This is a genomic window from Marinilactibacillus piezotolerans (assembly GCF_900169305.1).
GTDB lineage: Bacteria > Bacillota > Bacilli > Lactobacillales > Carnobacteriaceae_A > Marinilactibacillus > Marinilactibacillus piezotolerans_A.
On record NZ_FWDP01000004.1, the window covers coordinates 1,384,114 to 1,441,784 of the forward strand.

Below are 57,671 nucleotides of genomic sequence, written 5' to 3' on the forward strand. Positions count from 1 at the left end.
ATATTCCAACAAGTTGAAGAACGTAAATGCTTCTCTGTCCTCTATTTCAAATGTTCGGCTCGTATGCTGCTGACCCTCTGCATCCGTTAAGGTCAGTTCTGGACGAAGCTTGATTTCAGTAAAGCGGTCCAGAATATTTCTACTACGATTTTCAACCATTTCACTGCTGCCACTGATCGTTTCCCCAGATTGGAATGTTTTTCCAATCCAGGTTTCTAAGGGCTGGTCGTTTATTTTAAAATTTATCCAGTCAGCATACTTGTCTAAATGCTCAGAATGTATCCCTGTCAGTGTGACCTCACTTTTCACTTCATAAAAATGACTAGTATCTCCTTCAGAGGTGCTGGTGGAACTAAAGTAGTTGAGCGGCTCTGTATCTAATTGATCAGGAGAAACAGTATAGAAATTTACTTCCCCTATATCGACAGTCATTGAACTGTTATCACTGAAGAAAAGTTTTACTTGGGTCAAGGTTGTCTGGTCGAATTGTTCAGCCCCAAATAGTTCAAGCGGTTGTACATAAACGGTTCGGACAGAATACGGCCCCTTAGTTTCCTCTGGAGTTGGAGTTGAACTCGGACTTATACCAAATGGATACTCTGAAGCCTGAACTGCTAAATCCGGTTCCTCTGGAAACTCCACATGAATGACTGTCTTATCTTCAAACGCATTTGTAAGGTATTTCAACTCAAATTCCTCGCCATGCGAGTCTAAATCTCCATCTGACAAAACGGTCACTTGCTGCTCATAATAATGTTCAAAAAACAGCGGTTCGTCCAATTTTATGTAACTTAAAAATAATAAACCTATGATTGCGATGGTTGAGATGATTCCAAGTGTACTCAGAAACAGTCGATTATTCACCTTCAAATTTATTATCTCCAATTTCTATTATTCGATTCAATTTGTTTCTTATGTATTAACTCCTATTCTCATAGGTAAATTTTATAGAAATTACACGCTTTATGCAAAGAGACTTTTGATTTTTTACAAAAAAATACAGCATCCGTCTCAGCGGCTCTCACTGATCCAGATACTGTATAGAATGATTATTTAAAATGAAATAACGCCAATCAAGGATAAGCCGTAAGTAATGCCCATCAGAATCGGAATTGAAATAACGGTTCTAAAAATAAAGACTTTTACAATATCCCAGAAATTCAGTCCGATTTTTGTTTTGATCAAGATCATGCCCGTTTCTGACATGAAGACCAGCTGTGTGAAAGCGAGGACGCCGATAAAGAAACGAGCTGCTTCAGAAGACACATCCGTAATGAATAGTGCCGGCAGATACATATCTGCAAATCCTGCTAGAGATGCTGGTGCCATCTGGCTGGCTACTTCTGAACTGAAACCGATCCAGTCATAGACATAAAACAGCGGAGCACTAATGATGTCGAAAAACGGCGTGTACTCTGCGATAATCAGTGAAATCGTTCCAACTGCCATAATGATCGGCAAAAAACTGACGTAAATATTAATGATATTTTTAACGGCTTCTTTTAAAGCTCCACCGACTGTGGAAGAATCTGCCTGTTCGATCGCTGATTCGTAAGCATGTTTGAACTTCGATTTACCTTCCGGCGTCTCTGCCGTTTTCGGTTCTTTCCCTTGATAGTAGGTTGCCGGGAACTTCTTCCACGGCAATCTCGCTGTGATAAATGCCAGTATCAGTGTCACCACTAAAATTGAACCGTAAAAGATTGGAAAAATAGAGCTGAACCCCAGCTCCTGTGCCACTGCAGCCGCAAAAGCGATCCCTACGACCGAAAAACTAGTCGATATCACATAAGCTTCTCTTCTGCTGTAGTACCCTCTCTGATATTGATTATCCGTCACGACGATGCCAATCGTTCCATCTCCTACGAAAGAGGCAATAGCATCAATCGTTGAGAAGCCGGGTACTTTAAAGACTTTTTCCATAACCGGTCCCAGAATCACACCCAAGAATTCAACGATCCCAAAATGTGTCAGTAAAGGCAGTGCCAGCAGACCGACTAAAAACGTAATGTATAAGGTCGTCAACAGACCGCCCTCTCCAGCCATGGTTCCACCGGTTCCCGGATCTAAAATGACACTTCCGACGCCCGTTTGCAGGAACCATTTATTGATCACCATCAGATATAAGAAAGACCCGAGTATCCGCAACACCACATTCAAAGGAGATGCTTTAAATACCGAATTCAGATATTTGCTTTTCGAGGTATAAAATAGAAAAATGATTGTTCCCAGCAAAACGATCCAAGCACTGATTTGAGTGAATAAAATAAAGGCATTAAAGATATTCTCCGTAATAAAGTCAATGATATGCGAGATCATAATGCTGCTTTCGCCGCCGATTTCAAACGGAACCAGGAAAAAGATAAGTCCGAGTAAAGATAAAAAGATAAATTTAAATGTATTTTTAGTCACTTGTATGTCCTCCAATTTACAGCGATTCTTAGATTAGCATATTTGGATACACAATACAATAAACCCGCTTATTTATACATTAATTACATGCATAAATGAATATTACTCTTATTAATATGAATATTTATTTTCATTTGAGCTGTTTACAAACCGTCTCATTTTAAATTTTAAGCACTTTGCTTCCGCCAGTACATGAAACTTAATTAAAAGGAGCCACTTCTCATAGACTGAGAAGCAGCTCCTTAACCGCTCTTTACGCTATATGTTATGCTTTAAATCGTTTCAATCTTAGTGCATTCAACAATACAGATACTGAACTGAAGCTCATTGCAGCTCCGGCAATCATCGGATTCAATAATGGTCCTCCGAATGCATAGAGGATACCCATTGCGACCGGGATTCCAAGTACATTATAAGCAAATGCCCAGAATAGGTTTTCTCTGATATTCTTGATCGTCGCACGGCTGAGCTCGATTGCTGTCGGTACGTCCATCAGGTCGCTTCTCATCAAAACGATATCCGCTGATTCTATTGCAACATCTGTACCTGAACCGATTGCAATTCCGATGTCCGCTTGCGCTAATGCCGGTGCATCATTGATACCATCTCCGACCATTGCCACATGTATCCCTTCGCTTTGAAGTTTTTGTACTTCGTTGGCTTTATCTTCAGGCAAGACTTCACTGAATACGCGGTCGATGCCGACTTGTTTGGCAATTGCGTTTGCAGTCCCTTTGTTGTCGCCGGTAATCATCGCTACTTGAATACCCATTTTATGCAGTTTTTCGATTGCTTGGACACTGTGTTCTTTGATCGTGTCGGCTACTGCAACGATCCCAATCAGTTGACCGTCCGCTGCGATAAACATAGGCGTTTTTCCTTCAGCTGCCAGATGATCAGATGCTGCTTGTGAATCCAATAGATCGATGTTGTTTTCTGTGATCAGTTTTTTGTTTCCTAACAGCAAGTCTTGCTTTCCAACGGTTACTTTGATGCCTTGTCCTGGAATTGCATTAAAGTTCTTCACTGACTCTAACCGCAAGCCGCGTTCTCTGGCCCCTTCTACAATTGCTTCACCAAGCGGGTGTTCAGAACCTGTTTCTGCAGAAGCCGCTAATGCCAATACCTCTTCTTGGCTATACCCATTGTAGTTGAGGATATCTGTCACAACAGGCTTACCTTCTGTGATCGTTCCGGTTTTATCAAATACAATCGTTTGGACTTTCTGGGTAGATTCCAGCGCATCTCCGCTTTTGATCAAGACACCGTTTTCTGCTCCTTTGCCCGTTCCGACCATGATTGCTGTCGGTGTTGCCAGTCCAAGTGCACAAGGACAAGCGATCACCAGTACAGAGATCGTGATCGTCAAGGCAAATACCCAAGACTCTTGTCCTAAAAAGAACCAGGCAAGCCCAGAGAGAATCGCTAAGCCAATAACGATCGGTACAAATACACCAGATACTTTATCTGCCAGCTGTGCAATCGGTGCTTTTGATCCTTGTGCTTCTTCTACTAGTTGAATGATTTGAGATAACGTGGTGTCTTTTCCGACTTTTGTTGCTTTGAATTTGAACGAGCCGGTTTTATTGATGCTGGCACCGACGACATTATCTCCTTCATTCTTTTCTACAGGTAGACTTTCTCCAGTGATCATCGATTCGTCTACTGCAGATATACCTTCAACGATCACACCATCGACTGGAATTTTCTCTCCTGGTCGAACAATCACGATGTCGTCTGTCATCACTTGATCAATGCCGATCTCTATCTCTTGACCGTCACGGACAACTTTGGCTGTCTTTGGTGCTAAGTCCATCAGTTTCTTGATAGCTTCAGAAGTTTTGCCCTTTGAGACGGCTTCAAAATATTTCCCTAAAGTAATCAGCGTTAGGATAACAGCGGCTGATTCATAATACAGGCTCATCGCAAAATGATTGTCTCCCATGTAAATCAAGATTGTGCCGTATAAACTGTATAGAAATGCGGCACTTGTTCCCAATGCAACCAGAGAGTCCATATTGGGATGACCTTTAAATAGATTTCTAAATCCATTTGTAAAGAAAGAACGCCCGAAATACATGACCGGCAGTGTCAAAATCAATTGTGTGGTCGCAAAAGCGGTACTTTGTTCCATAGGATGTAAAAATCCCGGAATCGGCAGTCCAATCATTTCTCCCATTGCAATATAAAGAAGCGGTACGGTAAAAATGGCTGACCAGAAGAAACGGGTCCACATCTCTTTTATATGCGCTTGCTTCTTGTCTGCTTGTTCTTCTCCTGCTTCTTTGTTTTCTTCCAGATCGATTGCTTCATAGCCGGCATCTTTGACTGCTTTCATGATATCTGCATTTGATACGGCTTCTGTATCATATTCTACATTCATTTTTTCTGTTGCCAAGTTGACTGAGGCACTGCTGACGCCGCCTAATTTATTGACGCTTTTTTCAACCGTCTGCGCACAAGATGCACAAGTCATCCCTTCAATCTCATAACTGCGGCTTACCGTATTTTTACTGGCTTTATAACCTGCATCTTTGACCGCTTGTTCGATTTCTTGATTTGAAAGAGTGTCTGTATCGTAAGCTACACTCATTTTTTCTGTTGCCAGATTGACGTTGACCGAGTCGACACCTTTTAACTTTGCTACCGACTTTTCAACTGTTTGCGCACAAGATGCGCAGGTCATACCATCTATTTCATAGGTATCTTTGTACATAAGAGTTCCTCCTCTATTTTCAAAAACATAACAATATTTAATTATTGACGTTTACACTTGTAATCTTTGTATAAGTAAACTATATCATACTTGTTTACATATGTAAACACATAAAGTTTAATTTTTAAATTTATAAATATGTAATATATACCTTGCAAAATGTAATGTATAGTGTACAATGTAAATTATACATTACATTGGAGGAGTGATTGAATTTGTGGAAAATCATTTAAAGAGTGCACGCGCAGCCGTTAACCTGACGCAACAGCAGTTAGCGGAAAAAGCAGGTGTAACTCGTCAGACAATCAGTTTGATTGAAAAAGGAAGTTATAACCCGACGCTAAAGTTATGCCTGAACATTTGTCACATCGTCAATAAAACATTGGACGAACTTTTCTGGATAAACGAGGAGGAATGGAAAAATGAAGAAAATCACGGATGAGCGACTTATACTAAAAAACTTAAAGCAGATCAAAGTGTTGTTTATTATCCAACTATTGGGAATCTTAGGGATACTTAGTTACGACTTGATCACTAGAGGGTTCAGTGAAATGACAGATCGACCTTTGTTTTTTTGTTAGTGGTAATGGGAGTTGTAGCTGCTTATCAATCAATGACGGTTAGTGTAGAACAAGAACAGGAGGATATCTCTCCTAAAAAAGGGCTTAAAGCCACTTTGATTATTATCATTCTAATTGCGATCGCCAGTGGGATGCTCAATTCCGCAATTGATGGCTATAGCATGATGAACACCTTCGTTATGCCGGGTATATTGTTTATCTGCTGTATTATCCCTGCTTATTACGTTTTTCGTTTAAGAAAAAAAGAGATGACGAACTGGATGATGATTAAAAGACACGTTAACATAAAGGTAGCATTCTTTTTGGTATACTAGATAAAACAGCTAGTAAAACAATTAGTAAGGATGAATATGTTATGTATGAATCTATTTTAGCTATTACCGGTCCAACTTCTGGTATTGGACAAGCAGCAGTCAAAGTACTAGTAAAGCAGTATGACCGTGTTCTGCTGTTGTGCAGAAATCTCACTAAGGGAGAAGCGTTAAAGAAGGCGTTATTTGAAATCAATCCGCAAGCAAGAGTCGACTTGATTGAGTGTGACTTGAGTGATTTATCTTCTGTCAAAACAGCTGCAGCAACGATTCATAAACAAGTGAATCACATCGACTGTCTGATCAATAATGCCGGCATGGTCTCTACAACAAAAAGAGAAAGCAGCGATGGTTATGAGCTGATGATGGCAACAAACTATCTTGGACCGTTTTTACTTACGCATGAATTGCTGCCGCTGGTTATGAATAGTGAAAGCAATCAGGTCATTGTGGTGTCCTCCGGAGCTTATAAATTCGCTCCTATGAAACGGCCGTTTTTCAGTCCAAAGTCTTTCAACCCGATCACTGGATACGGAAAGTCTAAGCTGGGAACATTGTACCTAGCCCAAGAACTGCATGAGATGTATTCGCAAAAAGGGTTGAAGGTAACAGCCGTCCACCCGGGTATGGTCAAGACGAATATCGGTCGGGATAATGTGAGTGAGTGGCTGGGGAATCTGGTCTTTCGAATGCTGGACCCCTTTTTCGTGACGGTTGAAGAAGGTGCGCAATCGGTCGTTTCAGCTGTCCGGCATCCAGAGATTTATGCGGGTATTTATTCTGACGAAGGAACAGTCGCAGCTGTTACAAAGCATGGCAGCGACTTTCAGATGCGCAGATTATTTATTGACGCAACACTAAAAGAACTAAACTTGATAGCACTATAGCATTATAAAAATCTGTCCATAAAAAAGACCACCAAACATTAGCGTATCGCCTAATCTTTGGTGGTCTCTTTCTACTCTTTATCTTATTATACAGCCACTCAAGAAGAACAACAGCTAACAGATATTCTTCGCTGCAACGAAAATGTCTGTTAACTAAAGGCTTTTAGAGGAGTATGTTTTAAAGCCACTTTCTCATATAACGAAGCCACGCCTCTATCATCTAAAGACGTTTTAATCAGTTTTTTGACCAAGCTGGCAGATTTCACTTTCAGATTTAATTCTGGTGAAACATGGACTCTGTAGTCTCCTGATTTGATCATATCTTTCAGATCATTGATTGTTTCGCATTCGCGACTGCTTTCATTGTAAACAGATCCATACTGAAGATACTGATGTGTGTCGCTTCCGCCGACGATCGGCATATCCAGCTGTGCCGCAAAAGCTTCCAGTTCTTCAATATAAGGATGCTGACCTTGTGCATATAGGTCTCTTCCATTCAAATCAAAAGCATCTAGACGTTTCAGTTGCTCTGGATCATGATGCGTCAGCGGCGTGCTTGTTCTCAATGGATGTCCGCCCACTCTTAAAGTATTATATTCATCTGCCAGGTCCATCAATGCTTTAAATGGGATAAAATCGGGCTTTCTTTCATACTCAGACAGGCGTTTTCTCATATTGACAATTTCTCCCCGCTCTGCAACGATCAATATGTGTCCCACTTCTTTTACATCGACTTCCATACCAGCGAAGACTTTGAGTCCATTAACATCATAGTATTCATTTACATACGGATAATTCGCCTCTAAATAGTCGTACGTGTCCATCGTCTGAAAAGTGTTGAAATGTTCTGTCATACAGATAGCTGTTAATCCGGCAGCTTTTGCTTCCTTCAGCATATCTTCAAAATAATCCGGCATAAACCGAGAAATTTTTGCTACTTTTACGTGCGTATGAAAATCTATATTCATTTGAAAACTCCTTTTAATTAAGTGCAATTGCCAGCATGAAGAGCATAAGGACATACAAAATATTAAAAATCGCGAATAGTATATCTTTATACGTAAATTTCATGTGAGCTAGTTTAACTTTTTTTACTTCCTTGTTATTGAATGAAACCAGGCTTCCTCTGGATTCCAGTGATTCTACAGTCGTGCGGGCTCGTTTGGCAGAGCTCAGCATCAAGGGATAAAACGATTTGACGATCAGCTTCATAAAATAAACAGCACTTCTCCAATAGAATAGTCCGTGTTTTTCCGGGGCTTTACCTCTCAAGCGGAAAGACATGAAAACATGGTTATACTCTTCGATTAAAGTCGGAAGCATCCGGTAACCGTATGAGATACTAAAAGAGACTTGTCCCGGCACACCGATTTTCAGCAGACCATCACTCAGCTTTTCCGGCTCCATCGTTGAAAAAGCAATCAGACCGGCCAAAGAGATAATGGCTAGTTTTGTTTCAAACATCAAAATGGGCATAATCGTTTCAAAGTTTCCTCCGAAAAACAAGGATACGGCTAGTACCATTCCCCCTTGCCCGATAATCCCCATGATGAACAGGAACAGCAGTAAATAGCTGACTCTCGCAAGATAAATGGTTGCGGTCAGCATCAAGAACATCCCGGCCAGTACAATCCAACTGTGTGTCAGCCATGGAAAGAGTGCGTAGAAAAGGTACCAGACAAAGATGGTTCTTGCATCCAGTCTGGCAATCGGCGTATCCGTATTCCCATAAGCTGCATTCAGTACTTCGATCTTCAACTGTTCAACACTAATGAAGTCTTGCAGCTTCCTTGTAAGGTTCTTGGATTTCTTCGACGTCTCTACTGGTTCGTTGGTTAGTTCCACTGATAGCTTCCTCCTCTTTAGATTCATTTACATACGCAACAAAATCTTCAACTGAATAAGCCAGCTTCGTACCGAGCGCGCGGGTCAATTCCATGATCTGAGGCGGTGTCAATCCTGCTTGATCCAACAATGCTTTGTTCGAAAAGACGGTTTCTCTGTTTCCATCATGAATGATTTGTCCGTTTCTCATAACAATAATACGGTTAGCCCATTCTGCAACCAGCTGCATATCATGTGTTGCAATAATCACGGCTTCTGCCTGATCCTTTAATGACTGGATAAAGCGTGCAATATGTTTTCTTGTTCCAATATCCAAATTTGCTGTCGGTTCGTCCAGTAAAATTAGTGAGGGCTCCATTGCCACTCCAATAGCCAGCGAAGCTCGTCTTTGCTGACCTCCGCTCAGCAGCCGGCCATCTCTATCTTGAATTTCCTTTAGATGGAACAATTCTAAGATACGCTCGACTATTTCCGAATAGTTTTCCTTGTCTCTGGCTTTCAGGAAATATTCGATATCCGCTTTGATGGAATCGTCAATAAACATTTCTTCCGGATTCTGATAAATGTACGTCACTAAGTCTGCAAATTTTTCCGGAGAAGCACTTTTTGTGTTTTGACCTTTCAGCAGCACATCGCCCGTTTCGGGTTTGTCTAATGCTGTCATCAGACGCATCAGCGTAGACTTTCCAGCCCCGTTGTTTCCTACCAGTGCAATTCGGTCACCTTTATGGACCGTCAAATCTATACCATTAAGGATTTTCTTTTTTTCGCGAGTAATCATTTTATATGAAAAATCAACACTCTGGATTTCAACCAGTTTTTCTTTTACCTGCTTAGGTTTCGCTTCTAATATGGTCGGTTTATATTCTGGAATCTGGTAAGTCTGGAAATAATTTGCTGCTTCTTCCAGGTTGATTGGAAGCATCCGGCCTTCTTTTTGCGATAAAACATGTGCTGCTTGCGTTACTTGCGGTGGAAAGATATCTCTTTCCCGCATCTCGCTGACACGTGTCAAACCTTCTTTAACCTCTTTTTTCCATAACACTCTGCTATCAGCCATTAAAACCACGTTCTTACAATACTCTGCAACAAATTCTGTGTGGTGTTCAATGACGATAACCGTTGTATCTTCTTTTTCATTTAAAAATTTCAAGACATCGTACAATTCTTTTGCATGCTGCGGATCCAACTGTGCAACTGGCTCATCAACGATTAGAATTTTCGGCTCAAGGGAGACGGCACCTGCTAATGCTAACAGGTGCTTTTGTCCTCCGCTGAGTTCCCAGATGTACTCATCGTCTTTTCCTACCAGCCCAACTTTCTCAAGCGCTTTTTTACCACGATCTAAGTAGTCCATATGCCCAAAGTTCAAAGGACTGTAGCTGGCGTCTTCAATGACTTTTGCTCTAACCAGCTGATTTTCGAAGTCCTGATAAACATATCCGACAGACTGGCTTAGATCTGTTACTTTTCTTTCCAGGGTTTTGATTCCGTCGACGATGATTTCACCTTCGATATCGCCCACATAATAATGAGGGATCAACCCATTGAGCAGCTTGCACATGGTCGTTTTACCAGACCCATTGCCACCCATGATGGCCACAAAGTCTCCCTGTTCAATGGTCAGGGAGACGTCGTTCAAAGATGGTGCTGCCGCTCCCGGATATTGAAATGTAACATGATCGATTTCTATTAAACTCATACTTTTTCCTCTCTAAATGCTCTGCACTTATCTTGCTGTTTCAGCATTTTCTCTTTTGCTCATGACTCTCCAGATGATCAAGATTGAAACAAGTGCAGCAACGATTAGACTGATAATGGTAAATAAGAATTCATTTTCCGCTGCATATGCCCATTCAAATGAAGGTGCAAAATCAGATTCAGATAAAGCTTCAGCTAAGAATGCCACGACTGCAACAATAACAGCTCCGACCATGAATCTTGGTGTAATAATATCGCTAAATGGTATCTGAAGATCTTTTGTTTTAGGTTTCATGCCTAGCAGCGGTTCAATTTTTCCATAAAGTTTCGGTACGAGATACATCGTTGGAATCATCGCGAATAACGTCCCTGAGACAATCACATCGTTTAAGAAAGCAAACCCTTCAACCGCAACAACACTCTCGTATAATCCAGGGATTGTTTCTAATTCTTCTACACCGATCCAGACTTTACCAATGTCTACGCCCATACTGATGAACTGATCAATGATTACGGCTAGAATAGAAGCTAATCCAACCATAAATCTGTTCGAAGGATCTCTGACAATAATACCTGCTACGTATAAAGATAGGACTAAAGCTAAAAAGCTCTCGATTTCGCCTAATGCTTCGAACTTGCCCAACATGATTTCTCCAAATATAATTCGCCCTAGCGCTGCTCCGACTGCTGCATGAAGCGGGTGAAATAAAATAGCTAGTGACAATGGAATAAATAAGAAATATTCAACTTTAAATTCGACAATACCGACTTTCAATTCTGGAAGCAATTCTGAAACCATTGTTGCCATTCCGAATAAAGACATAGATAGTATAAACACCATCATCTTCTGCTGTTCTGTTAACGTGTACCGTTTTTTCAATTGACTCATTTTTTATCCCTCCAATTTTTTAACTGACTTCACTATACCGTTTGATTATTAACTTTAAACATAAATCATGTAAATGGTTTGTAAAAAAAATATCAGTTACTATTAAATGTAATTTTTCTTACAAAAAACATGTTATACTTACATTATCGAAGTGCATAATACCTTTAAATGGAGGCTTTAAATATGAAATTTGATTGGAATACCCAACATATGACAACCTCGCAACAAAAAATTGCTGAGTATGTAGAGCGTCATCTGCAGACAGTTTTGCTGTCAACAGAACAAGAACTTGCTGACACACTGAGTCTGAGTATTGCTTCTGTCTCTCGGTTCTGGCGTTCAACCGGATTTAAAAATATGAAAGATTTCAAAAAACAGATTACACAAAAAATGTTACCCACTCCTGCCAGAAAAATCGAAACGGTTCTATCTCAATCTGAAAAAGAGAAAGGGTTATCTAAAAGTTTTCATACTTCTATACAGCATCTGGAGTTTACTGCTCAACAGTTTTCTGAAGAGAACTTGAATAAAGCAGCGACACTTGTCAATCAGGCGAATAAAGTTTATATCTATGCTCAAGGGTCTTCTGTCGGCTTACAGGAGCTTTTGTCTTTTCGACTCGCTCGTTATGGACTTTCTCTGCATAAAATGATCAACAGCGGGAGCGAACTGCTGGAGGATATGATTCATATAAACAAAGATGATGTTGTGATACTTTTTGCATTTGGCAGAAAGGTTCTGCCAGAAGAATCCGTCATCTTCTCACAAGCGAAATCGATCGGCTTTAAAGTAATTGCAGTTACAGATCAAGTCGTTTCTTCTATTGCTGATCAAGCAGATATCACTTTATTCGGCAGCCGGGGTGAACCTTGGGAATTTCATTCAATGATTGCTCCCACTTTAATTGTGGAGATGCTGGTAGTTGCCGTCGGTTCTCAGAATAAGGAAAGCAATTTAAGTCAGCTGGATAAACTTCATGAATTGAGAAAAAAATATAAAGACCTGCTTCCTCGCTAAACCTATTTTAGAAAAAGGTTATTACTGTATTTATGCGATCAGTCCTTAGTTTGCAGGATTTATGACATTAGACAAAGAAAAGTCGCTGCCGTTATACGGCAGCGACTTTTTTGTACACAAATTTTTTAGTGAAGCACTATTAACTGGAATAGATTTATAATTTCTGCAGGTCTTGATGGACTATTTTTTTCAGTGCGGGCAAAACATCTGCTTCGAACCAGGGATTCCGCTTCATCCATCCGTAATTCAACGGCGATGGATGAACAAGCGGTAAATATTCAGGTGCATATTGTTCAAAGTTCCGAACGGTCTCGGTCAAGTTTTTCTCCCGGCGTTTTCCCAGATAATGTTTTTGAGCGTAACTGCCGATCAGTATAATGGTTTCAATATGCGACATCTCTGCTAATAGACGAGAATGCCATTTTTCAGCAAATCCTTTACGGGGCGGAACATCCCCTGATTTCGCTTTGCCAGGATAATAAAAATCCATCGGCAGATGAGCAATTTCATTCGTACTATAGAAAAATTCTCTAGAAACACCCATCCACTCACGCAGTCTATCTCCGCTGGCATCATTCCAGAACATTTGGGTTTCTTCTGCTTTTCGTCCTGGTGCCTGGCCGACGATTGCAATGCGAGCTTCTTTTGGTGCACTAAACAACGGAGAAACGCCGCGCTTTGTATAGCTTTCATTCATCGGATCCGCCATGATTTCTTGTCTGATTGCTTCTATTGTGGTCATTTCCTTAACGATCTCCTTGCTTTATTTTTTATCTTTTGAATTGATCTCATTTGCTTGATTCTATCGCTTTCTTTACACTATAACAAATTTCGATGCTCTATACTAAATGATCAACTGGTTTACTGCTTCACTATCCTGTATATCATTAAATAACAGGGTCATTTCGATAAAAGCTTAAAATCATATCCTGACTGTGATAGACTTAGCTTGTAATAACGATGAATGATTGAATGATGAGGAGATATAAACGTGCAGCAGATGAAAAGACTGAGTTTGATGGTAATCTCTATGGTATTTGTAGCATTTTCGGCTTCACTGACAATCAAAGCAGCTATTGGTCTAGCCGCATGGGATGCCATCGCTCAGTCTCTGGCGCACCTTTCTGCCATAAAAGTCGGCACGATCGGTATGATTTTAAATATTTCCTGTGTATTCGGACAACTGCTTTTATTAAAGAGCGCATTTCCGCCTAGACAACTGCTGCAAATTCCAGTCAGCGTTTTACTAGGCGTCTTAATTAATTATTTTTACTATACCCTCTTTGCTTCTCTGACTTTAACTCACTATGTATTTACTTTGCTGTTGTTCTTAACAGGAACCGTCTTGGCTGCTTTTGCGGTAAGTATGGTTATGACACTGAATATCGTCACATTTCCGCTGGAAGGCTTTTGTATGGCACTGGCAGAAAAAACTCACACCCGCTTCGCTGTCATACGGCAGATGGTCGATGTCCTCGCTGTTCTCCTTACTGTCTTTCTGACCTTATCAGTTGGCGTTCCGATGACTGCAAGAGAAGGAACTGTAATCGGCATGCTGATCTTTGCCCCGCTTTTAGGCTTTTTCATCAAACGCCTTCAGCCCATTGTTGAAAATGTTACTGTAGAAGAATAACTGCGCTGTCTGACTTAATACTGATGTATCCATTTATAATTGAATGAAAAGCAAAAAAGTATTTCTCCTTAAAGAAATACTTTTTTTACTGATTTATTATTGCGTTTTATGTTTACTTCGTAATTTTCTTGACTGGCAACCATATTTCACTGTACGCATACCCACTTTTCTGATCATCCATTTTAGTAAATGAAAAATTCGGTGCCTGAATCAATTCATAATCAGAAGCCGGCAGCCACTCTGAGTAAGTTCTTGCCATGGTTTCTTGTAATACTGAAGGAAAAGGTCCTTCACATGGAAATACTGCCCAAGTGCAAGCTTCAACGAATATAGTATCTAAATCGTTGCTGATTTGACTTTCGGTTGTCATTACCCCAATCAAGTGCGTCAATTCTCCCTCCTCTTTCATAAAGTTTTCGTCAGCATCATAAGACACATTTACAATTTCACGTGGTTCTATATTTTGAAGAGTATGCATTTCTTTCCTTTGCTTCTCTGTAATACTCTGAGCCAGCTCGACAATTGCATTATTGACGCCTTCAAACTGCATTGGAACTCGTTTGCTGACCCCTGCGAAGCTAAATGCCGGTTTTTCTTCGATTCGGTAGTTCATTGAAATGCCTCCTTTTACATCAATGAAGAAAGATAGTCTTGGTACAAATTTGCTCATCCCTTTTTTGTGAACATCTGATGGTAAGAACCCACACCAATTCTTAAAGGCTCGCGTAAATCCATCAAGCGATTGGTATCCATACTTGAATGCCACTACTGTTACTTTTTCTCCACTCAATAAGTCTTTGTTGGCTTCTGTTAATTTACGGTTTTTTATATACTCAGTAACCGTCATACCAGATAAATGAAAGAACAACGTCCTTAAGTGATAATCAGAAACCCCCGCATATTCCGATAGTTTTTCAAGGGAGTCATCTTCAGTCAAATGCTCCTCAATATAGTCAATTACTTGATTCAGTTCTTTTAACATGGTCTCCTCCTTTCATAACTGTATAATAACAAAGTCACTGAGATATGACTCGATCATTTAGAAGCAAAACTGTCGTATTTCTCATTTTTATGTGAATAGTGTGGAAAATGAATAGTCTTATAAATAAGCCTTTTGGATATTTGAACAGAACCCATGATTCTATCCGCCAGGTTTAATAAGCAAAAAAATAAATACCTGATAGAATCATTCGATTTATGATACACTTTAACCGACAAAATACCCCAAATTAAAATAATGAATAGAGGAAACAACATGATAGCAAAAACAGAAGAAGATTTTAATGGATTAAAAGAAATCGGCAAGATTTGCGGATCCATTCGTGACGCATTAGTGGCGCATACAAAAGCGGGTATAACGACGAACGAGCTGGATGAAATGGCAAAAGACCTTTTTGAAAAGGCTGGAGCTCAGTCTGCCCCTAAAGGAGAATACACCTTCCCTGGGTATACTTGTATCAGCGTAAATAAAGAAGTAGCGCATGGTATTCCTGGTAATCGAATCATTCAAGAAGGTGACTTGGTCAATATTGATGTTTCCGGTTCTAAAGACGGTTACTTTGGGGACACGGGTGTTTCATTTGTCGTCGGAAAAGGGGATCCTGATGCACATAAGGTGTGTGAAGTCGTAAAAGAAGCTTTCGAAGCGGGACTTGCAAAGGCAAAACCTGGTTCAAACGCCAGCGGACTCGGAAAAGCGGCACATAATGTTGCCAGAAAACATAACTTGACCGTCATCAAAAACCTGACTGGTCACGGCATCGGGCGTTCTATTCACGAATCACCCAACCATATTTTCAATTACTACACTCGTCATGACGACACTTTATTAAAAGAAGGTATGGTCATTGCATGGGAACCTTTTATCTCGACCGCTGAAGAAGAAGTTTTTGAAGGCGATGACGGATGGACTTTTTTAGTCAAAGACAGCTATGTCGCTCAATATGAGCATACAATCATTCTTTCAAAATCTGGCCCAATCATTACGACGCTGTAGTCAGCAGACACTTTCTGGATGATTGAAGCGAGCTTTTTAACTGAAATCACAAAATAAAAAATAGGCTTTGCTGATCATATGCCAGCAAAGCCTATTTTTTGATTACTATTTTACAGATACCGTTTTTTCTGGTACTTCTAGTATTTCCGGATGATGTGCTTCGTACTCGTCTAACAATGCACGAACCTCATTGGTGGTGACGGTTTCCATCAATTTTGTTCTCAACTCGCTGGCACCTTTTATTCCGCGTACGTAGATTTTGAAGAAACGACGCAGCGGTTTGAATGAACGTCCGTCTTCAACAGAATACTGATCAAACAAATCCAGATGCATTCTTAAAAGGTCCAGCAGTTCTTTGCCGCTGTGCTCTCTAGGTTCTTTTTCAAAAGCGTGCGGATTTGTGAAGACTCCGCGTCCAATCATGACTCCGTCGACACCGTATTTTTCAACCAGCTCCAAGCCGGTTTTGCGGTCAGGAATATCTCCATTGATCGTAAGCAGCGTATCGGGAGCAATTTCGTCTCTCAGTTGCTTGAGATCTCCGATCATTTCCCAGTGTGCATCATACTTGCTCATTTCATTTCTGGTTCTTAAATGAATCGACAAGTTGACGATATCTTGTTTCAACAAGTGTGTAATCCACTCGCGCCACTCGTCTAACTTCGCGTAACCCAGTCTTGTTTTTACGCTGACTGGAAGTCCTCCAGCTTTTGCTGCTTCAATCAGTTCGGCAGCGACTTCTGGACGCTTGATCAGACCGCTTCCTTTTCCTTTTTTAGCCACGTTCGGTACCGGGCAGCCCATGTTGATATCGATCCCTTTGAAGCCTGCTTCCGCCATCCCGATACTCATTTCACGGAAGAATTCCGGCTGGTCTCCCCAGATATGCGCCACGATCGGTTGTTCATCTTCTGTAAAGGTCAGACGTCCGCGTACACTATTGCGTCCTTCTGGGTGGCAGTAGCTCACTGTATTCGTAAACTCCGTAAAAAAGACATCCGGTCTGCCGGCTTCAGCGATGACATGTCTGAAGACAACGTCCGTGACATCCTCCATTGGTGCCAAGACGAAAAACGGCTTCGGCAAGTCTTTCCAAAAATTATTTTCCATATTTAATAACGAATCCTTTCTTATTCAAATCCACTATTCTGTTCATTTAAATAGGTAAGTTCACCTTTCAATTTACCTAGACTAACTCTATCTATTTTAGCTGTTATAGCGATTTTGTCAAATGTACTTTTAATAAATAAGTAGATTGACTCAATAAAAAGTCAACTTCGGTCACAAACTTGATCAAAGTTGATTTTTTATAAGGAAGTATAATGAAGTGAACAATCAACCATACTTTTTCTGATGAGCCCTTTTCATTTTCAGATATGCTTTATCTTCGCGGACAATCTTCCACTTTTCCTCAAAGATTGCTGCTGACTCAGCTTTTTCTTCATTGATTTCCCGCTCTTTTACTTCACCGTTCTCGTCGTATTTCTTTCCGCCTTTATAATTCGCATAGCGGCGCGAACGGGTATAGCCCATCTGCAGAAATTTCCTGGCCATGTCCATTCCGACAAAGTCCTCTGCTTCTTTGTAATCCAGATAAATCTGATAAATTTTTTCAGATGATTTCTTGGCAATCTCAGGTGTCTTGAAGCGCCAGTGCGGCAGGATCTCACCTTTGTACGGCTCGACCATCAGTACACCCTGCTCGCCGCGTCCGACTCTATACAGCTCGGGTTGCTCGCGAAAATCAATTTTATCGAAGTCCAAATCATAGTTGAAAGCCATATACCATTCCTCTTTTCACTCATCTGATATTGTTTACTCGTATTTTTATCATATCATCCAGCAGCAGAATGATTGAGTAAGAGACCTTGTGGCAAGATAATGATAATCGCAATGGTATAGATACTTATTCGGCTTTCCTTATTTTAAGCAGTGATAGAGATTCACACTTTTTTCATCTTCTTTTATTATTCCATTCATTCTTTAGTGTTAAGAAAGTCTATCTAAACCATCCTTTTTGGTCTTTTCTGGGTTTTTCAAGCGATTCAATTTTATGATATCAGAATAGCGAAAAATAATAATGAAAATGCCCACCATTACTAGCTCCGTCTCTATCAGAACGAGTCTTATATTACCAAAATTACCCAATCCGCTTACCGCAGCGACAGTCGCCAGTTCCATTGTAGATTTCAATGTTGTGAAAGCCGTCATCAACTGACCGCTTTTGTGCTCAGGCAAGACGAATTGGGTCAAAGTGTAAAAGCCAGTATGGATGTACGTCAGCGCGAAAAAATCAGGAAGACAAGAAAAAAGATACTTTCCAATTGGAGAGTATCTTTCACTGCGTGTCGAGAGCTGGATACTAGATCCAACAATATTCTTCATTTTTTCAATTGTTTTCTTATCAATTTGACTGTTTCTGTATCTGTAGCAGTTCCTAATTCAAAGTGTTGTTGGTAAGTTTCATGTCCTTTACCTGTTACGACGATGATCGTCGGGCCAGCAGCTGCAGCTGCAGCTTTATAAACAGCACGCGTTCGATCCATTTCTACGACAATACCCTTATCTAGATATTTTTTATATTCTTCTTTCATTTCTTCTTCAGGTACTTTGTTCAAATCGTCTAAAGTTAAAATCGTTTTGTCGCTTCTTTTAGAAGAAACCTCAATCATTTTATTTCGTTTAGTTATATCTCTATTTCCTCTAAAACCAAAAATATGGATTAGGCGATACTTTGGATAAACTTCCCTTACCGTTTTCAGCAGCAGATCTACAGCTTCAGCAGTATGAGCATAATCGACTACTGAATAGACTTCGTCCTTTATTAGATAGCTCTCAAATCTTCCCGCTATCTGTTCAATATCTTGTATCCAATCATTTATTTGATTAAATGACTTGCCCATATCATAAACAACTGATCCTGCCATTATTGTATTGATTACATTATAAGTTCCTGGCAGCGGAGATTTCACCTTATAAGTGTCCTGTTCTATTGATATCATACCATTCGTCTTTAGAATTTCATCTATTTGAATGTTAGCATTGTTCTTACTCCCGACTGTCAGTACTTCCCGACCTTCTTGTTCTAACAAGTTTTTCAATTTCATTCCCCAGTCATCGTCTGTATAGACGATGGCTTTCCCATTGCTTTTCAAATATGAGAATAATCGTTTTTTTGAATAAAAATAGTCTTCCATTGTATTGTGATAATCTAAGTGATCATGTTGCAGATTCATAAATAACGCATAGTCGAATTCTAGACCTTCCATACGGTGCTGAGCTAAGCCTTGAGAGGAAACTTCAATGACTACTGCTTCATCATCAGATTGCGATAACTGTTCTTGAATGAAGCATGATGGCGGAGTAGTCAATGCACTTTTAGTTCGAACACCATTTACTTCATTGAAAATTGTCCCAAAGTAACTTACCCGATAGCCTATCTTTTTCAATAAGTGCTGAATAAATAATGATGTCGTTGTTTTTCCATTCGTACCTGTAACCCCTATAACTAATTTATCGCGGCTGGGAAATCCATAAAAAGCCGCAGCCAACTGACCTAATACTTTTCTTGAATTATCTACTTGAATATAAGGAACAGAAATCTGTTCAGCCGGATATTCTCCAATCACAACAGCAGCGCCTCGTTCGACTGCTTCCTCTATAAAATCATGACCATCCACTTCGTGTCCTTTTACTGCAATAAACAGATACCCTGCTTTTACTTTAGAAGAACTTTCTGTTATCCCTGTGATATCCTTATTTTCTGTCGAGTTTTGAAGTTCAGTAACAGAGCTGAGCTTTGATAACTTGTAGAGTTCCATCTTCCTTCTCCTTAACCTTGATAAATCTATAATCAATATTCCTTTATTTTTATTAAAACAATATGGTTGTAACTTACTTTTTTTACTTTCCTAACGATAAAGTAAAAAAGTCTTTACTTCAACTAAAAGAAATAAATAACAAGAACAACTTTATACATATATTTTGCAGTTCAGTTTAAATACTTAAATTCATCATTTAATGAATTAACTTGTCATCATGATTTGCATATAACTGCTGCAACAAAATCAATCATTTAAAGCTGCAGGTAAACAAAAAGCTGATTTTGAACAGGATTTTGTTCAGAACCAGCTTTTCTATTATTAACTTCTCAATCCGCGGCCTTTTTCAATCAGGTACCAGCAGATTGCATACAATACTACGATGAATATGATGAGAATAGCTATTGATAGTAAAACAGGTACGTCGATTACGCCAAGGAATCCATAACGGAATCCTGAAACCATATAAACGATCGGATTGACCTGAGAAACTGTCTGCCAGAATGGCGGTAGTGTCGAGATCGCGTAGAATACTCCACCTAGATAAGTCAGCGGTTGTAAGACAAATGTTGGTACGATCGATACATCATCGAATGATTGAGCAAAAATTCCGTTCAGCAATCCTGCTAATGAAAATAATGTTGAGGTCATTAATAGTGTTAGAATGACCATAAACCAGGAGTACACTTGAAGCGGTACAAACAAGAGTGAAATGATCGTTACCAGTGTACCAACAAGTATACTTCTGCCGAGTCCGCCAATCACGAATCCCCACATAATGACATGGGTCGGTACTGGCGCAATCAGCAGTTCTTCAATATTCTTCTGAAACTTTTGAGAGAAAAACGATGAAGAAACATTGGAATAAGAACTGGTAATGACAGACATCATGATCAGACCCGGAACGATAAATTCCATGTAGGAGAATCCTTCCATCTGTCCAATTCGTTCTCCGATCAAATTTCCGAAAATAACAAAGTATAGTGATGTCGTGATAACTGGTGGTACTAATGTCTGTACCCAGATACGTAAATAGCGGTTTGTTTCCTTGACCGCCAGACTTTTCAGTGCGGTTAAATAAAGATTAAACATGTGCAGCCTCCACTTGATTTTCTTCTGTGATTTTCAGGAACAGTTCTTCTAAACGATTGGATTTATTCCGCATCGAAAGAACTTTTATTCCTTGTTGTGTAAGCTGGTTGAAGACTTCATTAATTCCCTGATTCCGCTCCACTTCAACTTCAAGTGTATTTTCATCTACCAGCGTGCTAGTATACCCTTTGATCTCGGGTACCTGAGTATGATCGTCCAGATCAAAAATGAACGTTTCAAACTGCAGTTTTGCAAGCAGTGATTTCATGGTGGTATTTTCAATCAGTTCGCCTTTTTGAATGATTCCGATATTGCGGCACAGCATTTCTGCTTCTTCCAGATAATGGGTCGTCAGGATAATGGTGGTTCCGTTCTGATTCAATTCTTTCAGGAAAGTCCACATTTCCCGGCGCAGCTCGATATCCACGCCCGCTGTCGGTTCATCTAATATCAGTAAACGAGGTTCATGCATCAATGCGCGTGCAATCATCAAACGCCGCTTCATTCCGCCAGACAGCATACGAGCACGTTCATTCCGTTTTTCCCACAAGTCAGATTGCTTCAAGTATTTTTCACTGCGCTTCAACGCTTCTTTACGCGATACACCATAATATCCCGCTTGATTGACGACAATCTGTTGTACGGTCTCAAATGGATTGAAGTTGAATTCCTGCGGCACTAATCCAATCTGTTGTTTTAAGCGGACTAAATCCGTATCTAAATCATACCCAAGGACATTTACTTTTCCAGACGTCTTATTTACGAGTGAGGTAATAATACCGATTGTTGTTGATTTTCCGGCACCGTTTGGACCTAATAGCGCATAGAAGTCTCCTTCTTCTACGGTCAGGTCAATGCCTCGCAGAGCTTCAACCCCGGTTCCATAGACTTTTCTCAAGTCTTTTATTTCTAGTGCATATGTCATGTACGAACAATCTCCTTAAACTTTGATGCTTTATTTTAACATGGAATGACTTACTATTTGTATAAAAAGAGATTTTCTCATCAATTTGTCCTCTGGCAGCGACTACATTCTATTGGATTATCAGATATGCTATACTTAGTCCACATTTTACTAACAGAAAGAGCTAACTTGAACCAGAGGTGGAGGTTGAAATGAAACCTGATCAGGAAACGTTACTCAATACTTTATATAATCTAATATTGAATCCGGCGACTCGGGAATTTGAGCGGTCTGTACTGCAGTCTGCTAAAGATACGTTAGATGACGATAGAAATCTGAACCGCCACTTGGCAGAAATTGAGGCTCAATTGCGTCCGCTGGCTTTAAGGAACAATTTGACGCCGGATGTAATGGATTTTTATAACCGGATCACGGAGAACGATTCGGCGGTTGATTCATTTGATTTCTCCAGCCATCAGCTTGAGAGTGCAGAATATCAGGATTCGGCTACCTTTGCTGGAGGCTGTTTCTGGTGCATGGTCGAACCCTTTGAAGAACGGACAGGAATCCTATCTGTCTTATCCGGATATACCGGAGGAGATTTTGAGAACCCCAGCTATGACCAGGTAGTTGGTCAGTACACCGGTCATGTAGAAGCCGTGGAAATCCTTTTTGATAAACGGTTGATTGAGTATGAAGAGCTGTTGGACATTTTCTGGAAATTAACGGATCCAACAGATGCTTCCGGTCAGTTCCAGGATCGCGGGGAACAGTATCGCTCGATCATCTTTGTCAAAGATGAAGAACAACGGTTGACCGCTGAACGTTCCAAGCAGCAGCTGGAGGAATCTCATACATTCAAACAACCGATCGTGACTGAAATCAAATCCGCTGGAACCTTCTGGCCGGCTGAAAATTATCATCAGCAGTTTTATACGAAGAACCCAAAGCGGCATAAAGGCATGTGGAAATCTCATAAGCAGTTTCTGTTCTTTAGACGATTGCAAGCCAAACTATACTACGGACTCAAACGGTTCAGAAAATAGCTCAACGCATGATTTTGAAACAAGCAAAAAGGACGTTGGTGAAAAATCCCAGCGTCCTTTACTCATTCTATCCTTTTAAAATAAAATAGATTTAAATCTGTTCTTCAGTATCTACGTTTGATTCTTTTAATCCATTATTCCCTCTGCGTTTATGCACATGCACGTCTAATCCTTCTTGTTCCAGGAATTGACTGAACGGGACGAGCTCTTCTGCTTCATAACGCTCTTTAAATTGATTGATTTCTTCTTCTGAATATACTTTCGGATCCAGTTTCAGTTTTTCTACTGGAATCGGACGGTCGTCACTGACTTTTAAATCAATGACTACAGTACGTCCTGATTTTTCCAGTTCAACAGCTTTCTGGAAGACTTCCTCAAGCTCGCTGATTTCTCTGACTGTGAATCCGACTGCTCCGAGTCCTTCACCGACTTTGGCATAGTCAGCAGATTGAAAATCGACACCAAAGTAATGATGGTTAGTGTCTTCCTGTTCCGCTTTAATAAACGCATACTCGTCATTTGAGAATACAACATGAATGCTTGGCAGTTTATGCTGAACAGTCGTGATAATGTCTTGCATGACCATCGCAAACGCGCCTTCACCGGTCAGATCCCATACTTGTCTATCTGGGAAATTTTTCTTAGCTGCAATGGCACCCGGCAGTCCATTTCCCATTGTGGCAAATACACCTGATGTTCTCCACATGTTTTTCGGTGTCATTTTCAAATGACGTATAGAAGTTTGCGTCGTATTTCCGACGTCCGTAGAAAAAATCGCATCTTCATCTGCAACTTTATTGATTGCATTATAGGCTTGATAGACTTGCAACTCGCCTTTTGTTTTCTTTTCCAGTTTTTCGATATAATCAGCCCAGTTTTTGATGTTATTCAGGTTCGCACGATACCAACCACTTTCTGGTTTTTCAGAAATTTTATCAGTGATGGAACGGATCGCTGCCCCAGCATCACCTAGGATAGCCGCATCCACTGGATGTCTTTTCCCTAATTTATAAGGATCAATGTCGATCTGGATAAATTTCTTAACATGATCAAATACACCTGTTACTTCAGTAAATGGATAATTGCTTCCTGCGAATAGTACGACATCCGCTTCTTCAAACACTTCTACTGCCGGTTTTCTGGCAACTCGGTTTGCAGAACCCAGCAGCCCCTCAAAATCATGCGGGAAGGTATCATAATTGATTCCTGTAACAGCTACCGGCGCTTTCAACTTACGAGATAGTGCCATAACGGCTTCTCCATTACCACGTGTTCCAATTCCGGCATAAATAACGGGGCGTTCAGCATTTTCTAAAATCTCAGCTGCTGCTTCGATATCTTTTTCATTCAGAACTGGATAAGGAAGTTCACGGTGACCGTTGGCAGATGAATACCAAGCATCTTCATCGATTTGAGCCCAACCATAGCTTACGGGGACTTCTACGCAGGCTACACCATTGCGGGTAATCGCTGTCCGAATGGCTTCATCCATGATTTTCGGCAGTTGTTCCGGATACGCTACGCGTCGATTGTAAACCGCTACGTCCGCAAATACGGGATTATGATTCATCTCCTGAAAGGCATCCATGTTGATTTCATTCTCTGCGCGCTGTCCAATAATCGCCAGCATCGGTACGCCGTCTTCGCGCGCATCATACAGTCCATTCATTAGATGCGTAGCACCCGGTCCGCCTGAGCCAAAAGCTACTCCGATTTTTCCACTGAATTTGTACTGCATAGATGCTGCAAGTGCTCCAACTTCTTCGTGACGTACTTGTACAAAATCAATATTGGTCTCTTCATGTTTCAAAGCATCCATCCAAGAATTCAGTGAGCCTGCCGGTAAACCATAAATCTGTTCGACTCCCCAGCTCTCCAATACCTTGATTGCCGCAACGCCAGCTTCAATTTTTCCAGGTTGAACTTCTTTTTTCATGTTTACTGATCCTCCTGTTATTGTTTATCATGCACTCATTATGTCGACATTGGATAAAAGCCATCTCAAAAAGACAGCTGATTGGTTTATATTCCGTTTTTAGCTTACACCCGTTATGTTATTCGTTCAAAGATTATGAACTGGAGTAAGAGGCTGAAGAGACTTTATGTGAGTTAAAAACAAAAAAGAACCTCAACAAGTGAGATTCTTCAATAAAATTATTCTATTTATAGCTTAAAGTTCATCTGAATCGCGGAATGTACCCGTCTCTTCATCATAAACCAGAACAGTCCCTGATTTAATATCATAGTGCCAGCCTTCTACTTCAAGTTCGCCTTTTTCAATCAGCGCTTGAACTTTAGGATAACTTTTCAGATGTTCGACTTGTTCAATGACATTCAGCTGTTCCATCAGTCTAGCTTTTGAGTGCTCATGGCTATGTTCGTGGACCTTTTCAACTTTCTCTTTTACATTTTCCAACGGTTTCAAGTATTGTTGTGTATAAGGAAGATGATTCAGTTTCTCCTGACCATCCAGAGCAGCCGCACACCCTCCGCAATTTGAATGCCCGCAGATAATAATTTCTTTTACTTTAAGTACTTCTATAGCAAATTCAATAGAAGCAAGAGTCGTAAAGTCATTATGACTTACCTCGTAAGCAGGAACCGTGTTCGCAATATTACGAATCATAAAAACTTCTCCTGGTTCGCTGTTTATCAGCCTTTCTGGATTAACGCGTGAGTCAGAGCACGCAATAAAAAGGGTATGTGGTTTTTGAGACTGTTCTAGTTCATGGTACAATTGCTCATGCTTTTTATACGTCACTTCCTTAAAATTTTTGAGTCCATCTTTTAATCTTGTAAGCATAATCTTTCCTCCGTTTTCATCCTATAATTTTACTATATCATATTTACTTATAGGTTCAGAGGAATCAGGACTTTTTATCCTTAAATTAGATCCGTTATCAGCAAACACGCACTCTTAACTACTCTATCTTGTACTTAAAACAGTCTCTGACATGTTAAAGCAGTATAGTTGGATTAAAAATATAAAAATCAGTAAGATCCGATTCTTCTCAGTTTAACCGCACTGGAGAAAGTTTTGAAATTCCAAAGAAATTATCTCATCTATTTGCCTATTTCTGACAGTATTGATCTTATTTTTTTGAAAAGACTACATTCATAATTAAATTATGTTATGGTATCTTTTATAGGTCTTAAATTAACCCGCTTTCCAAAATGATTTTATAGGAGAAATTATGTATTCATTACTACTGATTATTATTTATCTTGCTTTTATCAGTCTCGGGCTGCCTGACTCTCTACTCGGTTCTGCCTGGCCAGTCATGCAGAGTGACCTTAACGTTCCAGTCGCTTATGCCGGAATCATCACGATGACGATCGCTATCGGGACGATTGTTTCTAGTCTCTTTTCAGATAAGCTGACTAAAAAGTTGGGCGCAGGTTTAGTCACATTCATCAGTGTTCTAACCACGGCCATCGCTCTCTTTGGCTTTTCATTTTCCAGTACATTTATCTCGCTCGTCTTATGGGCAATTCCTTATGGGCTCGGTGCTGGGGCTGTCGATGCAGCTTTGAACAACTATGTTGCGCTGCATTACGGATCAAGACATATGAGCTGGCTCCATTGTTTCTGGGGTGTCGGCGCTTCGATCAGTCCTTATATTATGGGATATTATCTGACTGGAGGCGAGAGCTGGTCGATGGGCTACCAGACAATCGGGATTCTTCAAGTAGGGCTCTCGCTGCTTTTATTATTCAGTTTACCTTTATGGAGTAGTCATTCGAACAGCAGACAAGACTCAGAAGAAGTAGAAGTTCAGTCGTTGACCTTCAAAGAACTGTTCAAACTCGATGGAATTGTCCCACTGCTGATTGCTTTCTTTTCTTATTCGGCCATCGAACAGACAACCGGATTATGGGCAAGCAGTTATCTCGTAGAAGCCAGGTCCATCGATCCAGAAACGGCTGCTCAGTTTGCTTCCTTCTTCTTTTTAGGCATTACTTTCGGGCGTTTTGTTAGTGGATTTGTAGCCGATCAATTAGGAGATAAGAAGCTGATCCGAATCGGAACCGGAATTTTGATATGCGGCATCTGCTTGTTGTTGATTCCAATCACTTATACAGGATTTGCACTTTTTGGACTCATAGTCATTGGGATTGGCTGTGCACCCATTTATCCGTCAATCATTCATAGTACGCCGGCCAATTTTGGCAAAGCTTATTCTCAGTCTATTATTGGGATTCAAATGGCTGTTGCTTACTTTGGGACAACTTTCATGCCGCCGCTATTTGGATTGATCGCTTCAATATTGAGTATCCAGTTATTCCCAGTTTATCTTGGAGTGGTTACCATTCTTATGCTGGTCTATAATGAACGGCTGAATTCAATCGTTAAAAATCGTTCTTTCAAAATAAGTCATTAAATAGATTTACTTGGTAAGCATACAATCTATTATTTCAACATACTTATTGAAAAGGACTTCACCAGTTAGAGTGAAGTCCTTTTGTTTTTTATATTCGTTATTTTATAACTGTTCTTCAGTGTACTGCTTGAACTGGTTTAAAATAGCTTGCCAGCCTTCTCTTTGCATTTCTGCAGGGTTCTCATTTTCTGCATCAAAAATCTGTACAATCTCTGTCTGGCTTTCAAACGGTTCAAAGGTGATCAGCACTTTCCGACTGTCTTCTAACTCATATGCGATCGTTTCATACGGTTCAACCATTTCATACGTCCCTGAAAAATCGAATCCTGTACTGCCGTCTTTTGCTTCCATTCTGGATAGAAAACGACCACCGACTTTTAAATCATTTTCCGCATAAACGGTATGCCAATCTTCTGAGGCTTGATTCCATTTCATGATGTGTTCCGGCTTTTTCCAACTTTCCCAGACGACTTCCACTGGCTGATTGACGGTTGACTTAATGGTTATTTGCTGCCGATCCTGTTCCTTCATTCCCTTTTCCTCCTTGGTATCGAAACATTTTTAATGGCAATAGTATACTTCTTTCTTCCCATTAGAGCTAGCATGAATACATTTGGAATGAACATTTAAGCAGCATTTCCTCCGAAACATCCAGCTATGCTTTCGAGTGACCTGCCGTTTGACTCTCTACCACTGCTTCATCTTTCTTCCACGTTTCTCTCTGATACGACATTTCCCAGAATGTATATTCCATTTCGCTGCTGATGATGAAAGCTGCCATCATCTGTTCTTGAACTTCCGGCGAGCTTTCGGTATATAATTGGTCGATGACTGCTCGTTCCTGCTGGACGTTTTCCAGTGTGTCTGCACCGGCGTAGGATTCGATCCAACGCTGGTAAATGGGTACAGGTGACTGTTTAGACAATAAGGCGGTTCCCAGTTCCTGATACAGCCAGGAACAAGGCAGCAAACTTGCGGCTGCGGCGTTAGGTGTGCCCTCCAATAATTGCCGGTACAGATGCGACACATAGTGGTAGGCAGTCGGTGCAACAGGAACAGCGGCTAACTCGTTTTCTGTAATCTCCAGTTCTTCAAAAAAGGCTTTGCGAATCGCCAGTTCGCCTAGCGCTAAGTGCTCAGCATTACGGTAAAGCATGGCTTTCAGCTCTGGATGACTTGTCTGCTCTGCTGTCAGCGTGTAAAGCTTATTGAAATGTTTTAAATAATAATGATCCTGAATCAAGTAATACCGGAAAATATTTTGATCTAATGTGCCGGCCTGTAATTCTGTAATGAACGGATGTGAAAAACTCCCCTGCCATGAAGCTGCAGCTGCTTGTCTTGCCTTTTCTGTAAATGTCATAAGATCCCTCCTGAAAGTTTTATAAAATGAAAGACTGTTTTGTCACTTTATTTTTTCTAAAAAATCTTCCATCATTTAATCATTGTCACACTATTATTGATTTGTGCCCAGTGATTGGTTGGTCCATGTCCGTGGCCAACAAATATCTCTTGACTGATGGCTGCCTGGATAAACTCTCTCCCAATCACAATAGCGTCCTTTAAGCTTGTTCCTTTTGCTAACTCTGCAGCAATACAGGCAGAAAACGTGTCGCCTGTCCCGTGTGTATTATTTGTTTTGATTCTCGGAGCACTTAGCCAAAACTGTTCACCGTTTTCCAGCAGTACAAAATCAGCGGCTTCCTTGTTTTGACTATGGCCGCCTTTAACAATCACCGTTTTTGCTCCTAACGACTGCAGCTCTTTTGCAGCCTCCATCATATCTTGGTTGGTCTTGATACTTTTCTCTAACAGTATCTCAGCTTCAGGCAGGTTCGGGGTCACAATACTAGCTAATGGCAAAAGCTGTTCTTTGATAGTCTGGACAGCATCTCTTTGCAGCAGATGATGCCCTCCTTTTGCGACCATAACTGGATCCACAATAAGCGTCCCGAAGTCGACCTTCTTCAGATTCTCAACAACTGTCTCAACGTGTTCTGTGTCTGCGAGCATCCCGGTTTTTGCTGCTTTGATCTCAAAGTCTGCTGCAAGCGACTGAAATTGTGCATCAATAAATCCGCTTGGAATGGCTAAACTTTCCTGCACACCGTATGTGTTTTGAGCAGTCAGAGCTACGACAATACTCATTCCGAATGCCTGACGTGCTTGAAACGTTTTTAAATCAGCCTGAATTCCAGCACCGCCGCCAGAATCAGAGCCTGCGATTGTAACGACTTGCGGAGTACTATTAATCATTTTGATTCCTCCAATACTATTTCTACAGATTTTTTTAATGATTGAACTTTATGCGCAACGTTTTCTGCCAACATAATGTCGCTGACTACAGCTACGCCGTCAATCCCAGTGTTTTTGAATGTCTCCATATTATCTTCTTTAATACCGCCGATTGCGACGACAGGAAGTTCGACTTCTTCTATAATCGTTTTGAGCGTTTCAACAGACGTTCGCTGCGGATTCTGTTTGGTTTTGGTCGGGAAAATGGCACCGACACCCAAATAATCTGCTCCTTCTTTTTTCGCTTCTCTCGCTCGTTCAGTTGTTTTTGTAGAAACCCCTAGTATTTTTTCAGGTCCAATCAAGGAACGAACCACTTTTATCGGCATTTCATCGTCTCCGATATGTACGCCGTCCGCATCCATTGCCAGACAAATATCTATCCGATCATTGATAATGAGTGGAATATCGTACCGATCCGTAATTTGCTTTACCTCAACTGCTAACTGGTAAAAATGTCTTGTCGTTGTATCTTTTTCTCGCAGCTGCACCATTGTAACGCCATTCTGACAAGCTTCTTCTACAATTTTTAAAAACATTTCGTCACTGAATTCATATCTGCCAGTAACCAAATAAAGCTTCAATTCTTTCATTTCTTCCACCCTTTCACTCGTTCAAACCAATTTTCCAGCATCAGCAGAGACAGCTGATTCAGCGTCTGGTGACGGAATTCAGCCAGTCCCATGCTCTCTTGTTTGGCCTTTTCACCACAAAGATTAAAGTAGCTGATGGCGCCTGCTGTTGCTTCAAACGGATCATGACCGGCTCCTAACAGAGCTGCAATCAACGCACCCACAATATCTCCCGTTCCGGTGAAACGGTCTAGTTCGTCAACACCATTATTCAGAATGACAACCCGGTTCTGATTCACGATAATGTCTCGCTGACCAGTCGCTGCAAAAGTAGTTGCTGGATACTGACTGGAGATTTCCTTCATAGCTGCAATCAGTTCCGTTAGATGATCTTCTCCTTGATCCAATGCACTCGCATCGACTCCGCGTCCATGACTAGGCAGTCCGCAGAAATGTCTCAATTCTGAAATATTCCCTTTTACGACAGTCGGCTGATTTTCTACTAATGTCTTTCCGGTTTGATTACGGATTTCGCTAACCCCATACCCGACTAAATCAGCCACAGTCGGTTTCTTCTTTGCTTTAGCATAGCGGCTGGCTTCAATCAGACTTTTTTCTCGCTGTTCAGACAAATGCCCTAAATTAAGAAGCAATGCATCTGTCTGCTCAAAAAGCTGAGAAAATTCTCTCGGATCGTCCGCCATAATCGGCTTCGCTCCAATATAAAGCAGAGCATTTGCCATTGACTCACAAGTAATTTCATTGGTAATACATTGAACCAGCGGAGCTTTTTGTAAAGGAAACTGGGCTGAAAAATCAAATGCTGTATCCACTAAATTTTCCTCCCATAAATAAGCGCTGCGACTTTTTAAAAATTGAAGTATCTTTTAATTTGACCAAAACGAGGAACGCAATCACTGAACCGATCAATGTCGCTCCAATAAATCTTGGCGTATAGATGAACCAATAAAAATCTTGCTGGCTACCTGTAAACCAAACCATCACTGGATAAGATAATAGTGACCCAATTACTCCAGTACCAATGATTTCTCCAATCATTGACCAGATCATCTTACCGCCTATCCTGTAAAACAGACCGGCCAGAAAAGCACCAAAGACTGCGCCCGTCAACGCAAGCGGCGGAATGCCCATCAGTACCATACGGATGATTCCGCAGATCAGTGCCATTAAGGTTCCGTAAAGTGGTCCCATCAGCACACCTGCAATAATATTCATGACACTGGACATCGGTGCCATTCCCTCAATCCGAAATAACGGCGACAAGACAACGTCTAACGCAATCATTAAGGATAACAATGTTAATTTGTGGATTCGATTTTTTTCCACGCAAAAAAACTCCTTCCTGCAATAGCAAAAGGAGCGCGATCTGAGAAAGACAGAATATCCCCGTCATAAAAATGATCGAGTAAAAACTGTCTATAACGACATTTCCCTGCGCCAGTCCTAACTGTATCAGGTTCCATGGGTATAATCTCAGCATATAGCACCCCAAATGTTTCTATTCAATTAATTCGAGTATAGCATACTTATTCTAATATCGCTATCTTGTCTTTAAAAAGCTCTTTAAAATAACTGACTGAGAAATAGGTTGAATGGCCAAAGCTGAATAAATCTTCAGCCACTTGCTCTATTTGAAGTATTATACTAAGTCCTTGGATCTCTTATTTTAGAATTTTTAAAATCGTCTTATTTTTTATAAATGAACTTGAAACTATGATACACTTAAATTATCTAAGTACTCTACATACCCAATTTTTAGTTTATTATGTTATCCAGCGTGAGGAGAAGTAGATATGCAGCAAGTAAAAAGATTTAGTTTAATGCTTATTTCTATGGTTTTCGTGGCGTTTTCAGCTTCATTAACGATCAAAGCTGCTATTGGGTTAGCAGCATGGGATGCTATTGCTCAGTCACTTTCTCATCTTTCCGCAATACAAGTAGGTACAATAGGAATGGTGCTGAATATATCATGTGTAGTCGGACAAATGATTCTTTTAAAAAGAACATTTCCTCCCAGACAATTTTTACAGATTCCTATTAGTGTTCTATTAGGAGTGCTGATCAACTACTTTTACTACACTTTTTTTGCTTCTTTGACTTTAGATAATTATGCAGTCACTTTAGTTATATTTTTAATCGGTACTGTTTTAGCCTCTTTCGCAGTAAGTATGGTCATGGTTCTGAATATCATTACGTTCCCTCTAGAAGGTTTCTGTATGGCTTTAGCTAAAAAAACAAAATATCATTTCGCGTTTATACGTCAAATGGTCGATATTCTGGCTATCTTCTTTACACTCGTTCTAACCTTTTCGCTCGATGTTCCTATGACAGCGAGAGAAGGAACAGTAATTGGAATGCTTATATTTGCCCCGTTGATGGGGTTTTTCATCAAAAGACTTCAACCGATTATCAACCTTAAAACAGAAAAAACAGTCTGAAACAGAAAATGCCCTAAAAATCTATCATACGTATAGATTTTTAGGGCATTTTTATTGCTTACCATCTGATATTAGACTCTAAGTATTCTCTATTCCGCTTTTCAAATGTCTAAAATCAGAATAAGTTTTCTGTCTTTTTTATTTTAAAATTCAGATTCTGCATAAATTTTTATTTATTTTTAGGTTACCCTTATTTTTTCTTTAGATTAACCTTAATTAGGTGTATGATATAGACAAAGAAAAAAAGGGGTGGTTACTTTGAGCCATAATCATAATAACTCACATAAACAAAGTCTTCTTCATCATTCAAACGGTCTTTCATTAGAGGAAGTCAATGGATCTGTCACAGTTCCTAAAGGCAAAGGATTCTGGAAAACCTTATTTGCCTATTCTGGTCCCGGCGCCTTAGTAGCAGTTGGGTATATGGATCCGGGAAACTGGTCCACTTCCATCACCGGGGGACAAAATTTTCAATACTTACTCATGTCTGTCATTTTACTATCCAGTTTGATTGCTATGCTATTACAATATATGGCTGCTAAACTAGGGATCGTCACTCAAATGGATCTCGCTCAGGCTATTCGAGCACGTACAAGTAAAAAACTGGGCATTGTATTATGGATCTTGACGGAACTAGCCATCATGGCTACGGATATCGCAGAAGTCATCGGTGCAGCGATAGCGTTGTACTTGCTTTTCAATATTCCATTAGTATTTGCTGTTTTTATAACCGTCTTCGATGTTTTACTATTACTGTTATTGACTAAAGTAGGGTTCAGGAAGATTGAGGCTCTGGTTGTCTGTCTGATTTTTGTTATCCTTTTTGTATTTGTCTATCAAGTTGCGTTATCAAATCCTTCTTGGGTCGCAGCATTCAAAGGATTGATTCCTACTTCAAAAACATTTGCTACTGATCCAGCAATCGGTGGACAGACTCCCTTAACTGGAGCCTTAGGCATTATCGGCGCAACTGTAATGCCTCATAATCTTTACTTACACTCTTCTGTATCTCAAACTCGCAAAATAGACCATTGTGATGAGGCGAGTGTAGCCGAAGCTGTCCGCTTTTCAACGTGGGACTCAAATATTCAATTAACAATGGCTTTCTTTGTCAATGCACTGCTTCTAGTTATGGGGGTAGCTGTTTTTAAAACTGGTGCCGTAAAAGATCCTTCATTTTTCGGACTCTATCAGGCACTTTCTGACCCTTCTACTCTAAGCAATGGATTTTTGATTACTGTAGCTAAGTCGGGGCTGTTATCAACATTATTTGCAATTGCTCTCTTAGCTTCTGGACAAAATTCAACGATCACCGGTACACTTACCGGTCAAGTAATCATGGAAGGCTTTATCCATATGCGTATGCCTATATGGTTAAGAAGATTGGTTACTCGGTTAATATCTGTTGTTCCTGTACTGATTTGTGTCTTGATAACCAGCGGTAAAGGAACGATTGAAGAACATGAAGCTTTAAATACGCTTATGAATGATTCTCAAGTATTTCTAGCTTTTGCCCTACCCTTTTCCATGATTCCTTTACTCATGATGACCGATAGTCAAGCAGAAATGGGTGAAAAATTTAAAAACACCATACTTGTTAAATTATTTGGCTGGATCTCTGTTATCAGTTTAACGAGTTTAGATTTAATTGGTCTGCCCGGACAAATCGAAGGATTCTTTGGAGATAATGCTTCTTCCTTCGATATTCTTCTTGCAGATTCCATCGCTTACGTAATTATTTTTCTAGTCCTATTACTATTAGCCTGGACAATTTTTGATTTATATAAAGGAAATAAACGAGTGGCAGCTTTGGAGAATGAGTGACAAAGTAATTAATAAACTTATCTATATATTTAAAAATTTGTTGTTTTTTATTTTTTCAAAATCTGCTGTTTCCTTTTTTTATCTTTAATGATCCATTCGGCTGCCTCTAATATAGTTTCAGCTATATGATCAGGGGAAACGTGACTACATAAGTGACGGTAAGTTGCCTATTTCTTTAAAAAAAGTAAGTGACTCCTTAATGAAAGATAGCCGTCAACATGTTAAACAAGATTAGATAAATAAGTAAATGCCATTATTTACGTAGGAAGTATAACCCAGCAATTCTAACAGTCTCGACCTGTAGACTGTTGAACTGGGTTATTTCTCCCTCCATATAAAATATGAAAGGATCGATCACAAGTGGACAAAAAAAAGAAACCCGAAAGAAAGAAGAGGCCGCCTAGAGAAGAAACGGAATTCGACAAAAGACTCGAATCAGAAAGACTTCTAGCTAAAAAGCTTCGCAAAGAGGAAGTAGACGCTCGAAAAGAAGCAATCAAACAAAGAGAACGATTCAAAGGACTTTCTTTCAGACCAACAGTATCTTTATTTGATAAAGAAGGAAGAGAAGAAGTTGGAGAACGAAACTGGGAAGGGTATGGATTTGATATTCATCCGGAAGTAACTATACCCTCTTCTATCATACTTGCTGTTTTTATTGCTGTAACGTTATTATTCCCTCAACAAGCTCAAGTATTCTTTGAAAATACTCTCGATGTTATTTCCAATACTACTGGATGGTTTATGATCTTTTCGGCTAATATTTTTATTATTGCAGCACTTTATTTTGCTTTCAGTCGATATGGATCTATCGTCATAGGCGGAAAGAAAGCCAAACCAGAGTTTTCTCGTTTCTCCTGGTACGCTATGCTGTTGAGTGCAGGAATGGGTATTGGTTTATTATTCTGGAGTGTTGCTGAGCCAATTACTCATTTAGGAACTCCATCACCTATGTTCAATATGGTCGAACCAAACTCGCCTGGTGCTGCTCAATCAGCGATGGCTTCCACGTTTTTCCACTGGGGTATCCATCCTTGGGCAATCTACGCCATCGTAGGACTAGGGCTGGCTTTCTTTTCTTATAACAAAGGTTTGCCGTTAACAATCCGATCGTTATTCTATCCGCTGATTGGAAACAAGATCTACGGATTCTGGGGAAATATTATTGATATTCTTTCTGTGTTAGCGACTCTTATGGGGCTGGCGACTTCTCTTGGTCTAGGAGTAGCGCAGGTAAATGCCGGATTAAATTATCTATTCGGTATTGGTGTCAGTCCAACTACACAAGTTATTTTGATTGCAGTTATTACAGGTTTCGCTACTATCTCAGTGATTATGGGACTAGATGGCGGAGTCAAGCGGTTAAGTGAAATCAATATGATTTTGGCTGGTGTTTTCCTAGTATTTGTATTAATAGCCGGTCCAACGATTTATATCTTGAGCGGTTTTACTCAGAATATTGGTTACTATATGGCTAATTTTATTGAAATGAGTATGTGGACTGAAACATTCCAAAACAGCAACTGGCAAAGTGCCTGGACAGTATTTTATTGGGCTTGGTGGATCTCTTGGTCACCATTTGTCGGGATGTTTATTGCTCGTGTTTCAAAAGGACGTACGATTAAAGAGTTTATAATCGGAGTTATTATCATCCCAACTACTGTCTCATTCATATGGATGAGTGTCTTCGGAGGAACAGCTATTTTTCAAGAGTTGACTGGTGTCAGCGATTTGATAACTGTTATCAATATTGATGAATCACTCGCTCTCTTTGCTCTTTTAGAAAATCTGCCTTTCACCCAAATTCTGTCATTTGTCGGAATTATACTGGTGACAGTGTTTTTCGTTACTTCTTCAGACTCTGGTTCTCTTGTTGTCGACCATTTAACCTCTGGAGGAAAGCTCGAATCACCAGTTCCTCAGCGGATTTTCTGGGCAGTCATGGAAGGAGTTGTAGCAGCAACCTTACTAGTTGGCGGAGGTCTGTCAGCTTTACAGACAGCTTCAGTTATTACCGGGCTGCCTTTTACACTGATCCTTCTGACAATGATTTATTCACTGTATTTAGGACTAAGACAAGAATTCCTGATTGAACGGGCTGTAAAACAGAAACTGCAAAGAGTTACGGATGATCATATCATAAGCGAAGTTATTCAAACTAGAGTTCAAGACGAAGCGCTTGTAGAAGCCGTTGCCGAGAAGTTGGTCGAAGAAGAACGGAATCACTCTCAAGATACTTCAGTTACTACAGACGAAACAAATAACAAAGATATCACTGAAAAAAATTAAATAAACTAGTTCAACCCCTGAGAGTTAGAATCTTCATTCCAACTTTCAGGGGCTTTTTGTGTAGTAGAGCCAATACCCTTTACCTTGAAAATAAAAAAGCAGAACTAAAAGTAATCTCCCATAGGACCCAGATAGGCTTATTTGAACTATAGAAAAATTTTAAATATTCTCTTCTTTCAATCCCACTATAATCGCCTCTTTTTTGATTTTGCTACTGGAATAAATCATAGCTAATCCGTAGTCCATATAAGAGAGCTAACATAGAATAGATTTTCCAGTTAAATCATTTTGATGAAACTTTTCGGTGTCATGCCCATTGATTTCAACATCGCAAACTTTCTTTTTCTCAGTGGTCGTATAATTCAGGTACGATTTCATCACTTACTTCTGCGTTCAGTGCTTTTGTTTCGATAGTATTTTCTTCTCCATCTTCCATTAAATATAGTATAGTTTGGTGAACAATCTCCATTATATTGTGCGTTGTTTCAATAATAGTATTCTCGTAAAATAGATGATTGGACTAATTCAGTAAACTGCTGATTAAGTCAAAAAAAAGAACCTCGGATTTACGAGGTTCTTTTAGAATATAAGAATTGTATTCTTAACGTTTTGAGTTCTACGATCGCTACGCTCACTTCGCATACTATATCCGTACGTCACTGAAGTTCCTACGGCTATAGCAAATTGCTCCAATTCAGTAAACATTTATTAAATAAAGGTTCTTTTGTATAAACATGCATGTTTTAGGTTATAAGGTCGCTATTATTTACTTTGGATACTACTCTAACCTTTAAAAATATAAACTTATATTTTTTTACTGAACATTTTTACTTGTTTTATAAAGAGCTTTTTCGGCTAAAGCTAGTCCTCCTATAATACCAGATTGCTGTCCTAGTTTAGGCGTTACAATATAACGATCTATCTCTGGTATTTGCACGTACCCTTTCAACATATGTTCAAATTGACTTCGGACTTTTTTTACAAGATGGTCTTGTTGCATTACGCCCCCACCTAAAACAATCATATCCGGAGACAACATTAAGGTTGTGTTATACATGCACTGAGCAATATAATCGGCTTCTATTTCCCAAAAAGAATCTTCTTCTGATAAGTCTTGCCCTTTTACTCCGTTTCTTTTTTCAATTGCAGGTCCTGCAGCCATTCCTTCCAGACAGTTTCCATGAAAAGGACAGTTCCCTTTGTAAGTATCTTTTGGATGAGGCACCACCTTCATATGGCCCATTTCTGGATGGCTAAAACCTTCTATCAATTCACCATTAAGTATTCCTCCGCCTCCGATTCCTGTACCAATTGTAAAATAAACGATATTAGAAGTTTTCTTTTCATACCCTTTAACATATTCTCCATATGCTGCTGCATTAACATCGGTTGTTAATGCTATTGGTACATTAAAAAAGGTTTTTAACTTACCAAGAAAATTATAGTTTTTCCACTTTTCCTTAGGAGTTGTTGTTATAAATCCATATGTTTCAGAAGTTGTATTTACATCAATTGGACCAAACGATCCTACCCCGATACTTTTTAAATTATCCAAATATTTATCAAAGAATTCTTTTACTAGACGCATTGTTTCCATAGGAGTTGTTGTAGGAAAGCTGACTTGTTCAATTACTTCTAAGTTTTCATTTCCAATCGCACAAACAAATTTTGTGCCCCCTGCTTCTATTGATCCATACAATGTTATGCCTCCTCTAATTTATATCATCAATCCTGACTACCCAGATCCAGAAAATGATCTACTCTGATAATAAAATTAGCTTTTACTATTTTTATTATCAGAGTCTAGAAAAGGATTAGCTATCCTTTTCTAGATTTAAATCAATATTTGCTGTTGAGAGTTTTTCTATTTTTATTTCTTCTAAACTTTCAAGTACAATTTCTGTAAATTCCTCATCAAGATAAAAAGTATTTGTCATCGTCACTTCATCATTAATAAACAATTCCATTGAAGAGGTATCAATAAATAGTTCAATATTCAATTTTTCTCCAAAATAAGGGATGGTCTTCGAAGACACGACCGTTTCTTTGCTCTGTTCATTTGTTATTTGAACTCTTGTAAATTCTCTTGAAAAATAAAAACTCTTTTCTAAATGATTGTATGAGAGTACGATTTCTTCATTTGTTTTATTAGAAAATGTGATTTTAAAATCATTCAATTGATTTTTTTCAAGTTCCATACTTAAATATTGAATTGGCTTTTGAGAAATGATAGTTTGATTGTTAATTGAAATATCATATTCATTCATTTGATTACATTTATATGATTCAATACTATCAATTACTTTTTGCTTTAACCTTTGGCCATCATTTTCTAGTTTTCTAGGCAAAGTCATTTGACCAGCCCAACCATGCGTTTGTTCATCGGTTGGAAAACTTTTTCCCCATGCTTGCATCCATGAAATAACTACTGGTCCATCTTTAGTAACAACAGTCTGTGGTGCATAAAAATCTACCCCATTATCCATTTCTTGGATCGTATTCATTTTAAAGACAAAATCATTCCAGTCTACTTCACCTTCAATTAACCACGAAATATGATTATAAAATTTACCAGTTTTTTCATCTTCATAATTCATTGCACTTAAAACAAAATATTCTTTCTCACCTACTTGAATAAAATCCGGACATTCTACCATAGTTCCTAAAAATTTATTATAAGGGAAAAAGACAGATACATATTCCCACTCTAATAAATCTTCAGATTTATATAACAGGACTTGTCCCTTGTTGTCATTGGTTTTTGACCCAATGACACAATAATACAAGTCATCTTTTTCAAATATTTTCGGGTCTCTATAATCAACTATTGAAGACCCTTCAGGAATATCTTTTTCTGTTAGGACAGGATTATTTTTATATTTTTCAAATGTAATCCCATCATTCGAAATAGCAATATTCTGGTTCTGCCTTGTTAAATTTTCATCAGTCTCATCAGGTAGGTGTCCAGTATACATTACGTATAACTTCCCATCTTTTTCAATGGCACTTCCAGAGAAACACCCTCCCTGGTCATATTTTTCGTCTGGAGCTAATGCAACATCTAAATGTTCCCACTTGATAGCATCTTTACTTTTGGCATGTCCCCAATGCATCGGTCCCCATTGCGACTCATACGGATAATATTGATAGAATAGATGGTATTCATCTTTATACATCGAAAACCCATTTGGATCATTTATCCATCCAATAGGTGCTGCAAAATGATAAGCCGGATAATATTTCTTATTTAATTTTTCAGTATTTGATTCTATAAAATTATTTGCTTTTTCTATTGTAAACCCTTTTGTCATTATTTCACTCCTGTTCCTGAACTACTTAAACCTTGCACTAAGTGTTTTTGGAAAAATACATATATCAATATTAAAGGAATCGTTGATATTGTTAATATTGCCATTACTTGATTCATATATACCGGTTGTGTATTATTGATGTTTGTTATTGCGACTTGAAGAGGATACATTTCGGATTTTGTCATAACCATCAAGGGCCAAATATAGTCATTCCAACTCATAATGAAAGATAGCGTACCTACAGTGGCAATAGCTGGTTTTGACATTGGGAGCATAATCTTCCAGTATATTTTAAGTTTAGAAGCTCCCTCTAACATAGCCGCCTCTTGAAGTTCTGTTGAAATTGCTCTAAAGAAAATTGTAAACATATATATATACAATGGAGTAGCTACCATCGGTAATATAACTGCAAGTGGCGTATTCAGTATCCCTAATTTCTCAGTGACGACAAATTTCGTAATCATAATGGTTTCTCCAGGAATAACTAGTGAAGCAATCATCACTGCAAACAGTATTTTTTTTCCTTTAAATTTAACAGTTGCAAAAGCGTACCCTGCTAATGAATTGACTATTATAGATCCTATTGTAACGCTTGCTGCGTAGAAGATACTATTTGCAAGATATCTTATAATATTAAATCTACTAAAAATTTCTTTATAAGGTATGAGCCAATCACTAATCTTCATTGAGGGCAGAAATGCTTCAAATGATCCCATATCACTATATATTGCTGCTTCTTGTTTCGTTGATGAAACCACCATCCACACTAAAGGAAAAATAAATAAAATGGCTAATAGTATACTTAAAAAGTGATATAGAATAGTTGTTGTTTTATTAGTCATTTGTATCTTCCCCCACAAATTTTCTTTGGATAATCGTAAAGATAATGATCATACCACCATACATAACCGTTAATGCGCTAGCGAACCCAATTTGTCTATCAGTAAATCCTGTTCTAAAGATATAATAAACTGGTGTTAGGGTAGAATTCAAAGGTCCCCCTTGCGTCATGACCATTGGTTGAATAACTAATTTAAATGCATCAATTAAAGTTGTTGTAAGAATTAAAAGTGATGTTGGTTTCAGCATTGGTAATGTTATATTTATAAGCTGCTGCCATTTATTTGCACCATCTATTGTGGATGCTTCATATACTTCTTCAGGTATATTCTGTAATCCTGCTAAAAAGATCAGCATTTGATACCCAGCACCTTGCCATGCGGATACAAATATAATCACGTACATCGCTTGGTTTGGACTACTGAGAAATGGCTGTGCAGGTATTCCAAATGTTTGTAATACTTCATTTAATAAACCTGATGATGGATTTAATAAATATAGCCATAAAACAGATACTACAACCAGTGACATAACTACTGGAGAAAAATAAGCCACTTTATAAAATAAAGTTCCTCTACGAGATTTATTTACTAGCAATGCTAAACCTAACGCTGTTCCTACCTGAATAGGCATAATGAATATAACAAACTGAAATACATTTACTATACTCTTGCGAAATTGAACATCTGATAATAGAGATTTGAAATTATCTAGTCCAATAAATTTTGTGAGATTAGGTGTTAGCATGTAATAATCTGTAAGTGAATAATATAAAGACATTATTGCAGGTATAAAGAGAAATAGTCCTAGAACAATTAATGATGGCAATAAAAACATATATCCTGTCATATTTTCTTTAAAAGAAGTATTATTCATGCTATTTCCTTTTTTTAGTTTCAAACCTGTATTTCCTCTAAAAATACCTTTTATACTTTTCATTGTTCAACTCCTTATTGATATACTGCTCCAATATTTACTTAAATTATGTAGTAGTATTTTTACCGCATAAGTTTAAAATACTACTACATAAAGTCAGTCTATATTACTTAAGATTATTTTGAATTTCTTCTGCTTTTGATTCTAATAAAGCTTTAATATCTTGATTTTGTTCAAAATAAGTTGATTCAGTAACAGCTTCTTGGAAGCTTCTACTTACTTGCGGATAATTTATAAGTGTTGGACGAGCTTTACCTGTTTTACTATTTTGTTCTATCAACACCTGCATTGGTTCTCCTACTTCTTTTAGCATACGATCAGCCACTGATTGTCTTGCTGGAAGAACAGCATTTCCCATACTCATATCATATAATTCTTGTTCAGATGTTAAGAATTCAATTAACGCACCAGCTTCTTCTGGTTTTTCTGTAGATGAAGTCATCCCATATGCCCAACTTCCTGTTGGACTAACTAATTCATTTGTGTCTGGAGAAACAGGGTATGGCATAATTCCGTAGTCAATATCTTTATATTCATTATCAAGTTCTTGAACTGTCCATGAACCACTCATATATAAAGGATATTCTCCTGTGTGAAATCCTTTATCCACCGGAGTAATAGTAGAATAACCTTTCTCTACAAGATTTTGTATAAAATCGAATGCTTCAACTGACTCTTCAGAATCAAAATATCCAACAGCTTCGGTTCCATCTTCATTGGTTATATCTCCTCCAGCAGACCAGACAAATGGTGAAAAAGCATATAATAACCATTCAGACTGATCATCAAACCCCATATTTAAGACTGGTTTGTCATAATAAGTATTTAATGTCTCTAATAAAGTATTAAACTCATCCCATGTCCAAGGATCATCTACAGTTGGAAGAGAATCTAATTCTATTCCAGCTTCTTCCAGCATAGGTTTATTATAGAAAAATCCTACGCCCGATTCTGAGTATCCAATTGAATACAGTTCGTCATTATATGTGCCTTGTTCAATAATACTTGGTAAAAAGTCTTCAGAGACCTTTACGTAATCATCTAACGGTTGAATAGTTTTAGAATTAGCATATGCAGCTGTGTTAGGTCCATCTAACGTTATAACATCTGGTAATGAATTGGTTGTAAGGGCTGCATTTATTTTATCTTCATACCCACCGCCAGAGCCACTGCGAGGGATATATTCAACAACTGCTGTAACTCCTAAGTCATTAGTTTCATTAAATTCTTTTACTGATTCAGCCATTACTTGACCTTCAGCAGACTCTTCTGAGTATTGAACCCACACGCTTACTTCATCAGATTTTGAAGCGTTATCTTCTCCTCCATTCCCACATGCCCCTAACAATAGTGCTGTACTCATTAACAAGATACTTTTTCCTCTTTGATTCATTTTATTTCCTCCTTTTTGTAATCGCTTTAGATTTGATTAAAGTATATGTCATCCGGTTTCATATGTCAACCGGATGACATAAAAATATAAAATATTTTTTTCTTGTTAACCGGAGGATTTAGATTCCTTATTTACTTATGATTGGTCGTTTCAGAAAGATATAGTTCTACAGGTAAAACAGATTCTAACTTCACTTTCTTTCCTTTTAATAATTTCAACAAAACATTTACCGATTCATTGGCTAACTTTTCTATTGGCTGCACGATTGTGCTTAACTCTGGTACCAACGCTCGCATTGACTGCGTACCATCGAATCCAATGATTTTTAACTCAGAAGGAATACTGAATCCCATATTTTTTGCTACATTCATAAATAATTTTGCATTTACATCGTCTGCAGCAAACACTCCATCATATGTGAAATCCTTTTCAAATATTTCTTTAATAATTCTATATTTTTTATCAAACTTTTCTTGAAAAGGAATTTCTAAAAAGTTAGGTTCTAATTTATTTTTCTTTATCTCATCGACGTACCCAATAGATCTATCATTGGCAGGCGTCTCTATAGTCTTATCTCCAATAACGCACAATATATTATGACACCCTTGATTAATCAGTTCCCTTGTTGCTAATTTTCCTCCGTTATAATCATCACTCTGAACCATAGGAATATTTTTAGTCAATTTTCTTTCAATTGAAACAATTTGATTCTCATAATTTTCATATTCAGAAATATCTACATTGTGAGAGCCTACTATAATTCCATCTACTCTTTTTTCATTTAAAAGTCGTAAATACTTTTCTTCATTTTCAGGATTATTTAAGCTATTGCATATAAATAAGTGATATCCATATTTGGCTAATGCTTTTTCAATATAAAAAGTTAGCTCTCCAAAAAAAGGGTTCTCTGTTGTAGGAATAATCAGAGCAATAAATTTACTTTCATTACTAAAAAAAGATCTTGCCATTTCATTAGGAATATAGTTTAATTCTTTAATTGTTTTTAAAACGTTTTCTTTCATATCCTCACTAATATACCCTCGATTGTTTAACACTCTAGATACTGTAGTAACAGAAACTCCAGCTTTTTTTGCTACGTCATGTATAGTTACTCGTCCCATATAAGCCCTTCTCTCATTGTATACATTTACTATGGTTCATTATATTTTTAAGTAATATTTCCATATAATATCATCATAGATATTTATTCTATCATGTTCAATGATCAATATTACTCTATATTATTAAATAATTTAAGTTAGAATGATCTAATTTTATTTTTTTGCCTTCTTTGACCTGTTTTTAACGGTCAGGCTACTTTAAAGCATAAGTATTTTTCATCTACTACTTTACGACTTAGCTTTTTTTATAATTACTGTCACACAAATGGATATATCAAATTTATTTGAGGTAAAAAAAGAACCCCAACGAATGAGGTTCTCCAAGATAAATATTAACGTTTTGAGTTCTACGATCGCTACGCTCACTTCGCATACTATATCCGTACGTCACTGACGTTCCTACGGCTATAGCAAATTGCTCCAATTCAGTAAACATTTATTAAATAAAAAAGAGAGCCTCATTCTCATAAGGCTCTCTGTACATATAAGAATTGTATTCTTAACGTTTACTGAATTGTGGTGATTTACGCGCTTTTTTGCGACCTGGTTTTTTACGTTCAACCATACGAGGGTCACGAGTTAATAGACCAGCAGCTTTTAGTGGGCCACGGAAGTCTGGATCAACTTGTAATAGGGCACGAGCGATACCGTGACGAGCAGCGCCTGCTTGTCCAGCATATCCTCCACCGTTAACGTTGATTCTGATATCGTAGCTATCTACTGTATCAGTTACAGCTAGTGGTTGTCTTACAATTAGGTGTGAGCTTTCAAAGTTTAGATATTCAGTGATATCTTTTCCGTTGAATGTGATGTTACCTGAACCTGGAGTCATAATAACGCGAGCTGTTGAGTTTTTACGACGGCCAGTTCCGAAATATTGTACTTGAGCCAATGGATGTCCCTCCTTAAATTAAGTTCGTGATGTCTAGTGTTTCTGGTTGTTGAGCTTGTTGTTTGTGCTCAGGTCCAGCATATACGTGTAATTTTTTGAATTGAGAACGTCCTAATGAGTTATGAGGAAGCATTCCTTTGATAGACAATTCAATTAATTTTTCAGGTTTTTCAGCACGTAGAGTTCCAGCAGATACTTGTTTCAATCCACCGATATATCCTGAGTGACGAGAGTAGATCTTGTCACTTGCTTTTTTACCTGTCAATTTGATGTTTTCAGCATTTACTACGATTACGTTATCGCCAGTGTCGACGTGTGGTGTATACGTAGGTTTGTTTTTTCCGCGAAGAATAGATGCAACGACTGCAGATAGACGTCCTAAAGGAATATCTGTTGCGTCGACTACATACCATTTACGTTCGATGTTGCTTTCATTCGCCATAAAAGTTGTACGCACGATCTTGACCTCCATAAATTTCATATTCGATTTCAGTTTTTTTGATTTCATTCATGCTCTAATGCTGATTAGTCTTGCGAATAGTACAGAACTTTTTCTTGGATCAGAGCTCGTTTTGTTTGTGACATAACAAGTTTCCGGGGCTTATCATGGTGGCAAACAATACCATATAACATAGTAACTCGAATGAAAGAATAAGTCAACTAAATATTCAACTTTTCCAAATATTTTGTAACGAATAAATCGATACTTTGCTTTAAAAATTTCAGAAGAATTGTGCAGAGTGAATGGTTTATGAGCAGCCGCTCTGTTTCTGGATACTCTTTTTTATTATAATGGTAGTACGAATATTATCTTCGAAAGAAAAAGTCGTACAAACCTAGTTTATGAGGGAGAAATCAAGATGAAAAAAGTACATGTCATCCACGAAAATATGGATTGGACGCGTCATCTGTTTGCACGTTTGGATGAATTAAACGTACCTTACAGTAATTGGGATTTATCAGATGGAATGATCGATATCGAAGCACTTCCGGATGAGGGGATTTTTTATAACCGAATGAGTGCTTCTTCTCACACAAGAGGAAATCGCTATGCTCCAGAATTGACTGCCCAAGTGCTGAACTGGCTGGAATTAAAAGGCGCGAAAGTAATTAATGGAACAGGTGCCATCGAACTGGAAGTCAGCAAGTTAAAGCAGTACACGGCTTTACAAAAGCAGGGCATTCAAACTCCTAAAACCATTGGAGCTGTAGGAAAAAAGAATATTCTTAAAGCAGCAGAAAAGTTAAATGAGCTTCCATTCATCATTAAGCATAATCGTGCCGGCAAAGGATTGGGTGTACGTCTGATTTATTCTATGGAGGAACTGTCCGATTATGTAGAAGGTGCCGAGTTTGAAGATTCCATTGATGGTATTAGCTTGATTCAGCAATACATCAAGCCGGCGGATGGACACATCATCCGCTCGGAATTCATCGGGGGAGAATATTTCTACGCCGTGAAAGTAGATTCTAGTGACGGATTCGAGTTATGCCCGGCAGACGTATGCCAAGTTCCTTCGCAGCAACCAACTCCAGCTACAAATAAGTTTGAGATTATTGAACGTCTTCCCGAAGAACAGATCGAGCGTTATAAAGCTTTCTTGAAAGCACAGCGTATTGATGTCGCTGCCTTGGAGTTTATCATTGATGAAAAAGGTGATGTTTACACTTACGATGTCAACACGAATACCAATTACAACGCTGAAGCAGAAGAACGTGCCGGCAAGTACGCAATGCTTGAACTAGCAAAATACTTGAAAGTAGAACTTGAGAAACTGTAAAATCAATCATCGTTTAAAAAGAACGCTGTGCGAGCTGGGGACTCTCCCTAACTCTGTATCAGCGTTTTTTCTGTACAAGATTTACACGTTATTCATTCTGTTATCCTAAAAACAAAAGAAGCACTCTCCTTTATGATGGAAAGTGCTTCAATGATGGTGATTCGATCAGTTACTTTATTCGAATTTTTCAGCGTCTTTTCTGACTCGGACTGCTTCTGGTGCTTTACCTTTGGAAAGCAGTTTTTCTGCAATGATCAATAAGATCGGAACGATTACATCATCCGCGTACCCCGCTACCGGAATAAAGTCAGGAATCAAATCGATCGGACTGACGATATAAAGAACGATGGCCAATACCATTAGTTTTTTCCTAGTCTCTACTTTTGTATCAAAAAGTGAAGTGACCAAAGATTTAATTTGTGTCATTGGAGTCTTTTTTAGTTTTTTATTCATTTTCATTTATAAGCATCCTTTTTATGATTGTCTTGAATTCATTTTCTGTCTTATTCACAACATCCATTTTGTACAGTATTAGTATACCTCATCTCCTTTAATGACAAATCAGTCTTAAGGATGAGATTTACCAAAAAAGAGAACAGAGCAGATTGGACCAACCTCTTTGTTCTCTTTCGTCATTTTCACTGATGATCTGAATCGTCTACAAACTTTCCGTGACTTGGCAAGGCTTTTTCTTCCCAGTGGTCAATGAGATCTTTCAAACCTTCCAGCAACTCGTGTCCACTCATTGGATAGCCGTGGCCTGAGACAGCATACTGTGGTCTCAGATTGTATAACTTAACAACAGCTTCTTTTGCAGATACCCAGTCTGGCGTTAAACAACGCGGCGGCCCACTGATGATCTTTTTCTGTGTTAAAACGGAATACAAATCTTCCTGTTTCGTCATGACAAAAGCATCCGCTGCAATCAGGAATCGATCTCTTTCCCTAAAGAAAGCTGTCTGACCTTCCGTGTGACCAGGTACTGGAATCCACTTGAATTCTGGCAAAAAAGGGACTGACCCGTCTTCTGGCAGCGGCTGTACATGATTTTCTAAATCAATAGGATCTCTCGGGAAAAATTTGGACGTCTTTAAGACTAGTCCGCCTTCCGCTGTATAATCCGGTTCAGGATAACTCTTCTGCCCAGTCAGATACGGCAACTCTGCTTCAGCTGCGTATACCGGCACATTCCATTTTTCTACCAGATCAATGACCGTTCCGACATGATCCACATGTCCATGCGTCAGTAAGATTGCACTCGGTTTTGCATGAGCTCCGAATCTCTCTATGGCTGCCTCGATGATTTTTTCAGAGCGTTTATACAGTCCTGTATCTACGATCACAAACGAATTCGCTTCAGGTCTGCCGATAAATAGGACATTTACAATCTGATCAACGAACACATAAACATCTGGTAAGAACTCTGTTCCCTTACCGGATTCCTTGCTGTACATCGGAATTTTTCTGTAGTCGTCCCCATATTTCATGGATTCCATCTCCTTATCAAGCAATCTTTTACGGAATCAATCAGGTATTTTTGTCTTTGTCGCTTCTCTTTTCATCACGGACGATTTCAAAGGTTTGCGAGGCAAGTTCGATTTCACCCTTATACTGATCAAATTGTTCCAACATAGAAGTAAACATACGGTCTTTGACCGATCTTCTTTCTCTCGTGTCCACGATATATCTTAGACTCATTGTAATCCAATTATCATCAAACAAAACAAATACTTGCGGTTTCAGCGAGGCATTCTCTATCCGGTAGCGACGTTTCATATTGTCCCATTCTTCTTCTGCTTTTGCATTATAGGTACCGATCGTCTCTTCTGCAATATTCAATACGATTTCTTTAGCCAGCGGGATATTCGAACCAAAATGCAGCGGGATATGTACTTCATCCCATAAAAACTTGAAGTCTGCAGTATAGTTGTACACCGGTGAATTAAAAATGTAACTGTTAGCTACACGAACGATTCGTCCTGTGTACTGGTCTCCTTCTACCCATTCGCCGATCTCCATCAAAGTCGTGCGCAACAGACCTATATCTACCACGTCCCCTTTGGTTCCTCCCAGCAAGACACGATCACCGGTTTTGAAGAAATCTCCGAACATAATGGCAAACCAGCCGGCAAAACTAACAATCACTTCGCGCAAGGCATAAGTCACCCCGGCACCCGCTAGTCCTATGGCTGTCGTAAATCCGCTTAAGTTACTCCCGAATATATAGACAAAGACAAGGACGAGTATGAAGTTCGTCAGCCACTTTGCAATTTTTCTTGTAACGTACCAGTTCTCTGAATGATTGAATTGTTTGTATAAACGATTTAAAGCAACTCGTCTGATCATTAAAATAAAGATAATAACCAGAATAAACACGATAATATTAGCGACTAGCGGATAGGCTTCTCTGTATTGATCAATCCATTCTCTCATATCTATGACTCCTCTATCATTCTTGGACGTATAACTCGTACTGTCATGATAACAGTTTATGGATGTGAAGTGGATTGTTACGCACTCAGCTGATCAGCACTTTTATATCTTTCTCAGTAGTGTGCGGTCCGCTGTCATTTCCCAGCAAATATCCGATCCACTGGAATGCTTCAGTACTCTTAAAACATTTCGGCGATCACTTTGTTTATAAAATGCTTCAGCCTGATCTTTTGGAAGTCCGCCCATCATTTTCCGTTCAACAAGTCTTGGTTTTAATGTTTCTTCTGCCGCTTCAATAAAAATAGTCAAATCTGCCGTGTCTTTTAATTCTGTCCATCCTGGTTCATTTAATAAAAGGTAGTTCCCTTCTACCAATACAATATCTGCATCCACTTGAACCATTTCTTCACTCACATCATGCAGCTTTCGGTCATAGACTGGCCATTCTACAGTTTCTTTCTCAGCAAGTTCTTCGATCCGCTGTTTCAACCCAGCCAAGTCGAAGGACTCCGGACTGCCTTTTACACTGTTCAAAGCCATTTCTTCTCCATCTACACTGATCCATGTATTCATTAAGTATTGTCTTTTATGATGGAAGCCATCGATCGAGATTTCCTGAAATGTATAGGGGAAATCATGCTGGCCATGCAGATACTTTAAAAAAAGGGTCAGTGTCGTTTTGCCCGTGCCCGGCGGTGCAGCTAGATAGACGATGACTCTGCTGCCTTTTCCTGCATACAAATCCTTCAGTTGTTTTAATAATGGGAGAAAGAGAGCATTGACTTCGCTTTCTGTGTAGACTGCATCCACTGTCAGACCATTTACATTAAATGTTAGATTCACTGCTCTTCCTCCTCGGCTTTTGCTTCCTCTTCTTCTTCGGCGGTGATTCGATCTTCTACCTCTATAGACATGATCTGGTTAAACCTTTTTTTAATCACTTCTCTATCCAGTTGCAACGGGAAGTTTTCAATCACAGAATCATGAACGTACCTCGTATATTCTTTGACGATTCCCAGCTTGTCTTCATGAGCAGCATGAGCAATCAGAACAAGTGCGTCAAAGACAGCTTCCATCGCTGAAATATCTTCTTTCATATAATGAACCAGCTGTCTGTATCCGACGTGCAGATGTCTGAAAAAATCATTATAATCATAAATCAGGAGACCTGACAGTTTTGAAAAATCCGGCTCTTGTTCTAATTCCTCTTTCGTTTTTCCAATGACAACGTACCTGCCTCTAAGCGCCGCAAATTTAGCTTCTAAAAGTGCTTTATAGTGTACAGCATGAATGGCTGTATTTGGATCATTGATACCTGGAGACATCGCTTTTAAGGCAATTTCATTTAATTTATTTCTGGAATACCCTGAATCAAATGAAGTAGACCGTTCTGATTCATAATCAAAGGTCTTATTGAATTCTCTATTCAACGTTTCGATATCTGCGACTTTTCTGTTCGTATATACCGTTGCCACAGGTTCATTTCTAGAAACAAAATCTCCCACCTTTACGGTAATTCTGCATATTGCCTGATACTCCTGGCACAAATTTTTCAAATCTTCAAACTTGATCGAACCGATGTAAGCTTCTTCGCTGGTATTCAGTTCATACTGATATGTCGTAGTGATTTCAGGTATACGGCTTATTCGAGTATGTCCTCGGTAAAAATCAATCGTGTCATCATACTGCGAAAGTGTTTCAAAATACATTCTGCTGACCAGTTTATCCGCTTGAATAAAGTTAGAGACCTGGTAGACAAACATGGTAAAATATACTGCGCTCCCTATCGCATAAAACCAGGCGATAACGACGGAAAAGACTCTGTCATCATATAAGTCTCCATTCATAAAGACCAGTGAAGTCAATGAATAAATAAATCCGCCCAAGAAGATGCCCAGTGTTCGCATTGAAGTAGTATTCAGCAGAAAGTCCTCTACAGCCCGCGGACTAAAATTGGACGTATACAACGTAACGATCGTCAATATGGCTGAAAATACAAAGGTCGTTGCTGTAAAGAGCGTTCCTGCTAATGTACTTAACACCTGTCTGGCAGTAGTGGTATCCGTCAACATCCAGTCCGGAAGATTTTCCAGCAATGCGATTGTATTGGAGTCTAAAAAGATCATCATTACAGATAATATCAGCGATAATCCCATACTGCGCCCAAATACCCTCCAGATTCTTTTGTCCTCCAACCGCAGTCGCCACTTTGTAAACATATATCGTTCCTCTTTTCTCGTTAGACTGTTTTTTGAAATATTCTTACTATATGTAGTTTTTTTCTGATAAAAATAAGAACCCGACCGACTCCTCACTGCACTGCAGCGATTTATCCACCGGGTTCTTTTATGATACCGTCCAGATTTTCTCCTGTCCATATTAACGGTTTTTATGAGTGTTTTCAGAGGTGGGCGGTTTGTTTTCAAGTACTCTCATAATAAACTTCCATCATACACAATCCATGCGGTGCCGCGGTCGGGCCTGCAGATGTCCGATCTTTTGCCTCCAGCATCTGCTGGATTTCTTCCGGCTCACGTCTGCCATCTGCAACTTGCAAAACAGTTCCCATAATAATTCGAATCATATTATACAAAAACCCATTCCCCCGAAAAGTGAAAGTCCACTCATTCGTTTGTTCATCGATTTTTAGACTCGCCTCGTATATGGTCCTGGTTTTATCTTCTTTATCTGAGTGAGCTGATGCAAAACTAGTAAAGTCATGCGTGCCCTCTAAATAAGATAATGCTTGTCTTGTCCGTTCTGCATCCATTTCAAACGGATGATGCAGAGCATAATTTCTTGTAAAAGGATTCTTCAGTTTATTGGTATCCACACGATACTGATATGTTTTCCCTTTAGCTAAGTACTGTGCGTGAAAGCTGTCTTCTACAATCTCAGACTCTAAAAATACAATATCTTCTGGACCTAATGTATTTAATGCCCTTAACATACCATCTGCCGGTATTCGCGTCGGATAATCAAAATGAATCACTTGTCCTTTTGCATGCACTCCTGCATCCGTTCTGCCGGCACCTTTGATACGGATAAAAGACCCTTTTGACATTTTACTTAATGCCTTTTCAATTTCTCCTTGTACGGTTCGCTTGTTCGGCTGGACTTGAAACCCAGAAAACTGTGTTCCATCATAAGCAAGCTTCATTTTATATCTGATGTTTTCCACGCGGCATGCTTCCTTTTCATCAATTTATACAGAAAAAGGACAAAGACAGAGATCCTTATCCTTTTTCGGTTTATGTTTTTAGGTTTATGTTTTTAATAGTAATAAAAGAACAGCTAATCCCAAGAAAGCAATGATCGTTACTGTATCCTTTGTCTCCCAGCTCAATTGACGGTACTTGCTGCGTCCTTCGCCGCCTTTGTATCCTCTAGCTTCCATTGCAGTCGCCAGCTCCTCAGCACGGTTAAATGAGCTTACAAATAGCGGGATCAATAATGGAACAATAGATTTCATCTGCTCATAAAGATTGCCTTCTCCAAAATCGATTCCTCGTGCTCTCTGTGCATTCATAATCTTTTCTGTTTCGTCCATCAAGGTTGGAACAAAACGTAATGCAATCGACAGCATCAGCGCAATTTCATGTACAGGTACTTTGATGACCGCTAACGGTCTCAGCAGGTACTCAATGGCATCCGATAAGGACAACGGCATCGTTGTCAAGGTCAAAAGCGTTGACATAAAGATGATCAGCACAAAGCGCATAAAGATAAATGCCCCGTTGATCAATCCTTCTTCTGACAGAATAAATGGACCAAATCGGAAGTAGATTGTCTGTCCGCTCGTGAATAAGATTTGCAAGATTACGGTAAACAAGATCAGCCAGATCAGCGGCTTGATTCCATTTATAAAAAAGCTCACTTTGATTTTAGATAGTCCTACAGCTAACGCTACAAATAACGCCAGTGTCAGGTACGTCCATACATTATTCGCTAAGAAAATGATGATGATGAAGAAAATGGCCCCCATCAATTTTGTACGGGGATCCAACCGATGAATCAGTGAACTTCCTGGTATATAACGTCCAAAAATCAATTTATCCATCATGTTCGGTCACCTGCTTCCCGACCGTCTCCGATTTTTTCTTTGATTTGTTCTGCCAGTTCATCTGTGGTTAACGGCAGCGGGTCAAATGTCCAGTTGAATCGCTTTTCTAACTGCTGTGCAAAGCGGACAGTCTGCGGTACACCAAGCTGCATACTCTCCAGCCAATCTGCTTCTTTGAACAAGTCTCTTGGTGCACCTTCTTTCGTTACAGTACCTTTTTCCAAGATGACCATATGATCAGCATACTGCGCTACATCTTCCATCTGATGGGTCACTAAGACAATTGTCAGACCTTGATTTTTATAGAGATCATAGAACATATCCATGATTTCTTTGCGTCCCTGCGGGTCTAGCCCTGCTGTCGGCTCATCCAGTACCAAGACTTGCGGTTCCAGCGCCAGTACTCCGGCTATCGCAACCCTGCGCATCTGTCCTCCCGAAAGATCAAAAGGAGATCGATCAAGAAAACTTTCATCCAACCCTACCTGAGGCAATAGTGCCTTGGCTTTTTCGATGGCTTCTTCTTCAGAAACACCGAAATTTTTAGGACCAAATGCAATATCTCTTCCAATCGTTTCCTCGAACAACTGCGCTTCTGGGAATTGAAAAACGATCCCAACTTTTTTTCGCAGCTTTTTAAGCCCTTTGTTGTTGGTCGCAGCGGTAATCACTTGCTCCCCAATAGACACTGAACCTTCTGTCGGTTTTTTCAGTGCATTCAAGTGTTGCAGAACCGTAGATTTTCCGCTTCCAGTATGGCCGACAAGTGCCGTATAGCTTTTGTCGTTTATAGAGAGATTGATATCATACAGCGCACGGCTTTCGAATGGCGTTCCTTTTTGGTACGTAAACCCTACTTCTTCGAATCGTATGTCCATAACCACTCCACCATGCCTTCCTCTGTTAAATACTCACTGGGTACATTGATCCCGCTATTTTTCAGCGAAGACTTCAGCTTCTCCGGGAACGGCAAGTCCAGACCCATTTCGATCAATTGATCGCCGTAAGAAAAGATTTCTTCTGGTGTTCCCTCTTTGATCAATTTGCCTTCCCGCATAACTAAAATACGATTGGCTGATGCTGCTTCGTCAATGTCATGAGTAATTGAAATGACAGAAAGATTCTCACGTTCTTTCACTTCTTTTACTGTACGCAAGACTTCTTCTCGCCCTTTCGGATCAAGCATACTTGTTGCCTCATCTAAAATCATGATATCCGGTCTTAAAGCTACAATCCCGGCAATCGCTACTCTTTGCTTCTGTCCACCTGACAATCTTGCTGGTTCTCGTTCGGCAAATTCCAGCATATTGACCTTTTCTAATGCTTCACGTACTCTTTCGACCATTTCTTCTCTAGGAAGCCCCTGATTTTCTAAGCCGAATGCTACGTCATCCTGTACTGTAGATCCAACAAATTGATTATCCGGATTCTGGAAGACCATTCCGACCATTTCACGGATCGACCATATATTCTCTTCATTCAGTTCATAAGGCCCTACTTTAACTTCTCCGCCACTTGGCTCAATTAGTCCATTGATCGCTTTCGCTAAGGTAGACTTGCCAGAACCATTTGGGCCGATGATTGCGATCCATTCTCCTTTATTGATCGAAAAGGAGACATCGTTCAATGCAGGGCGTGCATCTTCCTCTGTATAATGATAAGATATTTGATTTACTGTTACAATTTCATTCATTGTCTTTACCTCAATCTTTGAGTCCTGATGCCTAAGCACCCATCCATTATCTAAGTTCTGTCAGCGTATGAAAATACTGATTCATTATACCTTATTTCCAGGTGTCTTGACAGTCCTCATCTTTATAAGATTAACAAAAAAACAGGTATAAAAACAACAGCTTTTATTGTCTGCTATGTATAGTCTGAATGACCGACAGTTTTTGGGTATAAAAAAATCACTTTAAACGATATATGGTTTCTCCTGAAGGAACATTGTCCTCCAGGAGAAACTTGAGCTAGACACTTGGAAAAACTTTCCATCATCATAACGCCCATCATACATCCAAAAGTGAATTTGGTTTAATTCTGTTTTGTTGAAAATTAAGCTTCTACTTCTTCAGTTTCTTCAGCTTCAGCTCTAACCACGAATTCTAAGACAGCCATTGGAGCGCCATCTCCTCTACGAGGTTCAGTTTTCAATACACGAGTATATCCACCATTACGCTCAGCGAAACGTGGAGCTAAATCGTCAAACAATTTTTGTAAAACAGTTTGTACTACGATTTCTTCTTCAGTTTCTGAAACAGTTGCTAGTTCATTACGAACTACTGATGCAGCCTGACGACGTGCATGCAAGTCTCCGCGTTTACCTAAAGTAACCATTTTATCAGCCATTTTAGACACTTCTTTTGCACGAGTTTCAGTAGTGATGATACGCTCGTTGATAATTAAATCTGACGTAAGATCACGCAGCATAGCTTTACGTTGAGCACTTTTACGTCCTAATTTACGGTAGCCCATTAGTCGAAACCCTCCCTTAACTACAAGATTATTCTTCTTCGCGTAACCCTAGATCAAGCTCGCCAAGTTTGTATTTAACTTCTTCCAGTGATTTACGCCCTAAGTTGCGGACTTTCATCATTTCTGGTTCTGTTTTATTCGTCAGTTCTTGAACAGTATTAATTCCAGCACGTTTCAAGCAGTTGTAAGAACGAACAGATAAATCAAGCTCTTCGATAGTCATCTCAAGCATTTTTTCCATCTGAGTTTCTTCTTTTTCAACCATAATTTCAGCTTCACGGGCTTCTTCTGTCAAGTTGACAAAAATGTTCAAGTGTTCTGTCATGATTTTTGCCGCTAAACTCACGCCATCCTCTGGAGAAATCGATCCGTCAGTCCATACGTCAAGCGTTAACTTGTCGAACTGATTTTTCTCTCCAACACGAGTATCTTCCACATGATAATTTACACGGCTGATTGGGGTATAAATCGAATCAACCGGCAGTACACCAATTGGCATATCTTCGTGTTTGTTGTATTCAGCGCGAACGTACCCTCTGCCTTTTTGTGCTTCCATGCGAGCATGTAAATGTCCGCCTTCAGAAACCGTGCAAATATAAAGGTCAGGGTTCATTACTTCAACATCACTGTCATAAATAATGTCAGCAGCTGTTACAGTCGCTGGTCCTTCAACATCCAATTCAATCGTTTTTGTTTCATCAGAATACAACTTAAGTGCGAGTTTTTTCAAGTTTAAGATGACGGCAGTTACGTCTTCTACTACCCCGTCGATCGCTGTGAATTCATGTAAAACACCATCGATTTGTATATTTGTGACGGCAGCACCTGGCAAGGATGATAGTAGGATTCGACGCAGAGAGTTCCCCAAAGTTGTACCGTATCCACGCTCAAGCGGTTCTACGACAAACTTGCCGAATTTTCCATCCTCACTGATCTCAACTGTCTCTATTACCGGCTTTTCAATTTCGATCATCTAGTCCGTTTACCCCTTTCAAAACGTTCAGTTCACGCAATATTTTTTGAAAAAATTCCAATTATTAAACGCGACGGCGTTTTGGAGGACGACATCCGTTGTGTGGTACCGGAGTTACGTCACGAATTGCTGTTACATCAAGTCCTGTTGCTTGCAATGAACGAATTGCAGCTTCACGACCAGATCCTGGTCCTTTAACAGTAACGTCAACTGATTTCATACCATTTTCCATTGAGCCTTTAGCAGCTGCTTCTGCAGCCATTTGAGCAGCAAATGGAGTTGATTTTTTAGAACCTCTGAATCCTAAAGATCCTGCTGAAGACCATGAAATTGCGTTACCATGAACATCAGTGATCATTACGATTGTGTTGTTGAATGTTGAACGGATGTGTGCCACACCGTGCTCAATATTCTTTTTCACTCTTCTTTTACGAGAACGTGCTGGTCTATTTTTAGCCATACGTAGATTGACCTCCTAACTTTTAGGTGATTATTTTTTCTTACCAGCGATTGCTACTGCTGGTCCTTTACGAGTACGAGCATTGTTTTTAGTGTTTTGTCCACGAACGGGCAAACCACGACGGTGGCGGATACCACGGTAAGATCCGATTTCGATCAAACGTTTAATGTTTTGGTTTACTTCACGACGAAGGTCACCTTCGATTTTTAGTTTGTCTACTTCAGCACGGATTGCGTCTAATTGATCATTTGTCAATTCGCGTACGCGTGTTTCTTCTGGAACTCCAGCAGCTGCTAGAATACTTTTAGAAGTTGTTTTTCC

General features: G+C 39.3%; 57 protein-coding genes and 1 riboswitch (2 of these 58 only partly in view). Of the genes, 13 read left to right on the top strand and 44 right to left on the bottom strand.

From position 1 onward, the window contains the following. From B6F02_RS10320 to B6F02_RS10330, 3 genes are all read right to left on the bottom strand, one after another. Window positions 1–870 carry the 5' portion of a hypothetical protein gene (locus B6F02_RS10320; protein ID WP_080147259.1) on the bottom strand. The gene continues 24 nt to the left of window position 1, outside the view, so only the first 870 of its 894 coding nucleotides appear in the window; the start codon lies at window positions 868–870; the stop codon falls past the left edge of the window. Between the two features lie 183 nt (window positions 871–1,053). Continuing rightward, window positions 1,054–2,412, bottom strand: a complete 1,359-nt coding sequence (locus B6F02_RS10325; RefSeq protein WP_080147260.1) for a YjiH family protein — start codon at window positions 2,410–2,412, stop codon at window positions 1,054–1,056. Between the two features lie 265 nt (window positions 2,413–2,677). Next, entirely contained in the window at window positions 2,678–5,128 is a 2,451-nt protein-coding gene (locus B6F02_RS10330) for a heavy metal translocating P-type ATPase (protein ID WP_080147261.1), read from the bottom strand. A 217-nt stretch (window positions 5,129–5,345) separates the two neighbouring features. On the opposite strand from B6F02_RS10330, the gene B6F02_RS10335 reads away from it, so the two are divergent. The 4 genes from B6F02_RS10335 to B6F02_RS10345 are packed head-to-tail and all read left to right on the top strand — an operon-like array spanning window position 5,346 to window position 6,907. Next, complete coding sequence (locus B6F02_RS10335; RefSeq protein ID WP_080147262.1) at window positions 5,346–5,570, top strand: helix-turn-helix transcriptional regulator; 225 nt, start codon at window positions 5,346–5,348, stop codon at window positions 5,568–5,570. Next, the gene (locus B6F02_RS11040; RefSeq protein WP_179128575.1) at window positions 5,551–5,709 is read left to right on the top strand and encodes a hypothetical protein; all 159 of its coding nucleotides are present in this window, start codon (window positions 5,551–5,553) and stop codon (window positions 5,707–5,709) included. The genes B6F02_RS10335 and B6F02_RS11040 overlap by 20 nt, the downstream gene beginning before the upstream one ends. A 5-nt stretch (window positions 5,710–5,714) precedes the next feature. After that, the gene (locus B6F02_RS10340; RefSeq protein WP_143745286.1) at window positions 5,715–6,023 is read left to right on the top strand and encodes a hypothetical protein; all 309 of its coding nucleotides are present in this window, start codon (window positions 5,715–5,717) and stop codon (window positions 6,021–6,023) included. A 41-nt stretch (window positions 6,024–6,064) separates the two neighbouring features. After that, complete coding sequence (locus tag B6F02_RS10345; RefSeq protein WP_080147264.1) at window positions 6,065–6,907, top strand: SDR family NAD(P)-dependent oxidoreductase; 843 nt, start codon at window positions 6,065–6,067, stop codon at window positions 6,905–6,907. A gap of 149 nt (window positions 6,908–7,056) precedes the next feature. Here B6F02_RS10345 and B6F02_RS10350 read toward each other — a convergent pair whose 3' ends face one another. The 4 genes from B6F02_RS10350 to B6F02_RS10365 are packed head-to-tail and all read right to left on the bottom strand — an operon-like array spanning window position 7,057 to window position 11,342. Beyond that, a complete protein-coding gene (locus B6F02_RS10350) occupies window positions 7,057–7,875 on the bottom strand; it encodes a PHP domain-containing protein (protein WP_080147265.1) in 819 nt (272 codons plus the stop codon). Between the two features lie 13 nt (window positions 7,876–7,888). Continuing rightward, a complete protein-coding gene (locus tag B6F02_RS10355) occupies window positions 7,889–8,752 on the bottom strand; it encodes an energy-coupling factor transporter transmembrane component T family protein (RefSeq protein ID WP_218672182.1) in 864 nt (287 codons plus the stop codon). Beyond that, complete coding sequence (locus B6F02_RS10360; protein WP_080147267.1) at window positions 8,676–10,454, bottom strand: ABC transporter ATP-binding protein; 1,779 nt, start codon at window positions 10,452–10,454, stop codon at window positions 8,676–8,678. Before B6F02_RS10360 ends, B6F02_RS10355 begins: the two co-directional genes overlap by 77 nt. A gap of 27 nt (window positions 10,455–10,481) precedes the next feature. Next, window positions 10,482–11,342 carry a cell division protein FtsQ gene (locus B6F02_RS10365; protein WP_080147268.1) on the bottom strand — a complete coding sequence of 287 codons (861 nt, stop codon included), beginning with the start codon at window positions 11,340–11,342 and terminating at the stop codon, window positions 10,482–10,484. Between the two features lie 183 nt (window positions 11,343–11,525). Here B6F02_RS10365 and B6F02_RS10370 point away from each other — a divergent pair, with 183 nt between their 5' ends. Continuing rightward, complete coding sequence (locus B6F02_RS10370) at window positions 11,526–12,359, top strand: MurR/RpiR family transcriptional regulator (RefSeq protein ID WP_179128576.1); 834 nt, start codon at window positions 11,526–11,528, stop codon at window positions 12,357–12,359. A gap of 154 nt (window positions 12,360–12,513) precedes the next feature. Here B6F02_RS10370 and B6F02_RS10375 read toward each other — a convergent pair whose 3' ends face one another. After that, window positions 12,514–13,101: a uracil-DNA glycosylase family protein gene (locus B6F02_RS10375; protein WP_080147270.1), complete on the bottom strand. Its 588-nt coding sequence runs from the start codon at window positions 13,099–13,101 to the stop codon at window positions 12,514–12,516. 249 nt (window positions 13,102–13,350) lie between these two features. Between B6F02_RS10375 and B6F02_RS10380 the strand changes: the two genes are divergently transcribed. After that, the gene (locus B6F02_RS10380; protein WP_080147271.1) at window positions 13,351–13,992 is read left to right on the top strand and encodes a YczE/YyaS/YitT family protein; all 642 of its coding nucleotides are present in this window, start codon (window positions 13,351–13,353) and stop codon (window positions 13,990–13,992) included. Window positions 13,993–14,104: 112 nt separating this feature from the next. Here the strand turns inward: B6F02_RS10380 and B6F02_RS10385 are convergent, their stop codons facing one another. Next, a complete protein-coding gene (locus tag B6F02_RS10385; protein WP_080147272.1) occupies window positions 14,105–14,974 on the bottom strand; it encodes an AraC family transcriptional regulator in 870 nt (289 codons plus the stop codon). 273 nt (window positions 14,975–15,247) lie between these two features. Between B6F02_RS10385 and map the strand changes: the two genes are divergently transcribed. Beyond that, window positions 15,248–15,988, top strand: a complete 741-nt coding sequence (gene map / locus B6F02_RS10390; protein WP_080147273.1) for a type I methionyl aminopeptidase — start codon at window positions 15,248–15,250, stop codon at window positions 15,986–15,988. A 105-nt stretch (window positions 15,989–16,093) separates the two neighbouring features. On the opposite strand, the gene B6F02_RS10395 is transcribed toward map, so the two are convergent. The 6 genes from B6F02_RS10395 to B6F02_RS10420 form a co-directional block, all read right to left on the bottom strand. Continuing rightward, a complete protein-coding gene (locus B6F02_RS10395; protein ID WP_080147274.1) occupies window positions 16,094–17,098 on the bottom strand; it encodes a tRNA dihydrouridine synthase in 1,005 nt (334 codons plus the stop codon). A gap of 225 nt (window positions 17,099–17,323) precedes the next feature. Further along, complete coding sequence (locus B6F02_RS10400) at window positions 17,324–17,770, bottom strand: DUF4385 domain-containing protein (protein WP_080147275.1); 447 nt, start codon at window positions 17,768–17,770, stop codon at window positions 17,324–17,326. A gap of 207 nt (window positions 17,771–17,977) precedes the next feature. Next, window positions 17,978–18,373 carry a hypothetical protein gene (locus B6F02_RS10405; protein ID WP_080147276.1) on the bottom strand — a complete coding sequence of 132 codons (396 nt, stop codon included), beginning with the start codon at window positions 18,371–18,373 and terminating at the stop codon, window positions 17,978–17,980. Continuing rightward, entirely contained in the window at window positions 18,370–19,809 is a 1,440-nt protein-coding gene (locus B6F02_RS10410; protein WP_080147277.1) for a UDP-N-acetylmuramoyl-L-alanyl-D-glutamate--2,6-diaminopimelate ligase, read from the bottom strand. The genes B6F02_RS10405 and B6F02_RS10410 overlap by 4 nt, the downstream gene beginning before the upstream one ends. A gap of 321 nt (window positions 19,810–20,130) precedes the next feature. Then, on the bottom strand, window positions 20,131–20,901 hold the full coding sequence (locus B6F02_RS10415; RefSeq protein ID WP_072693410.1) for an ABC transporter permease: 771 nt from the start codon (window positions 20,899–20,901) through the stop codon (window positions 20,131–20,133). Further along, window positions 20,894–21,826, bottom strand: a complete 933-nt coding sequence (locus tag B6F02_RS10420) for an ABC transporter ATP-binding protein (RefSeq protein WP_080147278.1) — start codon at window positions 21,824–21,826, stop codon at window positions 20,894–20,896. The genes B6F02_RS10415 and B6F02_RS10420 overlap by 8 nt, the downstream gene beginning before the upstream one ends. A 191-nt stretch (window positions 21,827–22,017) precedes the next feature. Here B6F02_RS10420 and msrA point away from each other — a divergent pair, with 191 nt between their 5' ends. After that, a complete protein-coding gene (msrA, locus tag B6F02_RS10425; RefSeq protein ID WP_080147279.1) occupies window positions 22,018–22,851 on the top strand; it encodes a peptide-methionine (S)-S-oxide reductase MsrA in 834 nt (277 codons plus the stop codon). Window positions 22,852–22,942: 91 nt separating this feature from the next. Here the strand turns inward: msrA and spxB are convergent, their stop codons facing one another. Then, the gene (gene spxB, locus B6F02_RS10430) at window positions 22,943–24,787 is read right to left on the bottom strand and encodes a pyruvate oxidase (protein WP_080147280.1); all 1,845 of its coding nucleotides are present in this window, start codon (window positions 24,785–24,787) and stop codon (window positions 22,943–22,945) included. Between the two features lie 234 nt (window positions 24,788–25,021). After that, the gene (locus B6F02_RS10435; protein WP_080147281.1) at window positions 25,022–25,654 is read right to left on the bottom strand and encodes a carbonic anhydrase; all 633 of its coding nucleotides are present in this window, start codon (window positions 25,652–25,654) and stop codon (window positions 25,022–25,024) included. A 391-nt stretch (window positions 25,655–26,045) separates the two neighbouring features. On the opposite strand from B6F02_RS10435, the gene B6F02_RS10440 reads away from it, so the two are divergent. Continuing rightward, on the top strand, window positions 26,046–27,233 hold the full coding sequence (locus B6F02_RS10440; protein WP_080147282.1) for an MFS transporter: 1,188 nt from the start codon (window positions 26,046–26,048) through the stop codon (window positions 27,231–27,233). 102 nt (window positions 27,234–27,335) lie between these two features. On the opposite strand, the gene B6F02_RS10445 is transcribed toward B6F02_RS10440, so the two are convergent. The 6 genes from B6F02_RS10445 to thiW all read right to left on the bottom strand — a co-directional run bounded on the left by B6F02_RS10445 (window position 27,336) and on the right by thiW (window position 31,405). After that, window positions 27,336–27,764: an SRPBCC domain-containing protein gene (locus B6F02_RS10445; RefSeq protein WP_080147283.1), complete on the bottom strand. Its 429-nt coding sequence runs from the start codon at window positions 27,762–27,764 to the stop codon at window positions 27,336–27,338. 124 nt (window positions 27,765–27,888) lie between these two features. Beyond that, complete coding sequence (gene tenA / locus B6F02_RS10450) at window positions 27,889–28,596, bottom strand: thiaminase II (RefSeq protein ID WP_080147284.1); 708 nt, start codon at window positions 28,594–28,596, stop codon at window positions 27,889–27,891. A 71-nt stretch (window positions 28,597–28,667) separates the two neighbouring features. Continuing rightward, entirely contained in the window at window positions 28,668–29,489 is an 822-nt protein-coding gene (thiD, locus tag B6F02_RS10455) for a bifunctional hydroxymethylpyrimidine kinase/phosphomethylpyrimidine kinase (protein WP_080147285.1), read from the bottom strand. Continuing rightward, a complete protein-coding gene (gene thiE / locus B6F02_RS10460; RefSeq protein ID WP_080147286.1) occupies window positions 29,486–30,121 on the bottom strand; it encodes a thiamine phosphate synthase in 636 nt (211 codons plus the stop codon). The genes thiD and thiE overlap by 4 nt, the downstream gene beginning before the upstream one ends. Then, the gene (locus B6F02_RS10465) at window positions 30,118–30,933 is read right to left on the bottom strand and encodes a hydroxyethylthiazole kinase (RefSeq protein WP_080147287.1); all 816 of its coding nucleotides are present in this window, start codon (window positions 30,931–30,933) and stop codon (window positions 30,118–30,120) included. The genes thiE and B6F02_RS10465 overlap by 4 nt, the downstream gene beginning before the upstream one ends. Then, complete coding sequence (gene thiW / locus B6F02_RS10470; protein WP_372924840.1) at window positions 30,917–31,405, bottom strand: energy coupling factor transporter S component ThiW; 489 nt, start codon at window positions 31,403–31,405, stop codon at window positions 30,917–30,919. Before thiW ends, B6F02_RS10465 begins: the two co-directional genes overlap by 17 nt. Before the next feature lie 128 nt (window positions 31,406–31,533). After that, window positions 31,534–31,622: riboswitch (TPP riboswitch) on the bottom strand. Between the two features lie 292 nt (window positions 31,623–31,914). Here thiW and B6F02_RS10475 point away from each other — a divergent pair. From B6F02_RS10475 to B6F02_RS10485, 3 genes are all read left to right on the top strand, one after another. Beyond that, window positions 31,915–32,559 carry a YczE/YyaS/YitT family protein gene (locus B6F02_RS10475; RefSeq protein ID WP_080147289.1) on the top strand — a complete coding sequence of 215 codons (645 nt, stop codon included), beginning with the start codon at window positions 31,915–31,917 and terminating at the stop codon, window positions 32,557–32,559. 249 nt (window positions 32,560–32,808) lie between these two features. Then, window positions 32,809–34,383, top strand: coding sequence for an Nramp family divalent metal transporter (locus B6F02_RS10480; RefSeq protein ID WP_372924832.1), 1,575 nt, complete (start codon window positions 32,809–32,811; stop codon window positions 34,381–34,383). Between the two features lie 360 nt (window positions 34,384–34,743). Continuing rightward, window positions 34,744–36,672 carry a BCCT family transporter gene (locus B6F02_RS10485; protein ID WP_080147291.1) on the top strand — a complete coding sequence of 643 codons (1,929 nt, stop codon included), beginning with the start codon at window positions 34,744–34,746 and terminating at the stop codon, window positions 36,670–36,672. Between the two features lie 814 nt (window positions 36,673–37,486). Here the strand turns inward: B6F02_RS10485 and B6F02_RS10490 are convergent. The 8 genes from B6F02_RS10490 to rplM all read right to left on the bottom strand — a co-directional run bounded on the left by B6F02_RS10490 (window position 37,487) and on the right by rplM (window position 45,622). Beyond that, window positions 37,487–38,371 (bottom strand): ROK family protein, encoded by an 885-nt coding sequence (locus B6F02_RS10490; RefSeq protein ID WP_080147292.1) that lies wholly within the window; start codon window positions 38,369–38,371, stop codon window positions 37,487–37,489. Window positions 38,372–38,486: 115 nt separating this feature from the next. Further along, window positions 38,487–39,983, bottom strand: coding sequence for a glycoside hydrolase family 32 protein (locus B6F02_RS10495; protein ID WP_080147293.1), 1,497 nt, complete (start codon window positions 39,981–39,983; stop codon window positions 38,487–38,489). Then, on the bottom strand, window positions 39,983–40,825 hold the full coding sequence (locus B6F02_RS10500) for a carbohydrate ABC transporter permease (protein WP_080147294.1): 843 nt from the start codon (window positions 40,823–40,825) through the stop codon (window positions 39,983–39,985). The genes B6F02_RS10495 and B6F02_RS10500 overlap by 1 nt, the downstream gene beginning before the upstream one ends. Continuing rightward, window positions 40,818–41,699: a carbohydrate ABC transporter permease gene (locus tag B6F02_RS10505; RefSeq protein ID WP_080147428.1), complete on the bottom strand. Its 882-nt coding sequence runs from the start codon at window positions 41,697–41,699 to the stop codon at window positions 40,818–40,820. The genes B6F02_RS10500 and B6F02_RS10505 overlap by 8 nt, the downstream gene beginning before the upstream one ends. A 166-nt stretch (window positions 41,700–41,865) precedes the next feature. Next, window positions 41,866–43,152 carry an ABC transporter substrate-binding protein gene (locus tag B6F02_RS10510; protein ID WP_080147295.1) on the bottom strand — a complete coding sequence of 429 codons (1,287 nt, stop codon included), beginning with the start codon at window positions 43,150–43,152 and terminating at the stop codon, window positions 41,866–41,868. Between the two features lie 131 nt (window positions 43,153–43,283). Then, window positions 43,284–44,273, bottom strand: a complete 990-nt coding sequence (locus B6F02_RS10515; protein ID WP_080147296.1) for a LacI family DNA-binding transcriptional regulator — start codon at window positions 44,271–44,273, stop codon at window positions 43,284–43,286. A gap of 499 nt (window positions 44,274–44,772) precedes the next feature. Further along, complete coding sequence (gene rpsI / locus B6F02_RS10520) at window positions 44,773–45,165, bottom strand: 30S ribosomal protein S9 (protein WP_080147297.1); 393 nt, start codon at window positions 45,163–45,165, stop codon at window positions 44,773–44,775. 13 nt (window positions 45,166–45,178) lie between these two features. Continuing rightward, window positions 45,179–45,622, bottom strand: a complete 444-nt coding sequence (gene rplM / locus B6F02_RS10525) for a 50S ribosomal protein L13 (protein WP_306293717.1) — start codon at window positions 45,620–45,622, stop codon at window positions 45,179–45,181. A gap of 397 nt (window positions 45,623–46,019) precedes the next feature. Between rplM and B6F02_RS10530 the strand changes: the two genes are divergently transcribed. Then, the gene (locus B6F02_RS10530) at window positions 46,020–46,946 is read left to right on the top strand and encodes an ATP-grasp domain-containing protein (RefSeq protein ID WP_218672193.1); all 927 of its coding nucleotides are present in this window, start codon (window positions 46,020–46,022) and stop codon (window positions 46,944–46,946) included. A 174-nt stretch (window positions 46,947–47,120) separates the two neighbouring features. Here the strand turns inward: B6F02_RS10530 and B6F02_RS10535 are convergent, their stop codons facing one another. The 13 genes from B6F02_RS10535 to rpsM all read right to left on the bottom strand — a co-directional run. Then, window positions 47,121–47,405: a YkvA family protein gene (locus B6F02_RS10535; protein WP_080147299.1), complete on the bottom strand. Its 285-nt coding sequence runs from the start codon at window positions 47,403–47,405 to the stop codon at window positions 47,121–47,123. Window positions 47,406–47,584: 179 nt separating this feature from the next. Continuing rightward, window positions 47,585–48,433 carry an MBL fold metallo-hydrolase gene (locus B6F02_RS10540; RefSeq protein WP_080147300.1) on the bottom strand — a complete coding sequence of 283 codons (849 nt, stop codon included), beginning with the start codon at window positions 48,431–48,433 and terminating at the stop codon, window positions 47,585–47,587. 40 nt (window positions 48,434–48,473) lie between these two features. Next, window positions 48,474–49,379, bottom strand: a complete 906-nt coding sequence (locus B6F02_RS10545) for a mechanosensitive ion channel family protein (protein ID WP_080147301.1) — start codon at window positions 49,377–49,379, stop codon at window positions 48,474–48,476. Between the two features lie 102 nt (window positions 49,380–49,481). Next, window positions 49,482–50,222 carry a nucleoside/nucleotide kinase family protein gene (locus B6F02_RS10550; RefSeq protein WP_080147302.1) on the bottom strand — a complete coding sequence of 247 codons (741 nt, stop codon included), beginning with the start codon at window positions 50,220–50,222 and terminating at the stop codon, window positions 49,482–49,484. Beyond that, entirely contained in the window at window positions 50,219–51,598 is a 1,380-nt protein-coding gene (locus B6F02_RS10555) for a DUF2254 domain-containing protein (protein WP_080147303.1), read from the bottom strand. Before B6F02_RS10555 ends, B6F02_RS10550 begins: the two co-directional genes overlap by 4 nt. 203 nt (window positions 51,599–51,801) lie before the next feature. Then, the gene (truA, locus tag B6F02_RS10560; RefSeq protein ID WP_080147430.1) at window positions 51,802–52,539 is read right to left on the bottom strand and encodes a tRNA pseudouridine(38-40) synthase TruA; all 738 of its coding nucleotides are present in this window, start codon (window positions 52,537–52,539) and stop codon (window positions 51,802–51,804) included. Window positions 52,540–52,644: 105 nt separating this feature from the next. Continuing rightward, the gene (locus B6F02_RS10565; protein WP_080147304.1) at window positions 52,645–53,442 is read right to left on the bottom strand and encodes an energy-coupling factor transporter transmembrane component T family protein; all 798 of its coding nucleotides are present in this window, start codon (window positions 53,440–53,442) and stop codon (window positions 52,645–52,647) included. After that, a complete protein-coding gene (locus B6F02_RS10570) occupies window positions 53,439–54,320 on the bottom strand; it encodes an energy-coupling factor ABC transporter ATP-binding protein (RefSeq protein WP_080147305.1) in 882 nt (293 codons plus the stop codon). The genes B6F02_RS10565 and B6F02_RS10570 overlap by 4 nt, the downstream gene beginning before the upstream one ends. After that, entirely contained in the window at window positions 54,296–55,135 is an 840-nt protein-coding gene (locus tag B6F02_RS10575) for an energy-coupling factor ABC transporter ATP-binding protein (protein ID WP_080147306.1), read from the bottom strand. The genes B6F02_RS10570 and B6F02_RS10575 overlap by 25 nt, the downstream gene beginning before the upstream one ends. A gap of 362 nt (window positions 55,136–55,497) precedes the next feature. Then, on the bottom strand, window positions 55,498–55,917 hold the full coding sequence (gene rplQ, locus B6F02_RS10580; protein ID WP_080147307.1) for a 50S ribosomal protein L17: 420 nt from the start codon (window positions 55,915–55,917) through the stop codon (window positions 55,498–55,500). A 28-nt stretch (window positions 55,918–55,945) separates the two neighbouring features. Continuing rightward, window positions 55,946–56,890, bottom strand: a complete 945-nt coding sequence (locus tag B6F02_RS10585) for a DNA-directed RNA polymerase subunit alpha (protein WP_080147308.1) — start codon at window positions 56,888–56,890, stop codon at window positions 55,946–55,948. Between the two features lie 64 nt (window positions 56,891–56,954). Further along, the gene (gene rpsK / locus B6F02_RS10590) at window positions 56,955–57,350 is read right to left on the bottom strand and encodes a 30S ribosomal protein S11 (protein ID WP_080147309.1); all 396 of its coding nucleotides are present in this window, start codon (window positions 57,348–57,350) and stop codon (window positions 56,955–56,957) included. Between the two features lie 30 nt (window positions 57,351–57,380). Further along, window positions 57,381–57,671, bottom strand: the 3' portion of a protein-coding gene (gene rpsM, locus B6F02_RS10595) for a 30S ribosomal protein S13 (RefSeq protein WP_080147310.1). It continues 75 nt past the right edge of the window; only the last 291 of its 366 coding nucleotides appear in the window; its start codon lies beyond the right edge, outside the window; it ends in the stop codon at window positions 57,381–57,383.

What these genes read in the sequence shown, in the direction of transcription:
- B6F02_RS10330 (WP_080147261.1), bottom strand. Translation starts at nt 5,128, where the DNA reads ATGTACAAAGATACCTATGAAATAGATGGTATGACCTGCGCATCTTGT.
- B6F02_RS11040 (WP_179128575.1), top strand. Translation starts at nt 5,551, where the DNA reads ATGAAGAAAATCACGGATGAGCGACTTATACTAAAAAACTTAAAGCAG.
- B6F02_RS10340 (WP_143745286.1), top strand. Translation starts at nt 5,715, where the DNA reads ATGGGAGTTGTAGCTGCTTATCAATCAATGACGGTTAGTGTAGAACAA.
- B6F02_RS10345 (WP_080147264.1), top strand. Translation starts at nt 6,065, where the DNA reads ATGTATGAATCTATTTTAGCTATTACCGGTCCAACTTCTGGTATTGGA.
- B6F02_RS10350 (WP_080147265.1), bottom strand. Translation starts at nt 7,875, where the DNA reads ATGAATATAGATTTTCATACGCACGTAAAAGTAGCAAAAATTTCTCGG.
- B6F02_RS10360 (WP_080147267.1), bottom strand. Translation starts at nt 10,454, where the DNA reads ATGAGTTTAATAGAAATCGATCATGTTACATTTCAATATCCGGGAGCG.
- B6F02_RS10365 (WP_080147268.1), bottom strand. Translation starts at nt 11,342, where the DNA reads ATGAGTCAATTGAAAAAACGGTACACGTTAACAGAACAGCAGAAGATG.
- B6F02_RS10370 (WP_179128576.1), top strand. Translation starts at nt 11,526, where the DNA reads ATGAAATTTGATTGGAATACCCAACATATGACAACCTCGCAACAAAAA.
- B6F02_RS10375 (WP_080147270.1), bottom strand. Translation starts at nt 13,101, where the DNA reads ATGACCACAATAGAAGCAATCAGACAAGAAATCATGGCGGATCCGATG.
- B6F02_RS10385 (WP_080147272.1), bottom strand. Translation starts at nt 14,974, where the DNA reads ATGTTAAAAGAACTGAATCAAGTAATTGACTATATTGAGGAGCATTTG.
- map (WP_080147273.1), top strand. Translation starts at nt 15,248, where the DNA reads ATGATAGCAAAAACAGAAGAAGATTTTAATGGATTAAAAGAAATCGGC.
- B6F02_RS10395 (WP_080147274.1), bottom strand. Translation starts at nt 17,098, where the DNA reads ATGGAAAATAATTTTTGGAAAGACTTGCCGAAGCCGTTTTTCGTCTTG.
- B6F02_RS10400 (WP_080147275.1), bottom strand. Translation starts at nt 17,770, where the DNA reads ATGGCTTTCAACTATGATTTGGACTTCGATAAAATTGATTTTCGCGAG.
- B6F02_RS10405 (WP_080147276.1), bottom strand. Translation starts at nt 18,373, where the DNA reads ATGAAGAATATTGTTGGATCTAGTATCCAGCTCTCGACACGCAGTGAA.
- B6F02_RS10410 (WP_080147277.1), bottom strand. Translation starts at nt 19,809, where the DNA reads ATGGAACTCTACAAGTTATCAAAGCTCAGCTCTGTTACTGAACTTCAA.
- B6F02_RS10415 (WP_072693410.1), bottom strand. Translation starts at nt 20,901, where the DNA reads ATGTTTAATCTTTATTTAACCGCACTGAAAAGTCTGGCGGTCAAGGAA.
- B6F02_RS10420 (WP_080147278.1), bottom strand. Translation starts at nt 21,826, where the DNA reads ATGACATATGCACTAGAAATAAAAGACTTGAGAAAAGTCTATGGAACC.
- msrA (WP_080147279.1), top strand. Translation starts at nt 22,018, where the DNA reads ATGAAACCTGATCAGGAAACGTTACTCAATACTTTATATAATCTAATA.
- spxB (WP_080147280.1), bottom strand. Translation starts at nt 24,787, where the DNA reads ATGAAAAAAGAAGTTCAACCTGGAAAAATTGAAGCTGGCGTTGCGGCA.
- B6F02_RS10435 (WP_080147281.1), bottom strand. Translation starts at nt 25,654, where the DNA reads ATGCTTACAAGATTAAAAGATGGACTCAAAAATTTTAAGGAAGTGACG.
- B6F02_RS10440 (WP_080147282.1), top strand. Translation starts at nt 26,046, where the DNA reads ATGTATTCATTACTACTGATTATTATTTATCTTGCTTTTATCAGTCTC.
- B6F02_RS10445 (WP_080147283.1), bottom strand. Translation starts at nt 27,764, where the DNA reads ATGAAGGAACAGGATCGGCAGCAAATAACCATTAAGTCAACCGTCAAT.
- tenA (WP_080147284.1), bottom strand. Translation starts at nt 28,596, where the DNA reads ATGACATTTACAGAAAAGGCAAGACAAGCAGCTGCAGCTTCATGGCAG.
- thiD (WP_080147285.1), bottom strand. Translation starts at nt 29,489, where the DNA reads ATGATTAATAGTACTCCGCAAGTCGTTACAATCGCAGGCTCTGATTCT.
- thiE (WP_080147286.1), bottom strand. Translation starts at nt 30,121, where the DNA reads ATGAAAGAATTGAAGCTTTATTTGGTTACTGGCAGATATGAATTCAGT.
- thiW (WP_372924840.1), bottom strand. Translation starts at nt 31,405, where the DNA reads ATGATTGCGTTAGACGTTGTCTTGTCGCCGTTATTTCGGATTGAGGGA.
- B6F02_RS10475 (WP_080147289.1), top strand. Translation starts at nt 31,915, where the DNA reads ATGCAGCAAGTAAAAAGATTTAGTTTAATGCTTATTTCTATGGTTTTC.
- B6F02_RS10495 (WP_080147293.1), bottom strand. Translation starts at nt 39,983, where the DNA reads ATGACAAAAGGGTTTACAATAGAAAAAGCAAATAATTTTATAGAATCA.
- B6F02_RS10500 (WP_080147294.1), bottom strand. Translation starts at nt 40,825, where the DNA reads ATGACTAATAAAACAACAACTATTCTATATCACTTTTTAAGTATACTA.
- B6F02_RS10505 (WP_080147428.1), bottom strand. Translation starts at nt 41,699, where the DNA reads ATGAATAATACTTCTTTTAAAGAAAATATGACAGGATATATGTTTTTA.
- B6F02_RS10510 (WP_080147295.1), bottom strand. Translation starts at nt 43,152, where the DNA reads ATGAATCAAAGAGGAAAAAGTATCTTGTTAATGAGTACAGCACTATTG.
- B6F02_RS10515 (WP_080147296.1), bottom strand. Translation starts at nt 44,273, where the DNA reads ATGGGACGAGTAACTATACATGACGTAGCAAAAAAAGCTGGAGTTTCT.
- B6F02_RS10535 (WP_080147299.1), bottom strand. Translation starts at nt 47,405, where the DNA reads ATGAAAATGAATAAAAAACTAAAAAAGACTCCAATGACACAAATTAAA.
- B6F02_RS10540 (WP_080147300.1), bottom strand. Translation starts at nt 48,433, where the DNA reads ATGAAATATGGGGACGACTACAGAAAAATTCCGATGTACAGCAAGGAA.
- B6F02_RS10545 (WP_080147301.1), bottom strand. Translation starts at nt 49,379, where the DNA reads ATGAGAGAATGGATTGATCAATACAGAGAAGCCTATCCGCTAGTCGCT.
- B6F02_RS10555 (WP_080147303.1), bottom strand. Translation starts at nt 51,598, where the DNA reads ATGTTTACAAAGTGGCGACTGCGGTTGGAGGACAAAAGAATCTGGAGG.
- truA (WP_080147430.1), bottom strand. Translation starts at nt 52,539, where the DNA reads ATGAAGCTTGCTTATGATGGAACACAGTTTTCTGGGTTTCAAGTCCAG.
- B6F02_RS10565 (WP_080147304.1), bottom strand. Translation starts at nt 53,442, where the DNA reads ATGATGGATAAATTGATTTTTGGACGTTATATACCAGGAAGTTCACTG.
- B6F02_RS10570 (WP_080147305.1), bottom strand. Translation starts at nt 54,320, where the DNA reads ATGGACATACGATTCGAAGAAGTAGGGTTTACGTACCAAAAAGGAACG.
- B6F02_RS10575 (WP_080147306.1), bottom strand. Translation starts at nt 55,135, where the DNA reads ATGAATGAAATTGTAACAGTAAATCAAATATCTTATCATTATACAGAG.
- rplQ (WP_080147307.1), bottom strand. Translation starts at nt 55,917, where the DNA reads ATGGGCTACCGTAAATTAGGACGTAAAAGTGCTCAACGTAAAGCTATG.
- B6F02_RS10585 (WP_080147308.1), bottom strand. Translation starts at nt 56,890, where the DNA reads ATGATCGAAATTGAAAAGCCGGTAATAGAGACAGTTGAGATCAGTGAG.
- rpsK (WP_080147309.1), bottom strand. Translation starts at nt 57,350, where the DNA reads ATGGCTAAAAATAGACCAGCACGTTCTCGTAAAAGAAGAGTGAAAAAG.